The organism is Streptomyces longispororuber (genome assembly GCF_014656095.1).
GTDB classification, from domain to species: Bacteria; Actinomycetota; Actinomycetes; order Streptomycetales; family Streptomycetaceae; genus Streptomyces; species Streptomyces longispororuber.
On record NZ_BNBT01000044.1, the window covers coordinates 1 to 56,195 of the forward strand.

Below are 56,195 nucleotides of genomic sequence, written 5' to 3' on the forward strand. Positions count from 1 at the left end.
CGCCGGGCGGCCGCAGCGGCGGCCGGGACCAGGTGCCGGGGCCGCGCTGGCGGCGGGCGGCGCAGCCGGAGGCGACGGGCGGGCGCCGCAAGCAGAAGGCCAAGAAGAAGTCCACGGGGAAGCGGATACTGGCCTGGACGGGCGGCTCGGTCGCCTTCGTGATCGTGGCGGTCGGCGTCGGCGGCTACCTGTACTACCAGCACCTCAACGACAACATCACGTCCGTCTCCGACGACGGCGCGGGCACCGGCGGCTTCAGCAAGGACCGCGCGATCAACATCCTGCTCATCGGCACGGACAAGCGCAGCGGCGACGGCAACAAGGGCTACGGCGACGAGGGCAGCGTCGGCCACGCGGACACCACGATCCTGCTGCACGTCTCCAAGGACCGCTCCAACGCGACCGCGCTGAGCATCCCGCGCGACATGATCACGGACATCCCGGACTGCCCCACCAAGCAGGACGACGGTTCCATGAAGGTGATCCCGGGCTCGCAGAAGGTCCGCTTCAACGAGAGCCTCGGGCAGAACGAGCGCACGCCGAGCTGCACCATGCGTACGGTCACGCAGATCACCGGCATAAAGCTCGACCACTTCATGGTGGCCGACTTCAACGCGGTCAAGACGCTGTCCAGCGCGGTCGACGGCGTGGACGTGTGCCTCGCCAAGGACATCGACGACCCCAAGTCGCACCTGAAGCTGCCCGCGGGCGAGCACTCCATCGAGGGCGAGGAGGCGCTGGCGTTCGTCCGTACGCGGCACAGCGTGGGCAACGGCGGCGACCTGAGCCGGATCCAGCTCCAGCAGCAGTTCCTCAGCTCGCTGATGCGCAAGCTGAAGTCGAACGACACCCTGACGAATCCGAAGAAGATGATAAGTCTGGCGGAAGCGGGCACGAAGGCGCTGACCGTCGACTCCAAGATCGCCGACATAATGAAACTCCGTGACCTGGGCATGGAGCTCGGCAAGCTCGACATGAAGAACCTGACCTTCGCGACGACCCCGGTGGACGACAACCCCGCGGAGAAGGTGAAGGCCACCGTCGTCCTGAACCAGGCCAAGGCCGACGAGCTGTTCTCGATGATGCGCGAGGACGTGTCGCTGACCGAGGTCAAGAAGAAGGAGAAGAAGGAGAAGGCCGCGGTGGCCGCGCGGCTCAAGGGCCCGCGCTCCGAGGCCGGCGACGTCCGCGTCGACGTCTACAACGGCAGCGGCAAGACGGGCGCCGCCCAGGCGACGCTGAGCTGGCTGCAGAACAGCGAGGGCGTGACGAAGTCCAGCCAGCTCGGCAACGCGCCGAGGAACCTCGCCAGGACGACCGTGGAGTACGGCGCCGACCAGGCCGACCAGGCCCGCAAGCTCGCCGACCTCATGGGCCTGCCCGCGTCCGCCCTCAAGCCGGGCAAGAGCAAGAAGAACGCCCAGGGGCTGCCCGCGATGGTGCTGACGCTCGGTGCGGATTTCAAGGGTGCGGGGGTACCCGTGAAGGCACCGTCGAAGGCTCCGGAGGGCATCCAGAAGGTCGAGGCCGACAAAACCGTGTGTGCCAAGTGACCTGAGGCGGTTGTTTCGCGTCTCACAGAGCGCCCCGGTGGTTGAAGCGTGATGCATCGCCCCGGCCACGGGGCGCGGCGGCAGCGTGCCGCACGCGGCCGCCGGGCGGCCGCACCGGGCAAGCACGGCGGGGAGGGACAGGGGATGGGGCAGAACAAGGTGCGTGGGGAGGGGGCGCCCTCGGGGGCGGGCGCCCAGGCGCGTCCGCGGGCGCGCGGCGGGGCGCAGGCACGGCCCCGCACCGAGGGCTCGGCGCGGGAGGGGTCCCGCACCGGAGGCGGAACGGGGGAAGGCCCCCGAGTCGGAGGCGGCCCGGGGGAGGGATCCCGCGCCGGGGACGAGGGCCGGGGCGGAGCGCGCGCCGAGGGCGAGGCACGGGGAAGATCGCGCGCCGAGGGCGCACGCGGTGCCGCGCGAGCCGGCGCGGAGGGCACGTCCGGCACCGCCGGCACGTCCGGCACCGCGGGCACGTCCGGCACCGCCGGCACGTCCGGCACCGCCGGCACGCCCGGTGCTCCCGGGGCCTCCGGCGCTGCGGGGGGTGCTGGGGCCCGGGGCGGCTCTGCTGCTCCTGGGACTTCCGTCCCCGCGCCTTCTCGTACTGCTGGTACTGCTGGTACTCGTGGTGCTCCTGGTACTCCCGACACCCCCGGCGTCCCGCCCCAGGGCGCCGCCCCCGCCAAGGCCAACCCCACCGAGGCCGCGCCGAAGACTTCCCGGAAGGGTTCCAGGAAAGGCGCCCGGAAGGCCACCGCCGCGACCGGCCCCGCCCCCACCGCATCCACCACCAGCTCCCCCGCCGGAAGCGGCCCCGCCGGAGGCGAAGCCGGTGACGGCACCTCCGTCGACGACGCGCCGGTCCCCCGGCCCCGTACCGGGGGCGGAGGCCGCCGCGGGGGCGGAGGCCGTGGCCGGGGCGGCGGCGGGGGGCGGGGGCGCCGGGAGGGGCGTACGCCGCCCAGCCGGAAGCGGCGGGTGCTGCGCTGGTCGGCGAGCATCCTGGCGGTCCTGATACTCGGCACGGCGGGCGCCGGGTACCTCTACTACCAGCACCTCAACGCCAACCTGGAGACCGACGACCTGAACCTGGGCGAGCACCGCGCCCCCGCGCCCACGCCCAACTCCGCCGGTCAGACCCCCCTCAACATCCTGCTCATCGGCTCCGACGCGCGGGACTCCAAGGAGAACCAGAAGCTCGGCGGCGCCAAGGAGACCTTCGGCGGGCCCCCGCTCGCGGACGTGCAGATGCTGCTGCACCTGTCGGCCGACCGCAGCAACATGTCGGTGATCAGCATGCCGCGCGACACCCTCCTGACCATCCCCAAGTGCACCGACCCGGACGACGGCAAGGTGTACGAGGAGACCGGGCCGCGCGCGATGACGAACGAGTCGCTCGGCCGCGGCGGCCCCGGCTGCACGGTCGCCACCTGGGAGCGGCTGACCAACATCCACATCGACCACTTCATGATGGTCGACTTCTCCGGCGTGGTGTCGATGGCCGACGCCATCGGCGGCGTCCCCGTGTGCGTGGACAAGAACATCCACTCCCGCGACAGCAAGGGCCACGGCTCGGGCCTGAAGCTGGAGAAGGGCACCACGAAGGTCAAGGGCGAGCAGGCCCTGCAGTGGCTGCGCACCCGCTACGGCTTCGAGGACGGCAGCGACATCGCCCGCGCCAAGGCCCAGCACATGTACATGAACTCGCTGGTCCGCATGCTCCGCGAGAACACCGGGCTGACCAGCCCCGGCCGCCTGATGAACCTCGCCGACAACGCCACGAGGGCCCTCAAGGTCGACCCGGGCATCGGCTCCGTCAAGAAGCTGTACGACCTCGGCAACGAGCTGAAGAAGGTCTCGCCGGAGCGCACGACGATGACCACGATGCCCTTCGAGTACTCCGGCTCCCGCGTGGTGCCCAAGCCGGGCGACGCCGAGCAGTTGTTCCGCCTCGTACGCGACGACATCGCCCTGGACGGCAAGGACGACAGGAAGAAGCCGAAGGAGAAGCTCTCCGACGACCCGGCCGCGCCGGACGCCGAGATCGCGCTGCAGGTCCGCAACGGCACCCGCACCGCCACCGAGCCGCCGGCCAGCGGCCGGGCGAGCGCGGTGGCGAAGCTGCTCGCGCGCAAGGGCTTCGCGAAGGCGGCACCGGACGCGGCGTCGGCCCTCACCGAGGCGCGCACGGTCATCCGCTTCCCGACCGTCGACCTGGAGGGCGACGCCCAGCGGGTGGCCAAGTCCCTGGGGATTCCGCTGAGTTCGGTGAAGAAGTCGACGGACGTCTCCGGCATCACGCTGGTCGTCGGCGCCGACTGGCGCGAGGGCGACAGGCCCGAGAAGCCGAAGAAGCGGGACGACGCGACCCCGGACTCGGCGGACGCGATGAACGGCTCCGACAAGAAGGCGTGCATGAAGGTGGACCCGAACTTCACCTGGTGAGGCGGGAGTCCGGGTCCGGGACCGTGCGGCGGCCGTGCGGGGCCGCGCCGGTCAGGCGTCCTGCGCCGTCGGCATGACCGCGGGGCGGCGCGAGGCGATGACCTTCCTGGCGAGCGAGCGGGGGCTGGTGAGGAAGCCCCAGCCCCACGACATGTGCATGGTCGCGAGCGCCACCGGGATGCGCAGGCGCGCCTTCAGGGGCAGCCCCTTGCCGGCGGGCACGGACCCGGCCACGATCGCCGCCAGGTAGCCGCCGGGGACGACGAAGCCCCAGGGGGTCAGGGCCGCGCCCACGACGACGCCCGCGGCTATCGCGCACACGGCGGTCGGCGGCGCGAGGTAGCGCAGGTTGATGGAGCCCTCGTGGTAGCGGGCGACGACGTGGCGCCAGCGGCCGTAGTCCTTGTACTGCTTGGCGAGCGCCTTCACGCTCGGCCGCGGGCGGTACGAGACCTTCAGCTCGGGCGAGAACCAGATCAGGCCCCCGGCCTCGCGGATGCGGAAGTTCAGCTCCCAGTCCTGGGCGCGGATGAACTCCTCGTTGTAGCCGCCCTGTTGCTCCAGGGCCTCGCGGCGGAAGACGCCGAGGTAGACGGTCTCGGCGGCCTGGGCCTCCCCGCCCGTGTGGAACGCGGCGTTGCCGACACCGATCTTGGAGGTCATCGCGGCGGCGACGGCGCGCTCCCAGTCGTTCTCGCCCTCGGCGTGCATGATGCCGCCCACGTTCATCGCGCCGGTCTCCTCCAGGAGGCGCACCGCGGTCGTGATGTAGCCGGGCGAGAGGGCGGCGTGGCCGTCCACGCGTACCACGATCGGGTGGCGGGACGCCTTGATCGCGGCGTTCAGCGCCGCCGGCGTACGCCCCGTGGGGTTCGGGACCGTGTGCACCCTGGGGTCCTCGCGGACCAGTTCCGCGGCGATCTCGTCCGTGCGGTCGGTGGAGGGGCCGAGCGCGACGACGACCTCCATCTCGCCCGCGTACTCCTGCTTCAGGATCGCGTGCACGGCTTCGCGCAGGTGCCGCTCCTCGTTGAGGACCGGCATGATCACGGAGACGGCGGGCGGCTGACCGTCAGAATTCACGTGCGGGGTTCCTTCTCGTCTCTCGGTCCGGATCACGGAGGCGGCCGTTCCGGGGAGGCCCCGGACCACGCAGCACCGTGCGTCACGTTACCGCGAACGGGGGATACGGTCGCGCGCCGTCCGGGTCGCTGCCCGGGGTCGCAGATCGTATGGGCCTACGGTTCTGGGGTCCCCTCGGCTCAGCCGCGACCGCGGAGGTGTCCTCGCACGTGACCGCACCGCCCCGCTCCCCCGCCCCGCCCCCGCGCGGGCCGTACCCGCCGCGGCCCGCGGACCCGCCGCGCGAGGGGGCTTCGCCGGTGGCCCGGCGGACACGGCGGCAGCGGCGGCCGCGCTGGGCGCTGCGGTGCGCGGCCGCGCTGTCCCTCGCGGTCCTCGCCGCGGCCGGCGTCGGGCACACCGTGGTCACCGGCCTGGACACCGGGATCAGACGCGTCGACGCCTTCAAGGACATGAAGAACCGGCCCGAGGGCGGCCACGGCATGAACGTGCTGCTCGTCGGCACCGACGGGCGGGACAAGATCAGCCGCGCGGAGCGGAAGAAGTACCGCCTGGGCGGCGAGCCCTGCCACTGCACGGACACGATCATGATCGTGCACATCTCGGCGGACCGGAACCGGGCCAGCGTGGTGAGCCTGCCCCGGGACTCGTACGCGGAGCTGCCCGAGCACGTCGACCGGAACTCGAGGAAGAAGCACCGGCCCCACCCCGTCAAGATCAACGCGGCGTACGCGGAAGGCGGCCCGAACCTGACGGTCCGCACGGTCGAGCGCATGACGAAGGTGAAGATCGACCACTACCTGGAGGTCGACTTCACCAGCTTCATGAAGACGGTCGACGTGCTCGGCGGCGTGGAGATCTGCACCACCCGCCCGCTGAAGGACGCGTACACGGGCCTCGACCTGCCCGTGGGCTCGCACCAGCTCAACGGCGGCCAGGCACTGCAGTACGTCCGCTCCCGGCACATCGACGGCGCCGCCGACCTGGGGCGGATGCAGCGGCAGCAGCGGTTCCTCGCGGCGCTGATCGCCAAGGCGACGAGCAGCGGCGTGTTGTTGAATCCGGTCAAGTTCCGCGACGTCACGCAGACCCTGCTCGGGTCGGTGCGGGCGGACAAGGGCTTCGGCACGGAGGACATGCTGGCGCTCGGGCGGGCGATGCGGGACTTCTCGCCGTCGTCGTCGGAGTTCACCACCGTGCCGCTGGACCGCGAGGGGCGGCTGGTCGCCGGGGTCGGGGAGACCCTGAGGTGGCATCCGAAGAAGGCGCCCAAGCTGTTCCAGGCGCTGCGCGACGACAAGCCGCTGGCGCCGCATCGGGAGCGGCGCAAGGCGGTGCTGGTGCCGGTCTCCCCCGGCCTGATCCAGGTGCAGGTGGACAACGGCACGCGCACGCCCGGCCTCGCGCGGCGCGTGGACGGGGCGCTCGGCAAGATCGGCTTCCGCACCACCGGAGCGCCGGGCACGCTGCCGCTGGCCCCGGGGGCGAAGCCGCTCGCCCGGACGGTCGTGGCGTACGACCCGCGCTGGGACCGCTCCGCGAAGTCCCTGGCGACGGCGCTGCCCGGGTGCGAGATGCGGCAGGTGCCCGGGCAGGGGGCGGTGCTGAAGGTGCTGGCGGGGTCGGATTTCCGCCAGGTACGCAGGGTGCGGGCGGAGGACGCCTTCCAGGGCGAGTTCGGCGTGGTCACGGGCGACGAGGTGGTCTGCCGCTAGCCCAGGGGCCGGGGGCCCCAGCGACGCTGAGCCCGGGGGCCGTACGGCCTCGCAGGACGGGTGGTCGCAGCCGCGCACAGCCCGCAGAGCCGGGTGCGCCCAGCCCACAGAGCCGGCCGTGCACAGCCCACAGAGCCGTACGGCACCCAGCCGCACAGCCCGCAGATATCCGTACGGCACCCAGCCGCGCGGACCGCAGAGCCGTGCGGCACGCAGGACCGTGTGAGCCGCGCGGCGGCGCGCGCCCCGGCGGGGCCCACGCCAACGCGGGACCGGCCCCCTCAGTCCTCGAAGCCCTCCGCCGCCCGGGCCTCGCGGAGCTCCTTGATGGCGCGGCGGCGGGCCAGCCGGTGCGTGCGGCGGATCTGCGCCTCCTGGTACCGCCGCCGGTCCCGGTCGGTCTCGGGCAGCACCGGCGGCACGAGCCGGGGCTTGCCGTCGGCGTCCACGGCGGCGAAGACGAGGTACGCGGAGCCCACCTGCTGGGCGGGCGTCGACTCGTTCCAGCGCTCGGCGAGGACGCGTACGCCGACCTCCATGGACGTCCGTCCGGTCCAGTTGACCTGCGCCTTCACATGCACCAGGTCACCCACCCTGACGGGCTCGAGGAAGACCATCTCGTCCATGGAGGCGGTCACGGCGGGGCCGCCGGAGTGGCGGCCGGCGACGGCCCCCGCCGCGTCGTCGACGAGCTTCATGATCACGCCGCCGTGCACGGTGCCGAGGAGGTTGGTGTCGGCGTGCGTCATGATGTGGCTGAGCGTGGTGCGGGACGCCGAGGTCGGCTTGCCGGGAATCTCCGATTCCGAGCCGGGGGCCTGATCTGTCATGCCCTCCACCCTATGTCGAGCGTCGGGAAACGCCGCTCCCGGGCGCTTTGCCACAGCTCTGCAACAGCAGTGACCCGAAACAACGCCCTCCCTGTGAGGCGGGGCGCGCGGCACTGCACACTAAGCCACATGAGCGATTGGCGAGACGCGCGGACCGAGGGCAACGGGGACCGCCACGGGTACGGCAGCGGCAGCGCACAGCCCGAGGGCGCCCGCGTGATGCGCCACGTCCAGCGGCCCGACGCGGTCCCGCGCCAGCCCTCGTACGACGACAACGTGTACGACGACCTCTACCGCGACCAGCGGCCCCAGCCCGGGCAGCCCGGTCAGCACGCCCAGGGCCCCGGCGGCCCCGAGGGGTACGACAGCGGCTACAACACCGGGCAGGTGTACGGCTCGCCGGCCGGTCCGCGCCGTGGCGGGCAGGGGCCGGGCGGTCCGCAGGGCCCGCAGGCGCCGCCGCGCCCCAAGCCCCCGGTCAACTGGAAGAAGCGCATCACCTGGGGCCTGGTCACGTTCCTCGCCCTGCTGATCGTCGTCTCCGTCTCCACGTACTTCTGGGCGGACTCCAAGCTCAAGCGCGAGGTCGACCTGTCGAAGGTCATCGAGCGGCCCGCGGGCGGCAAGGGCACGAACTACCTGATCGTGGGGTCGGACAGCCGTGAGGGCATGTCCGACGAGGAGAAGAAGAAGCTCCACACCGGCTCCGCCGAGGGCAAGCGCACCGACTCGATGATGATCCTGCACGTCGCGGACGACGGCGGGAACACGATGATCTCGCTGCCGCGCGACTCGAACGTCACCATCCCCTCCTTCAAGGGCGCGGAGTCCGGCAAGCTCTACCCGGGCACCGGACGTCAGGTGAAGCTGAACGCCGCGTACGCCGAGGACGGCCCCGAGCTGCTCGTGCGGACCGTCGAGGCCAACACGGGCCTGCGCATCGACCACTACGCGGAGATCGGCTTCGGCGGCTTCGCGAAGATCGTCGACGCGGTCGGCGGCGTGGAGATGGACATCCCCAAGGCCTTCAGGGACAAGAAGTCCGGCGCCGACTTCGAGGCGGGCAAGCAGACGCTGAACGGCGAGGAGGCCCTGGCCTTCGTCCGTACGCGGTACGCCTTCGCGGGCAGCGACCTGGACCGCACGAAGAACCAGCAGAAGTTCCTCGCGGCCCTCGCCAACCAGGCGGCGACCCCCGGCACGGTCATGAACCCGTTCAAGCTCTACCCGACGATGGGCGCCGGCCTGGACACGCTGATCGTCGACAAGGACATGGGCCTGATGGACGTGGCCTCCATGTTCTGGGCGATGAAGGGCGTCTCGGGCGGCGACGGCACCTCGATGAACATGCCGATCTCCGGCTCCGTCGGCGGCAACCTCGTCTGGGACAAGGCGAAGGTCAAGCAGCTCGTCGAGCAGCTCAACAACGACGAGAAGGTCACCGTCACCGGCGGCAACTGACGCCGTCACCCGCATCCTTCGCGCATCCTTCGCGCATCCTTCGCGCACCCTCCGCGCACCCTTCGGGCCCCGCCGGCACCACGGCGGGGCCCTTCGCGTGCGCCTGACGTACGCCCGGTGGCGGCGGGCGTACCCCGAACGCTCCGCCCGCCGCGAAGCCGCGCGCCCGCCGTGCGACGGTGGTGCGACCAGCCAGAACTGCCACATCGGACCGCGGAGCTGTCATGGCGGAGCTGCAGGACGAATTCGACACCCCCGCCGAGGCCGGAGAGCTCGGCGGCCGCCCGACCACCGCCACGGACGCCCGGCGCGTCCCCGGGGCGCCGCGGCCGGAACCCGCCGCCGGCCGCGAGGACGCCTTCGGCCGGGCCCGGGCCCTGCTCGACGCGCATCCCGTCGCCGACGGCCACAGCGGTCTGCTGCGGGCGCTGCGGGCGATGCCGTACTGCGACCTGGAGTCCGGCGACGGCGGCGTGGAGACGGACGTGCCGCGGCTGCGGGCGGGCGGGGTGGGCGCGCTGTTCTGGTCGCTGCACGTGCCCGACGACCGCGACGGGGACCGGGCGGTGGCCGCCGCGCTCGAACAGCTCGACCTCGTCCGGCACGTCGCCGCGCGGTACGCCGACGACCTGCGGCTCGTCCGGGACGCGTCGGAGACCGCCGACGCGCGCAACCGCGGCCGGATCGCCGTCGTGGTGGGTCCGGCGAGCGCCCGCGCCCTGGGCGACTCGCTGGGCGCGCTGCGCTCGCTGCACGCGCTCGGCCTGAACGTCCTCACGCTCGCCGGTACGCCGTGGGCGGGCGAGGACGGCCTGAGCACCTTCGGCGAGCAGGTCGTCCGGGAGGTGAACCGGCTCGGCATCCTCGCCGACCTGACCGGGGCCCCGGAGGCGACGGCGCGGCGGGTGCTCGGCCTGTCCAAGGCGCCGGTGGTCTTCACCCGCTCCGGGGCGCGGGCCCTGCGCGAGCACCCGGAGAACCTCGGCGACGGCCTGCTGGCGGCCGTGGGCGCGGCCAAGGGGCTGTGCCTGGTACCGCTCGCCGCCGAGCAGACGGGGACGCGCGTGCGGGACGTCGTGGACCACCTCGAGCACGTGCGGAACGTCGCCGGGCCGGAGTGCGTCGGGCTCGCCGGGACCTACGACACCTCGGCCGCGCACCCCGAGGAGCTCGGCGACGTCTCGCGCTTCCCGAGGCTCGTCGCCGAACTGCTCGACCGGGGCTGGGCGGACGCCGAGATCGCGGCGCTCACCTGGGGCAACGTCCAGCGCGCGCTGCGCGGCGCGGACTTCACCGCCCGGGCGTCGCGCTGACGCCGGGCCGGGCGGGGCTCAGTCGATCCGGCACAGGCAGAACGGGTGCCCCGCCGGGTCGGCGTACACGCGGAAGTCGCGCTTGCCGCCGTCGTCGTCCAGGTCGAGCGGGCGGGCGCCGAGGGCCAGGACGCGCTCCTGGGCGGCCTCCAGCTCGTCCATGGTGCTGCCCGCGTCGAGGTCCAGGTGGAGCTGCTGGGCGTTGTGGTCGGAGCGGGGCCACTCGGGCGGTGTGAAGTCCTCGGCGAGCTGGAACGACACCTTGACGCGGCCGGGCGCGACGAGGTCGACCCACCGGCCGCCGTCGCCCTCGACGACCTCGCCGCCGATGACCGCGGCGTAGAACTCGGCGAGGCGGCGGGGCTCGGGACAGTCCAGGACGACGTTGCGGAGCTTGGCGACGGGGGAGGCCATGTCTTCTCCTCGACGGGTTCGGCGGGTTCGACGGTTTCGGCACGTTATGCGGGTTCCGCGGACGCGGAGGGTTACCGCTTGAAGCTTCTACCCGGTAACGCGCTGGGTTACCCCATACTGCGCCAGTGGCGGTAACGTCGCAACCATGAACGACAGAGCGCCCGCACCCGGTGGGCTCGCCCTGGTGCAGGCCCTGGTGAACACCCTCGACATCGGTGCGGGTACCGACGAGCTCGACACCGAAACGGGGCGTGCGCAATTCGGGCTCGCGCCGGGGGACGTGGCGGCCGCGCGGGAGCTGCGCGAGGCTCTGCGGGCGGCGTGCCTCGCCCACGCCGGACACGCGCCCCACCGCGAGGTGCGGCCCCTCGGCGACCTCCTGGCCGAAGCTCCCCTGCTGGTCCGCGTCGACCCGGCCGACGGCTCGGCGCGGCTCGTCCCCGCCGAGCCCGGGACGCTGCTCTCCCGGGTGGCGGCGGCCGTCGCGGAGGGGGTGGCGGCGGGCACCTGGGAGCGGCTCAAGGGGTGCGAGTCCGCGACCTGCCACTGGGCGTACTACGACCGCAGCCCGGGCGGGCGGGGCCGCTGGTGCGACATGGGGGTGTGCGGGGCCCGCGCCAAGATGCGCGCGTACCGGGCCCGCAGGTCGCGGCGTTCGTCGTCGCCGTAGGACCGGCCGTACGCCTGGCCGTGCGTACCGCCGTACGACGACAGCCCCCGGCGCGATGCCGGGGGCTGCCTCGTCTCCGCCGGTCGGCGGGGCGTTCTCGGGAGGGGCGCGGGCGCGCTACGGGAGGTTGCGGGCCATGACGATGCGCTGGACCTGGTTCGCGCCCTCGTAGATCTGCGTGCTTTACCGGTCGTACGGCGCTGACCTGCACGGACACCCATCTTGGTGGAGCCCACCCCAGCATTTTCCCATGATCGTCAGGAGTCTGTCCTGGTCGGCGCGGTACTGGCGGCAGCCTCCCCGATCGGTCGGAGGAGCGGCAGGCTCCGGAGAGGTTACGCGGTTTCCCGTTCCGTCAACCGTGATCGCTTGACCCGCGCGCCCTGGCCTCGGGAGCATCAACCCAGATGCGGGGTACTGGCAGCACGGGAGAGGGGAACCCGGACCATGAAGGTCACCAAGCTGGTCAGCACGTGCGACCTCAAAGACTGCCCGACGATCTACGCGACGGATCGCGGCACACTCTTGGTTCAGGGAGAGACTCCGGCCGATCACGGGCTCCAGCTTCCCGCTCATGAAACCCTGGTCGAGATCCCGATGGAACTGATTCAGAAGGCCATCCGTGACAACCTCATCTAGGACCCTCGGCGACCTCTTCGACACGTTCCAGCGTGAGGCGTTCCGGCTCGAAACCCTCGACGACTACAGCAATTCGGGGAACGTCGATGCCTATCACGCGTTCCTGGCCGGGGAGCCGCAGCCCGACGACTACAATGCAGGCTGGGTCGAAGAACTCCGCTCCCACACCGGAAAAGGGAAACGAGTCTACCGGGCACACATTCTGCGCCGCCCGCTCACGGACTATCTTAGGTTCGAACTCGGGTGGGGGTACCAGAAGAACATGTCTGGGGGTGAGGAGTTCTACATCCTCGACGTCACTGGTAAACCCAACCCCCTGGATGCCGTCCCCGATTTCTGGCTCTTCGACTCCGAGTACGTGGCCGTGATGAACTACGACGCGACTGGCAGGTACCTGGGCTCGGAAGTGCTAGGGCCTGAACGGGCGGCGGAGTTTGCACAGCACCGTGACGCAGCACTCGCGCGGGCTGAACCGTTCACGGAATGGTGGGCCAAGTACGGGGCGTGAACAAAGGGCAGCTTGGGGCCGCACTGCGGGCCCTGCGAGTGGCATCCGGGAAGGAAGCCAAAGCGGTGGCCCGCAGCGCCCTCATGTCTCCGTCCAAGCTGTTTCCAAGATCGAGACTGCGAAGCTGGCAGCCAGCACGACGGACGTAGAGCGCATCCTGACAGCAATCGGCGTCTCGGATCAGGTCAAGGCGGAGTACACAGAAGTTGCCCGAGCGTCGGCGACGGAAGCAACGGCGTGGCGGCTCCTGAAGCGCATCGGGGTCCACAAAGGCCAGGAAGCCGCCAAAGCCCTGGAAGCGCAGATGTCGATGCTGCGGCTGTTCCAACCGGCGCTAGTTCCGGGACTGCTTCAGACTCCGGAATACATTCGCGCCGTCCTGCAACGTCACGATCTCAGCCATGACGCCCTCACGCGGACGATCAACGGCAGGCTTGAACGCCAAGCGGTCCTCTACGACAGCGCGAAGACGCTGCGGTTCATCATCACGGAACCTGTCCTTCGGTGGCGAATCGTCCCGCCTCAGATGATGGCTGCTCAGCTCGACCGCATCGTTTCCATCTCGCGGCTCTCCCACATAGATATTCGCGTAGTCCCCCTACAGTCCCAGCAGCACGACATCGCCAATCATGCGTTCGTTATCCGTGACGACCGAATGGTCACGATAGAAACAGTCCATGCGGAGATGGTTGTCACGGACCCCAGAGATGTCGAACTTTACGTCGCCAAATTCTGCGGGTTCGAGCAGGTTGCACTGTCGGGAAACGACATGCGGGGACTGGTCGAGGGTATCCGCGACGACTATTTGCGGGAACAGGAAACGGGCTAGAGGTCCCTCGCTGTGAGGTCGAGGATGTCTCCATGCCGACCGAACCGAAGAAGGACAGTCAGAAGATTACGCAGGGGTGGCGGATGGACCCAATCCCAAGCCGTGCGGCGTATCGGGATGGCGAGGGGAACATCCGCGTTCCTGTGTGGCTGACGAAGAACGGTCGGCATGTGGCAGACACGGAAATGGTCCTGCTCCCGTCCGAGGCCGCATTGCTGGCCGACAACCTGACCCATGCGATGCGTGACGACTCCAGGTCGATGCTGCACGAGTTGCTTCGGGACTCCGCGACGGCTCTTGGCGCTGGCGTTGTGTACGTGTCGAAGCCGGATCAGTACCAGCTCTGAGCCTGCCCCCTGTCACTGACCTCACAGGAAGGCACACTCATGCCCGGAACCGACCTGTACAGCCTGCCCATCAGCGAGGCCACGTTCCTCAAGGCGTGCGGAGGCAACACGCATCCGGACGGTGAGTCCTGCGCCACGCTGGCGAAGATCGGCCCCGACGCGTGGGCGCTGGGCGACAGCAAGCGGCCCGGCGCGGAGCCGCTGCGCTTCACCACCGCCGAACTGAACGCGGCCGGTATCGACCCGGCCCGCTTCACCGTCTCGGCCTGACGGCCGCCTCTCTTCGGCGGCCGGTTCTTGTTCTTCCCCCGAGGACTGGGACCGGCCGCCGTTCTCTTGCTCCTGCGTTGAACGGAAGGCAGTTGCACTACCACGGCTACCTATGGACTGGCGACAAGAAGCGGTTCGACAAGGAAGGCCACAGACGGCCCCCTGGCGCCCCGCCACCCCCGCCGGGCGGGGACGGTGACGCAGAAGGTCACAGGCTCAGCCAGCGATACAAGGAAGCCACCGCAGAGGTCCGCACAGGTGACCTCCCTCCGATGGAAACGGCCCTCTGGCTCAGGAAACCCGAACGCCTCGTTCGTGGTACCTGGCATGAGGCTAAGGATGCGGCCGGCTGGCTGGGGGAACAGCTCACCGAGTACGCACCCCGGTTCATGTCTGAGCCGGACCGCGACAGTACGCGACTCGCGTTACTGGTCAACTCTGCTGCCGAACGACTTGGTTGGGGTGGAGACGTGTCCCACGGCTTCTATCTCGAACGGCCCTCGTTCCTGTCTGTAGCCCTGGTGTGCTGCTCCCCGAATCGCGCCATGCCGGACCTTCCATGCCCGACGACCGGGCACCTGACGAGGGGAGGCACGCAACGATGACCCTCTCAACCCTGCGGTACACAAAGCACCGGATCATGCAGCATCCAGACACAGAGCTGACGTTCGAGGCCAGGTGCCTGACGTGTACATGGGAGGCCGAGCCTTCGTTAGATGGCGCGACCGTGGACGTGGAGTGCATGAGTCACACCGGCCGGACCCAGCAGGAACTAGACGCTGGGACCTACCTGGATGACCGGCTGGGAAAGCAGCCGGTGACGGCGGTCTGGGAGCAGTGGACGAATCAAATGCGGCACTACTACGGGTCGCGCCTGCTGTACGCGGGCGTCCCGGAGAACGACGTAGCCGACTGGATGGGCCACAGCGGCACGGACGTACTCAGGGAGCACTACCACTACATCTTTGAGGAAGCCGAGCAGCGTAGCCGGGCGGCCATCGCAACGATGCTCGCCCCGGGCGCGGACGACCCCACGGAGCGGTCCGAAGTCGCCTGACACAACCCGTACGAGCGGCCCCCGGCATCACGCCGGGGGCCGCTCTGGTTGTGCAGGTCAGGGGACGTATCCGGCCCCGGATCAGCCCAGGATTTCCCCAGCATGACGCCCAGGAACACCCCGGAACGGACCCGAACGGACCCGAAGCCGACCACAGCTCCAGGACCACATGAGAGGGCCACTGACCTGCGAAAACACTGCTACGGCAGGTTCCTCGCCATGACGATCCGCTGCACCTGGTTCGTGCCTTCATAAATCTGCGTGATCTTGGCGTCGCGCATCATGCGCTCGACCGGGTAGTCGCGGGTGTAGCCGTAGCCGCCGAGGAGCTGGACGGCGTCCGTGGTGACCTCCATGGCCACGTCGGAGGCGAAGCACTTGGCGGCGGCGCCCTGGTAGGTCAGGTCGGCGTCGCCGCGCTCGGAGGCGGCGGCGGCCTGGTAGGTCAGGGCGCGGGCGGCGGAGATCTTCATGGCCATGTCCGCGAGCATGAACTGAACGCCCTGGAAGTCGGCGATCGGCTTGCCGAACTGCTTGCGCTCCTGGACGTAGCCCTTGGCGTAGTCGAGGGCGCCCTGGGCGATGCCGAGTGCCTGGGCCGCGATGGTGATGCGGGTGTGGTCCAGGGTCTTCATCGCCGTGGCGAAGCCCGTGCCCTCCGCGCCGATCATGCGGTCGGCGGGGATGCGGACGTTGTCCAGGTAGACCTCGCGGGTCGGCGAGCCCTTGATGCCGAGCTTCTTCTCCGGGGCGCCGAACGAGACGCCCTCGTCGCCCTTCTCCACGACGAAGGCCGAGATGCCCTTGGAGCGCTTCTCCGGGTCGGTCACGGCCATGACCGTGTAGTACTCGGAGACGCCGGCGTTGGTGATCCAGCGCTTCACGCCGTTGAGGACGTAGTGGTCGCCGTCCCGGACGGCCTTGGTCTTCATGCCCGCCGCGTCCGAACCGGCGTCCGGCTCGGAGAGACAGTACGAGAACATCGCGTCGCCCTTGGCCAGCGGCGTCATGTACTTCTTCTTCAGCTCCTCGGAGCCGGAGAGGATCACGGGCAGCGAGCCCAGCTTGTTCACGGCCGGGATGAGGGAGGAGGACGCGCAGACGCGGGCCACCTCCTCGATCACGATGACCGTGGCGAGCGCGTCGGCGCCCGCGCCGCCGTACGTCTCCGGCACGTGCACGGCGTGCAGGTCGGAGGCGACCAGGGCGTCCAGGGCCTCCTGCGGGAAGCGGGAGTCCTCGTCGACGGCCGCGGCGAACGGCGCGATCTTCGCCTCGGCCAGCGAGCGGATCGTGTCGCGGAGCATCTCGTGCTCCTCGGACGGGCGGTACAGGTCGAAGTCAGCCGTTCCGGCCAAGGTCTCTCACGCTCCAAAGGACGCCGCGGACGCTAATTACCGTTAAGTAACACGCTGGTCGACTCGAATTTTAGGGCGCCGCTCCCGTCACCGGTACGTGAGTTTGACGACAGGGTGATCGTGCCCGGTGAGAGGCCCCGGCACGCCCGCACTATGCTCGGGCAGCGCAGCGCAGCGCTCGAACCACACTGGAGCACCCTCATGGCCCTGAAGATCACCGTGATCGGCACCGGCTACCTCGGGGCCACCCACGCCGCGGCCATGGCCGAGCTCGGCTTCGAGGTCCTCGGCCTCGACGTCGTACCGGAGAAGGTCGACATGCTGCGGCGCGGCGAGGTCCCGATGTACGAGCCGGGCCTGGAGGAGCTGCTCCGGGCGCACGTCGCGGGGATCGAGGGCGCCACCGGGCGGCTGAACTTCACCATGGACTGGGCGGAGGCCGCCGACTTCGGCGACGTGCACTTCATCTGCGTCAACACCCCGCAGAAGCACGGCGAGTACGCCTGCGACATGAGCCATGTGGACGCCGCCGTCGACTCCCTCGCCCGCCATCTGCGGCGCCCCGCCCTGGTCGTCGGCAAGTCGACCGTGCCGGTCGGCAGCGCGGACCGGATCGCGGCCCGGATCGCCGAGCTCGCCCCCGCGGGCGCGGACGTCGAGCTCGCCTGGAACCCGGAGTTCCTGCGCGAGGGGTTCGCCGTCGACGACACCCTGCACCCGGACCGGATCGTCGTCGGCGTCCGCGGTGAGCAGGCCGAGAAGGTGCTGCGCGAGGTGTACGCGACGCCGATCGCCGAGGGCTCGCCCTTCGTCGTCACCGACTTCCCCACCGCCGAGCTGGTCAAGACCTCCGCGAACTCCTTCCTGGCCACGAAGATCTCCTTCATCAACGCCATGGCCGAGGTCTGCGAGGCCGCGGGGGGCGACGTGGTGAAGCTCGCCGAGGCCCTCGGGTACGACGACCGCATCGGCGCCAAGTTCCTGCGCGCCGGGATCGGCTTCGGCGGCGGCTGCCTGCCCAAGGACATCCGCGCGTTCATGGCGCGCGCCGGGGAGCTGGGCGCCGACCAGGCCCTGACCTTCCTGCGCGAGGTCGACTCGATCAACATGCGGCGCCGCGGGCACATGGTGGAGCTGGCCCGCGAGGCCGTCGGCGGCGGATCGTTCCTGGGCAAGCGGGTGGCCGTGCTCGGCGCCACCTTCAAGCCGGACTCCGACGACGTGCGCGACTCGCCCGCCCTGAACGTGGCCGGGCAGATCCACCTCCAGGGCGGCCAGGTCACCGTCTACGACCCCAAGGGCATGGCCAACGCCCGCCGCGTCTTCCCGACCCTCGGGTACGCCGACACGGCCGAGGACGCCGTCCGCGGGGCCGACGTGGTCCTGCACCTCACCGAGTGGCGCGAGTTCCGCGAGCTGGACCCCGAGGCGCTCGGGGCCGTGACCGGAGAGCGGGTCCTGCTGGACGGCCGCAACGCGCTGGACCCGGAGCGGTGGCGCGCGGCGGGGTGGACCTTCCGCGCCATGGGGCGGCCGGGGGCCTGAGGGCCCGTCCAGGGCTGACGGGCCCGAGGGCGCGCTTTCGTCGGGCCTCGCCCCAGCCTCTCCCGGGCCGAGGGCAGCCCCTCGTACACGGAACGATCACTCGTTCTGCACAATCACCACATGGCTACTACACCAACTCCGCGCCCCGTCACGCCCGATGACATCCCGTACCTCGCCGCGACGCTGGCGCGGTCCTTCGCGACCGACCCGATGATGCGGTGGCTGTTCCCCGACGCGGACACCCGCGAGGAGCGGCTGGAGCGGTACTTCGCCATCCTCTGCACGCGGCACTACGGCCCGCACGGCCTGTGCGAGCTGACCGGCTCCGCCGCCTCCTTCTGGCTGCCGCCGCGCACCGGCGACGAGGGCGAGCCCGACGAGGAGCTGTTCACGGAGCTGGGGGGCGTCCTGGGCGAGCACGCGACCCGGCTCAAGGCCAGCTACGAGGCGATCACCCAGTACACGCCCGCCGAGCCGCACTGGTACCTCGCCGTGGTCGGGGCCGACCCCGCCGCCCGGGGCCAGGGGCACGGCGCCGCCCTGCTGCGGTCCGGCCTCGCCCGGGCCGACGCGGCGGGCCTGCCCGCGTACCTGGAGTCCTCCAAGGCCGAGAACATACCGTTCTACGAGCACTTCGGCTTCACCGTGCGGAAGGAGCTGAGCCTCCCCCTCGACGGCCCCTCGGTGTGGCTGATGTGGCGGGACGCCGCGTAGCGCCACCCGGCGCCGGCGTGAGAAGGACCGAAGCGCGAGGGGCGCGACCCCATGGGTCGCGCCCCTTACCGCGTCCGCCGTCGCCGGGTCAGCGGCCCGCGCCGTCCAACTGCTCCAGCGTCGCGACCGACGGGCCGCGGCGGGAGCGGACGTCGCGGGCCACGTCCTCCGCCGCGCCGAGGACGCGTACCGCGTTGCGCCAGGTCAGCTTGGCGAGGTCGGCCGTGGACCAGCCGCGGTCGAGGAGCTCCGCGAGCAGGTTCGGGTAGCCGGAGACGTCGTCGAGGCCCGCGGGGGTGAACGCGGTGCCGTCGTAGTCGCCGCCGATGCCGATGTGGTCGACGCCCGCGACCTCCCGCATGTGGTCGAGGTGGTCGGCCACCGTCGCGGCGGTGGCGACGGGGCGCGGGTGCGCCTCCTCGAAGGCCGCGTGCACCTTCATGGCCTCCGGGGTGGTGTCCAGGTGGTGGAAGCCGTGCGCGCGCATGTTGGCGTCGGCCGCGAGCGTCCAGTCGACGGCCTCCTGGAGGACGAACTTCGGCACGAAGGTCGCCATCGCCACGCCGCCGTTGGCGGGCAGGCGCTCCAGGACGTCGTCCGGGACGTTGCGCGGGTGGTCGCAGACCGCGCGCGCCGAGGAGTGGGAGAAGATCACCGGCGCCTCGGAGGTGTCCAGGGCCGCCCGCATCGTGGTCGCCGCCACGTGCGAGAGGTCCACCAGCATGCCGAGGCGGTTCATCTCGCGGACCACCTCGTGGCCGAACGGCGACAGGCCGCCGACGCCCGGCTCGTCGGTCGCCGAGTCCGCCCACGCGATGTTGTCGTTGTGCGTCAGCGTCATGTAGCGGACGCCGAGCGCGTACAACGCCCGTAGCGTGGCGAGGGAGTTGTTGATCGAGTGGCCGCCCTCGGCCCCCATGAGGGACGCGATCCGCCCCTCGGCGCGGGCCGCCTCCATGTCGGCCGCGGTGTGCGCGGCCCGCAGCTCACCGGGGTGGCGGTCGAGCAACTGCCGGACGCAGTCGATCTGTTCGAGGGTCGCGCTGACCGCGGCGTCGCCCGCCATATCGGTGCGCACGTACACCGACCAGTACTGGGCGCCGACGCCGCCCGCGCGCAGCCGGGCCAGGTCGGTGTGCAGCCGACCCGTCTGGTCCGCGGCGATGTCGAGGCGGTCGAGGTCGTACCCGGCCTTCTCGCGCAGCGCCCAGGGCAGGTCGTTGTGGCCGTCCACCACGGGGGCCTCGGCGAGCAGGGCACGGGCGCGGGCCAGGGAGTCGGGCAGCTTCGTCATGGGGTCACTGTCCCGAACCGAAGCCGAAACCGGAACCCGCGCCCTCCACCTTGGCGCGCAGGCGCTTGCCCTTCTCCGTCGCCTGGTCGTTCAGCTCCTGCTGGAACTCCCGCATGCGGCCGAGCAGTTCGGCGTCGTGCGCGGCGAGCATGCGCGCGGCGAGCAGCCCGGCGTTGCGGGCGCCGCCCACGGAAACCGTCGCGACCGGCACGCCCGCGGGCATCTGCACGATCGACAGCAGCGAATCCATGCCGTCGAGGTACTTCAGCGGCACGGGCACGCCGATGACCGGCAGCGGCGTCACGGAGGCGAGCATGCCGGGCAGGTGGGCGGCGCCGCCCGCGCCCGCGATGATCGCCTTGAGGCCGCGGTCGGCGGCCTGCTCGCCGTACGCGACCATCTCGTGCGGCATGCGGTGCGCGGACACCACGTCCACCTCGTACGGGATCTCGAACTCGTCGAGGGCCTGGGCGGCGGCCTCCATGACGGGCCAGTCGGAGTCCGAGCCCATGACGACGCCGACGACGGGTCCGTGCTGGGGACCGCTCTCGGGACTGCTCATTCGGTGATCGTTCCTCTGAGGTAGCCGGCAGCGTGGCGGGCGCGGTCCAGGACCTCGTCCAGGTCGTCGCCGTAGGTGTTGACGTGGCCGACCTTGCGGCCGGGCTTCACGTCCTTGCCGTACATGTGGATCTTCAGCTTCGGGTCGCGCGCCATGCAGTGCAGGTACGCGGTGTACATGTCGGGGTAGTCACCGCCGAGGACGTTCGCCATGACCGTCCACTGCGCGCGCGGGCGCGGGTCGCCGAGCGGCAGGTCGAGGACCGCGCGGACGTGGTTGGCGAACTGGGAGGTCACCGCGCCGTCCTGGGTCCAGTGGCCGGAATTGTGCGGTCGCATCGCCAGCTCGTTGACCAGGACGCGGCCGTCGCTGGTCTCGAACAGCTCGACGGCCAGGTGGCCGACCACGCCGAGCTCCCGCGCCACCCGCAGGGCCAGCTCCTGGGCCTGGCCCGCCAGCTCGGCGGAGAGGCCGGGGGCGGGCGCGATGACGGTGTCGCACACCCCGTCGACCTGCTGCGACTCCACGACGGGGTACGCCACGGCCTGGCCGTGCGGGGAGCGGACGACGTTCGCCGCCAGCTCCCGTACGAAGTCGACCTTCTCCTCGGCGAGGACCGGCACGCCCGCGCGGAAGGGCTCGGCGGCCTGCTCGGCGGAGCGCACGACCCATACGCCCTTGCCGTCGTAGCCGCCGCGCACGGTCTTCAGGACGACCGGGAAGCCGTCACTGTCCGTGTCGCCCTCGGGGACGCCCTCGGCCGCGAACGCCACCACGTCCGCCGGATCGCTCACGATCCGATGGCGTGGGCACGGCACTTCGAGCGCGTCCAGCTTCGCGCGCATCACCCCCTTGTCCTGGGCGTGCACCAATGCGTCGGGCCCCGGGCGGACGGGGATGCCGTCCGCCTCCAGGGCCCGTAGATGCTCGGTGGGTACATGTTCGTGATCAAAGGTGATCACGTCGCAGCCCCGCGCGAAGTCACGCAGCGTGTCGAGGTCGCGATAGTCGCCGATGACGACGTCGCTGACGACCTGCGCCGCGGAATCCTGCGGAGTGTCACTGAGGAGCTTGAACCTGATGCCGAGCGGGATGCCCGCCTCGTGGGTCATACGAGCGAGCTGGCCCCCGCCGACCATGCCGACTACCGGGAACGTCACACCCACAGGGTATCGGCCATCCGTGGACGGCCCGATTCCGCTCTCCCCCGGCGCGGGCGCGCCCCGGACGGACCGGCGTCCCCGCGCGCCGGCGCCGGGCGCTGGTTAGCATGGCTGGGTTGACGCGACCGGGAAAACCGCAAACGAAGCGGACGCGGCATCCCGTCGACACCGTGGAGAACCGGCTCCGACCGGCCGCCACCGACCGCGGCCGACCCGGCCGACACGACCGACCGACACCGACACGGGGGCTGGGGCGACCATGACGGACCGTGGCGCACTACGGGTGCGAGTGGACCGGCTCACACGGGAAGTGGCGAAGTTCGGGGCCGTGGGCGCCGTGGGGACGCTGATCAACTTCGCCGTCTTCAACCTCGTACGCCACGTCACCGACCTCCAGGTGGTGCGCGCCAGCGTCGTCGCGACGGTCGTCGCGATCTGCTGCAACTACGTGGGATTCCGCTACTTCACCTACCGCGACCGGGACAAGAGCGGCCGCACCAAGGAGCTGACGCTCTTCCTGCTGTTCAGCGTGGTCGGCCTGGTGATCGAGAACGGCGTCCTGTACGTGGCGACGTACGGGTTCGACTGGGACAGCAAGCTCCAGACGAACGTCTTCAAGTTCCTCGGCATGGCCATCGCCACGCTGTTCCGCTTCTGGTCCTACCGCTCCTGGGTGTTCCGGGCGCTGCCCGCGCGGGAGGCGGTCGCGCATGCGGAATCGTTCCTGGAGGAGGACGCCCGCGACGGCACGGAGCCGCGGGGGACGGCCTCGGGGGCGCGGCGCCGGGGCTGAGGACGGCCTGCGGCTCCGTGGGGGTACGGGGCGGCGGGGGCTGTGGAGGCCGCGGGGGCTGCGGAGGCCGCGGGGGCTGTGGGGGCTGCGGGGGCGCTCAGCGGACCGTTTGTCCGTCGCGGTGCGGGCCCGCTCCGCGCCCGGCCTGGTCGTGCTTGGTTCCCTTGCCGTGCCCGGCATCCTTGCCGGTCTCGCCGTCCTTGCCGCTGTCCGTCCCGGTCGCGTCGTCCTGGGACGGCTGCTGGCGCGAGAGGAACAGCCCGAACACCGGGGGCTGGGCCTGGAGCATCTCCAGGCGGCCCCCGTCCGCTTCGGCCAGATCGCGGGCCACGGCGAGTCCGATCCCTGTCGAATTGCGGCCGCTGATGGTGCGCTCGAAGATCCGCGCGCCGAGGTCGGCGGGCACGCCGGGGCCGTTGTCGGTGACCTCGATGACCGCCTGGTTGCCGGTGACGCGGGTCCGCAGGGCGACGGTGCCGCCGCCGTGCATCAGCGAGTTCTCGATCAGCGCCGCGAGGACCTGGGCGACCGCGCCCGGGGTGCCCACGGCCTTGAGGTGGCGCTTGCCGGAGCTGACGATGGCGCGGCCCGCGCTGCGGTAGGCCGGGCGCCACTCCTCCACCTGCTGCTTGATCACCTCGTCCAGGTCGAAGGAGACCGCGGAGCCGGTGCGGGGGTCGCGGGAGTTGGTGAGCAGCCGCTCCACCACGTCCGTGAGCCGCTCCACCTGCGTCAGCGCGATCGTCGCCTCCTCCTTCACCGTGTCCAGGTCGTCGGTGACGGTGATCTCCTCCAGGCGCATGGACAGGGCGGTGAGCGGGGTGCGCAACTGGTGCGAGGCGTCGGCGGCCAGGCGCCGCTCGGCGGTGAGCATGCGGGCGATCCGCTCCGCGCTGGAGTCCAGCACGTCCGCGACGCGGTCCAGCTCCGGGACGCCGTAGCGCCGGTGGCGGGGGCGCGGGTCGCCGGAGCCGAGGCGCTCGGCGGTCTCCGCGAGGTCCGTGAGCGGGGAGGCGAGGCGGTTGGCCTGGCGTACGGCGAGCAGGACCGCGGCCACGATGGCGAGCAGGGCGACCCCGCCGATGATCAGCAGGGTGCGGCCGACCTCCTGGGTGACGGCGGTGCGGGGCTCCTCGACGGTGACCTTCTCCCCCTCCTCGCCGTCCTCCTCGGCCCGGATGACGTCGCCCTTCGGGCGGGTGCCGACCTCGATGGGGGCGCGGCCGGGGATCTCGATGCGGGCGTAGCGCTCGATGTCGACCTGCTCCCGCAGGACCTCGCCGGTGACGCGCTCGTCGCTGATCAGGCGGCTGTCGACGATGCTCGCGAGGCGGACGGCCTCGGAGTTGACGCGCTCCTGGGCGCTGTTGCTGATCGTGCGGGTCTCGACGATCACCAGGGAGACGCCGAAGACGGCGATCACTACGAGGACGACGGCGAGGGTCGAGTTGATGAGGCGTCGGCGCACGGGGCCCTCCGGCCGGGCGGGGGAACGGACCCGACCAGTGTCCCCCGGCCTCGCCCCGGGCCCGACCAACGCCCTCCTTCCCGGCTGAGCGGCACCTCGGGCTGTGCCCACCCTCCCCCAAGCTCTCGGCTCCGCTCGAGCAGGGGGGACCCCCATCGCCCAGCGGGACGATTGCCCACAGCGGGGGCGGGCGGCGTCCACGACGGGACAGCGCTTCGCAGTGGGGCCGGACGGGCGCAGCCGGGGAGCCACGGGTGGGCGGGCGGGAAACACCCCGCGACGGCGGGACAGCGCTCCGCGTCGGGGCCGGGCAGGCAAAGCCGGGGAGCCATGGGTGGGCGGGCGGGAAAAAACCCACGACGGCGGGACAGCGCTCCGCGTCGGGGCCGGACGGGCAAGGCCGGGGAGCCACGGGTGGGCGGGCGGGAAACCACCCGCCCCGGCAGGGGCTAGGACTTCTCGAAGCGGAAGCCGACGCCACGAACCGTGGCGATGTACCGCGGATTGGCCGCGTCATCCCCCAACTTCTTGCGCAGCCACGAAATGTGCATGTCCAGCGTCTTGGTGGAGGACCACCACGTCGTGTCCCAGACCTCACGCATGAGCTGGTCCCGGGTGACGACCCGCCCCGCGTCCCGCACGAGCACCCGCAGCAGGTCGAACTCCTTGGCCGTGAGCTGGAGTTCCTCCTCCCCCATCCAGGCCCGGTGCGACTCGACGTCGATGCGTACGCCGTGCGTGGCGGGCGGCTGCGCCGGCTCCGAGGCGCCGCGCCGCAGCAGCGCCCGTACCCGCGCGAGCAGTTCGGCGAGGCGGAACGGCTTGGTGACGTAGTCGTCGGCCCCCGCGTCGAGCCCGACGACGGTGTCGACCTCGTCGGCGCGCGCGGTGAGGATGAGGATCGGCACCGTGTGCCCCTCGGCGCGCAGCCGCCGGGCGACCTCCAGGCCGTCCATGCCGGGCAGCCCCAGGTCGAGCACGACCAGGTCCACGCTGCCCTGCAGCCCGGCGTCGAGGGCGGTCGGACCGTCCTCGCGCACTTCGACCTCGTAGCCTTCCCGGCGCAGTGCGCGGGCCAGCGGCTCCGAGATGGACGCGTCGTCCTCGGCGAGCAGTACACGGGTCATGGGGTGATGGTAGTCCGCGACGGACAAGCCCCGAAGGCTGATCGCACGGTGATCGCCGAGCCCGGCCCCGGCCCGTCGCGGGGGCATCCTCGGTGCGCCCCCGGGGGCGGCGCGGGAAAACCACGCGGCAGCGACACGTCAGGACGCACGACAGCCCGCCCGGAACGCGATACGACGACAGCACCGGAGCAACGCGGAACGCGACGCAGCCAGGACGAGGGACGGACCCGAACGCGACGCAGCGAGAGCAGGGCACGGCCCCGACGCAACGCAGCGAGAGCAGGGCACGGCCCCGACACGACGCGGCGAGGACACGGCAAAGCGACAGCGGAACGCACCACGACAACCGCCCCCGGCAACGCGCACCGCGACCCCTCGGCTACGCCCCGCCAACGCGGCGCCCCGCCCCACCCCGCACCCCGGAAGATCAAGTTCCGGGATGAGATCCTTGGGGACATCTCACGGACACCTTGGAATGTGCGAGGTTGGTTCCAAGGTCACCTGTGATCCATGTCTCAAGTCCTTCCAAATCACGCTCTGTGGTGTCGTATGGTGGCGAGACGCCTGTAGCACTACTCAAGGACCTTTGGCCCGCTATTGCGCGCCAAGGGTCTCTTCTGTGTGCGGGCTGGTGTTCGCCAGCCTGGAAGGAATGACCTGTGGTCGGGCCCCGTACGCGATGAGGCGTCGGGGTGTGGATCTCGGTGTCTCCGTCTCTCGTGTCCGCGCGCAGCGGGACGAAACCCCCGTCAGGCGAGGGGGCGGACGGGACGGCGCCGGTGCCGACCGCCCCCACCGGGCGCGCCCATGGCGTCACGCCACACGCGTCCCGACACCACGAGGATCGACCCATGGCGACCAGCCTGACGAAGGACTCGGCCGGCTCCGGCACCGAGAAGACCTTCTTCGGCCACCCCCGCGGCCTGGCCACACTCTTCATGACCGAGATGTGGGAGCGCTTCAGCTTCTATGGCATGAAGGCCCTGCTCCCCCTGTACCTGGTCGCGCCCGGCGGCATGAACATGAATGCCGCCACCGCCACGGCGATCTTCTCGATCTACATGGCGATGGTGTACCTGCTCGCCATGCCGGGCGGCTGGTTCGCCGACCGCCTGTGGGGCCCGCGCAAGACCATCACGATCGCCGCCCTGGTGATCATGGCCGGTCACGTCACCCTCGCCCTGCCCGGCCAGGCGATGTTCTTCCTCGGCCTGGTCCTGGTCGCGATCGGCTCCGGCCTGCTGAAGGCCAACATCTCCACGATGGTCGGCCACCTCTACGACGGCCCGGACGACCCGCGCCGCGACGGCGGCTTCACGCTCTTCTACATCGGCATCAACCTGGGCGCCTTCATCGCGCCGCTGGCCATCGGCACGGTCGGCGAGAAGGTCAACTGGCACCTGGGCTTCGCCCTCGCCGCCGTCGGCATGGGCCTCGGCCTGGTGCAGTTCCTGCTCGGCGGGCGCCACCTGAGCGAGCGCAGCGCCGTCGTCCCGAAGCCGGTGGAGAAGCCGGAGCTCATGGGCCTGCTCCGCAAGGCCATGCTGTGGGTCATCGCCGCGGTCGTCTTCTACGGCGTCACGGTCGCCACCGGCGTCTACACCCTGAACTGGGCGACGGTCCCGATCGCGCTCCTCGGCCTGGTCATCCCGATCACGGTGCTCGCGCGCATCAAGCGCGACAAGGAGCTGTCGCGGGTCGAGCAGTCCAGGATGACCGCGTACATCTGGTTCTTCGTGGCCGCGGCCGTCTTCTGGATGATCTTCGACCAGGGCGCGTCCACCGTGGCCCTGTTCGGCAAGAACTCCACGGACACCTCGATCCTCGGCTTCGACTTCCCGGTCTCCTGGTACCAGTCGGTCAACCCGGTCCTGATCATGGCGCTGGCCCCGGTCTTCGCGTGGCTGTGGCTGGCGCTGAACCGCAGCGGCAAGGAGCCGAGCACGGTGGTGAAGTTCGCCTCCGGCCTGGTCCTGATCGGTGCCTCGTTCTTCGTCTTCCTGATGCCGCTGACCATGGCCGCGGACGGCGAGAAGGTCGGCGCGTACTGGATGGTGGCGATCTACTTCATGCACACCGTCGGCGAGCTGTGCGTCTCCCCGGTCGGCCTTTCGGTCACCACGAAGATGGCCCCGCAGAAGTACGCCTCGCAGATGCTGGGCGTCTGGTTCCTCGCCGTCACCGCCGGTGACTGCACCACCAGCCTGCTCTCCACCGCGGGCGTCGACCTGAACAAGACCGGCGTCGTGGGCATGGAGGCGACGCTCGCCGTCATCGCGGGCCTCGCGGTCTACATGTACCGCAACAAGGTCAAGACGCTCATGGGCGACGTGAACTGACACCGCCGCCGCGCGTACGCCGTACGAGCCGTACGAACTGAGGGCCGCCGCACCACCCGGTGCGGTGGCCCTTGGCGTTTCCCGCCGCCCGGCGGGGCCGGGCCGTGGACCATCGGGGCATGACCGTACGTCGTACGCTCCTGACCCTCGCCCTGTGCGGCGCCCTGCTGTCGTCCGGCACCGCCGCGGAGGCGTCCCGCCCGGCCGCCGGGCCGCAGCCGCCGCGCACGCACGCCTACGGCCCGCACCCGCGCCAGACGATCACGGTGTACGGCACCGGCGGCCCGGCCCTGGTGGTCCTGCACGGCGGGTCGTGGGCGCGGGACACCGACTGGAGCGGCTGGTCGCGGTGGTTCGCCGCGCGCGGCTTCACGGTGTACGAGACCGACTACCGGCTCTCCTCGGACGCGGTCTGGCCCGCGCAGCGCACCGACGTCCTGGCCGCGCTGCGCTGGGTCGCCCGGCACGCGGGGCCGCGGGCCGGGAAGCCGCTGCTGCTGGGCTCGTCGGCGGGCGGGCACCTGGCGGTGAGCGTCGGCGCGTACGGCGAGGGCCGGGCGTACGCGCGGGGCGTCGCCGCGCTGTCCCCCGTGGCCTCGCCGTACCGGGCCTGGCGCGACGGCATCCGGCCGGACGCCCCGCCCGAGCGGCGGGGTCTTGCCCGGGCGGCGGAGCGGCTCGCCGGGTGCGTGCCCGATCGCGCGGGGGCGCGGTGCCGGGAGCTCTGGAGTGACATGACGGCCGCCTCGCACGCCTCCGGTGCGCGGGACGCTCCGCTGTACCTGGTGCACTCCGCGGGCGACTTCGTGCCGCCCGCGCACTCGGCCGAGCTGGCCGCGGCCCAGCGCCGGGCCGGGCTGTCGGACGTGACCGTGCGTACGGTGCCGGGTGCCGCGCACGGTGGGCCGCTGCTGCGGGAGCGGGGGCTCGCCGAAGGCGTTCTGGCGTGGTTGCGGGCTCGCGCCCGCGCCCGCGGGTGAGGTACCGCTGCCGCGGTGGCTCCCCGTCCTGTGCTGCCCTCCGCCGGCCTGCGGTGGTGTGTCGGCCGTCCGCCGTCCCTGGCTGGGCGCGCAGTTCCCCGCGCCCCTTACGGGCGCCCTCCCCGGGCCGAGGGCCCCGCCGGGGGCGGTGGCGTTTCGCCGCCCCCCCCTGCGGTGGTGTGCCGGCCGTCCGCCGTCCCTGGCTGGGCGCGCAGTTCCCCGCGCCCCTTACGGGCGCCCTCCCCGGGCCGAGCGTCCCGCCGGGGGCGGTGACGTTTCGCCGCCCCCCTGCGGTGGTGTGTCGGCTGTCCGCCCGTCCCTGGCTGGGCGCGCAGTTCCCCGCGCCCCTTGCGGGGCGCCTCAGCCGGGTGCAGTGGTTCGGTGTGTTCGGGGGGTGCGGGCGGTGAGCAGGCTGGTTGCGCGGAATGCTGTCGCTGTGGTCACCAGGGTCAGGAGGGTCCAGAACAGGGTGACGCCCCAGGGGCGGCCGACCTTCCATGGGTGTTCGGCCAGGAGTTCGGTGTCGTGGCGGAGCGAGACCAGGTGGTCGCCGTGGGCGCCCGGCGTCAGCTCCACCGGGAGGCTGATCGTGGCCTCGCCGCCGGGGGCGACCGTGCCGCGCCACCGCTGTTCCTCCCAGCGCGGGGCCCGCACGCCACGGGAGGCGCCGATCCGGAAGACCGGGTCGACGACCGGCCTTGAGCCCCTGTTGCCCACGGTGAGCACGAGCCGGCGCGAGGGCGCGGCGCCGAACCACGTCAGGATGCCGTCCGCCCCGTCGAGACGGGGCTCCCCGAGGACCGCGAGCCGGCCGCCGCGCGGCTCCGGCAGCGCCCGGGGCCGCCACCCCGTGCCCGAGACGGTGCCCGGCCCGCCGGTGCCCGCCTGGGTCCTGGAGAGGGTGACGGCGGGCCCCTGCGGGTCCGCGGCGGCCGGGCCCGGGGCGGTCACGGCGTACCCGATGAGCACCAGGACCACGGCGAGGGCGTACGCGCCCGGCCGCCTCCGCCATAGCCTCACCGCCCGCCTCCCGTCCCCGTGACGGCGCCCGGCGGCGACCCGCCCGACCGGGCCGCGCTCAGCCCCGCGCCCGGTTCCGCCGCGTCAGCCACAGCACTCCGGCCACGCCCGTGAGCAGCACGGTGCCGCCGAGAGTGCCGAGCGCGAGGGTGGAGTCCGCGGGCCCGGTCCGCGGCAGCTCCTCGCCGCCGGAGGGGGTGTCCCGCGCGCCGTCCGACGCGTCGGAGCCGGAGCCCGCGCCGGGCGCGGAGCCCGCGTCGGAGCCGGAGCCCGCGTCGGAGCCGCCCGCTTTCCGCACGTCCAGGGTGAGCGACGGCTTCGGGTCGTTCGCGGGGGTGCACGTGGTCGTCGTACCGAGGGCCTTGATGGTGAGGACCCCGGCGGTGAAGGTGACCTTGCCGGACTTCTTGGGCGTGTACGTGCCCGTCAAGGTGCTGATCTTGATGGGGGCGTTGGCCGGGACGGGCTCGGCGTTGGGCGGCCCGGACACCGCGACGGTGCCCTGCTCCGCGCCGCCGAGCTCGATGACCGCGCTCGGCTTCATCGCGCCCTTTCCGAGCTCGACGGGGCTGGAGGAGACGCCCTTCTGGAAGGACATCGTGAGCTTGTGGCCCGTGCCGCTCCTGGTGCTCTTGATGTCGATCGGCGAGACGGCGCCCTTGTTCCCGATGGGCGTCCTGCACTGGTAGTCCACGTCCTGGACCTCGGCCCGCGCGGCGGGCGCGGCCAGCAGCAGGGCCGATCCGGCCAGAGCGGCGGTGACCACGAGCGCGGCGGGCTGTTTCTGGTACGACACCTCGTCTTCCCCTCATGCCGTGGTGCGGGCGGATCCGTGCCGCGGGGTCGCGCAACTGACGGCACATCAGATCGGGCGCTCAAGGTACGCCGGGGACCTTGTCGAGGGAAGACATGGGGACGCGCCGGATCCGTGCGGATCCGGCGCGTCCTGAAAGAGCCCGAAAGAGCCCGGGAGAGCCTTAAGGAGCCCGAAAGAGCCCGGGAGAGCCTTAAGGAGCCGAGGGAGCCCGAAGGAGCCCGAAAGGCGTGAGGTCGCCGGTGTCGTCCGGGGGCGTGCCCTAGCTCGGCGCCTCCAGCTCCGCCCACACCGTCTTGCCCGTCTCCCCGGGGTTCCGGACGACGCCCCAGTCGAGGCAGAGCCGCTGCACGATGAACATGCCGTGCCCGCCGGGCCGCCCGGCGCGGTGCGGCGTGCGCGGCGTGGGCTGGCCGGCCCCGCGGTCGGAGACCTCGACGCGGAGCACCTTCCTGTCGCTGTCGCAGGACAGGCCGAGCTCGTCGGGCCCCTCCGCGTGCAGGCAGGCGTTGGTGACCAGCTCGGAGACGACGAGCAGGACGTCCTCCGCGGCGGCCCGGCGGTCCGCGGTCGCCGCGGGCAGCCAGCCCCAGGCGTGCAGCGCCTCGCGGGTGAAGTCCCGCGCGAGCGGCACCACGGCACTGGCACCCTCCAGGCTGAGTCTGCGGACCTGACGGCCCGCGGGCCCGGGGGCCGGGTGCGCGGGAGCGTCCGCGACAGCGGCCTCCGGGTCCGGGCCACGGTCGCCCGGCGAGTAAGGCCGGGTGGCGCTCATCAGCACTTCACCTCACCGACAAGAGGACTCTCGACAAGTGACGGGCCTCGGCCCCCGGCGGCGGGTCGCTGGCCCACCCGGCCGCTCCCGGCCGCTTGTCGTTTCTGACGTTTGTTGTGTCATACGGACCACCGGCCGCCGGACACCGGCCGCCGACGGATACTGGGTGACTTCTGCCCGGCCGATCCGTGCGGACACCCATGGATTCTGCAGATACCGTGTGGCGCCCGTAACGCATTGGTCACAGAGTGACGGCTGACGCATAACGCTTCACTTCATACGTCCCACTGTTTCCCACGCGTCTCACGCTCCCCACGAAAACAGGTGGCGCTCAGTCGGCGAGCGCCGCTTCGAGCGTCTCGTGGACGGTGAAGACGGCGTCCGCCCCGGTGATCTCGAAGACCCGGGCGACCACCGGCTGCATGCCCGCCAGATGCACCGCTCCGCCCGCCGCCTCGGCCTTGAGCCGGGCGCCCAGGAGGACGTTCAACCCCGTGGAGTCACAGAACTCCAGCCGTGAGCAGTCCACCACGAGGCGTGAGAAGCCCTCGTCGACGCAGCTCTCCAGCGGCTCCCGCAGCAGATCGGCGGTGTGGTGATCGAGCTCACCCACCGGCGTCACGACGGCACCGCTGCCCTCTTTCCGGACTTCCACCAGAAGCCGGCCCCTGTGTGCACTGCCGACCGTCCCGCGGTCCATGCCGTCACTCTCTTCCGACCGTCGTGAGTTGTTCCCTGACGCGCGCCGTGGCGCACGATGACGCCCTTGAACATTACGCCTTCCGTACGCCTCGGGGTACCCGAACATCCCCCCGAATTCGGACATTTCGTCACCAAAGCCACTTGCGATGCCTCCGCGGAAGCGGGTAGGGGTAGAAGAGACACCACTCGACCCGGACGGCCATGGAGGCGCCGCACACCGCAGTGCACGTAGTGGCATCGGCAGCCATATGCCGAGAACGATGGAGGACACCATGTCACCCCGGCTCGACGAATCGCGAACTGACCAAGCGACGTCGACACCCCCGCCGAACCCCGCCCGACCCACGATCCCCGGCCCTGCCGCCGAAGCCCTGCCGCCGGTCCGCACGGATCAGCCGCTCGCCGGCGAGCGGCCCGAGTGCCTCTCCGGGCTCCCCGAGATCCCGCCGTACGACGAGGTGGGCGCGCTCGACGCGCGAGCCCTGTCCAAGACGCTCTTCGAGCGGCTCGAGTCCCTCGAAGAAGGCACGCACGCCCACGCGTACGTGCGCAACACCCTGGTCGAACTGAACCTGGCGCTCGTCAAGTTCGCCGCCTCCCGGTTCCGCTCCCGCAGCGAGCCGATGGAGGACATCGTCCAGGTCGGCACCATCGGCCTCATCAAGGCCATCGACCGCTTCGAGCTCAGCCGCGGTGTGGAGTTCCCCACCTTCGCGATGCCGACGATCGTCGGCGAGATCAAGCGCTTCTTCCGCGACACGTCCTGGTCGGTCCGCGTCCCGCGGCGCCTGCAGGAGCTGCGGCTCGACCTCGCCAAGGCGGGTGACGAGCTCGCCCAGCAGCTCGACCGCGCGCCGACGGTGGCCGAGCTCGCCGAGCGCCTCGGCCTCACGCACGACGAGGTCGTCGAGGGCATGGCGGCGTCCAACGCCTACACCGCGAGTTCGCTGGACGCGCAGCCCGAGGACGACGACTCCGAGGGCGCGCTCGCCGACCGCATCGGCTACGAGGACCACGGCCTCGAAGGCATCGAGTACGTCGAGTCCCTGAAGCCGCTCATCGCGGAACTGCCGCCGCGGGACCGCAAGATCCTCTCGCTGCGGTTCGTGGCGAACATGACGCAGTCGGAGATCGGCGAGGAGCTCGGCATCTCGCAGATGCACGTGTCACGCCTGCTCTCCCGCACGCTGGTGCGCCTGCGCAAGGGCCTGACGGTCGAGGAGTAGCCGCGCCCGGCGCGGTGTCCCCCGGACCCGCCCTTCCCGCACGCCCTGGGGCCCCGCCCCCTGGAACCCCGTGCCGCCGCTCGACGGCGCGCCGGGGCCCGGGGGGCGGGGCCCCGGCTCGCGTCAGGGACCGGGTGCCCGCCGATTCCCGGCTTATTCCACCGGCCGGGCCCTCATCACCAGTTTGTTCACCGCCCACAGCGCGATGCCGATCGCGAGCAGCACCCCGGCGCGGATGTAGACGTCGGCGGGCCGGTCGGCCAGCGGGCTGGCCAGGACGAGTGCGGTGATCGCGCCGAGCACGGGCAGCGCGGTCGGGGTCCGGAAGTGCCGGTGCTCCACGCGGTCGCGGCGCAGCACGAGGACCGCGACGTTGACGACGGCGAACACGCACAGGAGCAGGAACGCCGTGGTGTCGCCGAGCCCCTCGATCTCCCCGGTGGAGACCAGGCCGATGGCGAGCAGGGACACGAAGACGATGCCCGTGACGGGCGTGCGGCGGCGGGCCAGGACGCGCCCCATGGCGCGCGGCAGGATGCGCTCGTTGGCCATCCCGTAGCAGAGGCGGGAGGCCATCATGATGTTGATGAGCGCCGAGTTGGTGACCGCGAACAGGGCGATGAGCGCGAAGAGCTTGTGCGGGAAGTCCACGCCGCCCGCCTTGACGACCTCCAGGAGCGGGCCGCTGGAGCCCTCCAGGGTCTTGTGGTCCACCAGCAGGGACGAGACCAGGGCGACCAGGACGTAGAGGGTGCCGGTCACCGCCACGCCGATGAAGATCGCGCGGGGGAAGGTGCGGGTGGGGTCCTTGGTCTCCTCGGCCATGTTCACCGAGTCCTCGAAGCCGACGAAGGCGAAGAAGCCGAGCGCGGTGGCGCCGAGGATGCCCGTCATCAGCGCGTAGCCCGAGCCGTCCGCCTCGAACTCGGTGAGCCGGCCGGGCTCCCCGTCGCCGGTCAGGACCGCCCAGGCGCCGATGGCGAGGATGATCATGAGCCCGGTCAGCTCGACGATCGTCAGCACCACGTTCGTCTTCACCGACTCCGACACCCCGCGCAGGTTCAGCGCGGCGAGGGCGAGGATGAACGCGATCGCGATCAGCGTCGGCGGCAGCGCGTCGCCGGTCAGCTCGCTCAGGTAGTCGCCGCTGAAGGCGCGGGCGGCGGCGCTCGCCGACGACAGGCCCGAGCACATGACCATGAAGGCGACGATGAAGGTGAGGAAGGGGACCTTGAACGCCTTCTGCGTGTAGAGGGCGGCGCCCGCCGCCTTCGGGTACTTGCCGACCAGCTCCACGTACGAGGCGGCCGTCAGGATCGCCACCACGAAGCCGATGAGGAAGGGCAGCCACAGCGCGCCGCCCACCTTCCCGGCGACCTTGCCGGTGGTGGCGTAGATGCCGGTGCCGAGGATGTCGCCGATCACGAAGAGGATCAGCAGTTTCGGGCCGAGGACCCGGCGCAGGCCGGGCTCTTCGGCGGGCGGGTGCGCGGTGGCGCTGCTCGTTCCTGAGGTCGTCACAGGAGCCTCCCCCGAACATGGCGTGGACCGTGGGAAGGAGGTCTTGCCCCTGACGGTCCTTCGGAATGCGGGAGTTGAGGAAACTCAGAGCTCATCGGGGGTCTCTCCGGCGTCGGGAGCGGTGGCGGGGGCGCGGGGCGAGGGCGGTGGCGGGGGCGCGGGGCGGGGGCTGCGGCCGTCGGCGGCCCGTGCGCTACAGGCCGCGCAGGGCGTCCGGGACCGCCCCGCCCGCCTCCGCGACGATCTCCGCCGTGGTCTGCGCCGCGCGCACCCGCGAGAAGCGGACCGTGCCGTCGGCGGCCACCGCGTACCCGTGCACGGCCGGCCGGGGCAGGCTGTTGTACGAGTAGTGGTGCGCGAAGTAGTACGCGCCGGTGTCCAGCGCCGCCACCAGGTCGCCCGGGGCGAGCGGCGGCAGCGGCCGGTCGGTGGCGAGCAGGTCGCCCGCGAAGCAGGCGGGTCCTGCGATGTCCTGGCCGGTGGCGGGCCCCTGCTTGGGTCGGCCCGCGGCGTCGTAGGCGACGATCCTCAGCGGCCAGGACCCGGGCGCGTACACCGTGCGGGTCGCCGACTGGACGCCCGCGTGGGTCACCGCGACGCCCCGCCCGCCGGCCTGCTTCACGTACTCGACGCGGGCGAGCAGCACCCCGTGCTTGGCGAGCAGCGAGCGGCCGAACTCGGTGACGAGGCCGTAGCGCCCGTCGAGCAGGCCGGGCACGCGCTCCTTGAGCAGGCGGGCGTACTGAGCGTGCGTGGGCCGCTCCTCGTCGGAGCCGAAGTTCACGGGCAGGCCGCCGCCGATGTCCACGGTGTCGACCTGGCGGCGCCCGGCGCGGGCGTTGATCTCCTCGGCGAGTTCGTACGCGGCCTCGACGCCCTGGACCAGCAGGTCCAGGGGCATGCCCTGGGAGCCGGAGTGGGCGTGCAGCCGGGTCAGCCACGGCCGGTCCAGGAAGGCCTGGACGAGCCGGTCGCGGGCGCCCTCGTCCCGCAGCGGCACGCCGAACTTGGAGGTGGCGGTGGCCGTGGAGAGCGCGCCGATGGAGCCGCCGCCGACCTGCGGGTTCACGCGGACGCCCAGCGGTGAGGCGGTGGGCGCGGAGCGGACCAGGGCGTCGAGGCGGGCCAGCTCCTGGAGGTTGTCGGCGTTGACGGCGATGCCGAGGGCGAGGGCTTCGCGCAGTTCGGCGGGGGTCTTGGCGGGCGAGTCGAGGACGGTGCGCCGGGGCGGCACCCCGGCGGCGCGGGCCAGGGCCAGCTCGCCGGGGCTGGCCACCTCGGCGCCGATCCCGGCGTCGTGCAGCAGCCGCAGCACGGGCACCAGGGGCGTGGCCTTCACGGCGAAGGCGTGCAGGACGGGGGTGCCGGGCGGGGTGACGGCCGCGAAGGCGGCGGTGAGCGCGGCCGCGGAGGCGCGGATGCCGGTGACGTCGAGGAGGCCGGCCACGGGGGTGCCGGGGCCGAGGACGCCCTGGTCGACGGCGGCGCGGACGGCGAGGTCGCGCCGTGCGCGGGCGGAGCCGCCGGGGTGCGGGGCGCCGGCGCCGTGGGCCGGGGCGGGGGCGTCCTGGTCCGGTCCTGCCGTACCGGCCGTGTCGTGATCGAGGCTCATGTGCTCCAGGCAATCACCCGGGCGCCGCGCCCGCTGGCCCTACGACGCTATTGACTAGTCCTATTCACGTCACCAGGATGTGAATAACAAGGTCACAGCAGGAGGAGGCACCGCCATGTCAGGACCGAGGCCCGTACGAGCGCCGCGCGGCACCGAACTGAGCGCCCTGGGCTGGCAGCAGGAGGCCGCGCTGCGCATGCTCCAGAACAACCTCGACCCCGAGGTCGCGGAGCACCCGGACAAGCTCGTCGTCTACGGCGGCACCGGCAGGGCGGCCCGCGACTGGCGGTCCTTCGACGCGATGGTGCGCACCCTGAGGAGCCTCAAGCAGGACGAGACGATGCTCGTCCAGTCCGGCCGCCCCGTCGGCGTGATGCAGACCCACGAGTGGGCGCCGCGCGTGCTCATCGCCAACTCCAACCTGGTCGGCGACTGGGCGAACTGGGAGGAGTTCCGCCGCCTGGAGGCCCTCGGCCTGACCATGTACGGCCAGATGACGGCCGGGTCGTGGATCTACATCGGCACCCAGGGCATCCTCCAGGGCACGTACGAGACGTTCGCGGCGGTCGCGGCGAAGAAGTTCGGCGGCACCCTCGCCGGGACCATCACCCTGACCGCCGGGCTCGGCGGCATGGGCGGCGCCCAGCCGCTCGCCGTCACCATGAACGACGGCGTCGCGATCTGCATCGACTGCGACCCGCGCGCCATCGAGCGCCGCATCGAGCACCGCTACCTCGACGTGCGGGCCGACTCCCTGGAGCACGCGCTCCAGCTCGCCACCGAGGCCCGCGACGCCCGCCGCCCGCTGTCGATCGGCCTGCTCGGCAACGCCGCGGAGCTGCTGCCGCGGATGCTCGCCGAGGGCGCCCCGATCGACATCGTCACGGACCAGACGTCCGCCCACGACCCGCTGGCGTACCTGCCGCTCGGCGTGGACTTCGACGACATGGCGGCGTACGCGGCCAAGGACCCGGCGGGCTTCACGCAGCGCGCCCGCGAGTCCATGGCCCGGCACGTCGAGGCCATGGTCGGCTTCATGGACGCGGGCGCCGAGGTCTTCGACTACGGCAACTCCATCCGCGGCGAGGCCCAACTCGCCGGATACGAGCGGGCGTTCGCCTTCCCCGGCTTCGTGCCCGCGTACATCCGGCCGCTGTTCTGCGAGGGCAAGGGCCCGTTCCGCTGGGCGGCCCTGTCGGGCGAGGCCTCCGACATCGCCAAGACGGACAGGGCGATCCTGGACCTGTTCCCGGAGAACGAGTCGCTGCACCGCTGGATCACGATGGCGGGCGAGCGCGTCCACTTCCAGGGCCTGCCCGCCCGCATCTGCTGGCTCGGCTACGGCGAGCGCGACAAGGCGGGCGAGCGCTTCAACGACATGGTGGCCTCCGGCGAGCTCCAGGCCCCCCTCGCGATCGGCCGCGACCACCTCGACTGCGGCTCCGTCGCCTCCCCGTACCGGGAGACCGAGGGCATGCGCGACGGCTCCGACGCCATCGCCGACTGGCCGCTGCTCAACGCCATGGTGAACGTGGCCTCGGGCGCGAGCTGGGTGTCGATCCACCACGGCGGCGGCGTCGGCATGGGCCGCTCGATCCACGCGGGCCAGGTCACGGTCGCCGACGGCACGGCGCTCGGCGCCGAGAAGATCCGCCGCGTCCTGACGAACGACCCGGGCATGGGCGTGATCCGGCACGTGGACGCGGGCTACGAGGGCGCGGAGGAGGTCGCGTCCGAGCGCGGCGTGCGGGTCCCGATGCGGGAGGGCGAGTGACAGCGGACCGGCCCTCGGCCCCGTCCTCGCCCGCCGTGCGGGCCGGCGCCCCGGTGCACCCCCCGTCCTTCCAGGAGATGTGGCGCGAGCTGCACCCCATCGGCCGCGACGCCGACTCCGGCGGCTACCGCCGCTCGGCCTGGACCGGCGCGGACGCCGACTGCCGCACCTGGTTCCAGGAGCAGGCCGCGCGCCGCGGCCTGGCGTACGAGACGGACCGCAACGGCAACCAGTGGGCCTGGCTCGGCGACCCCGCCGCGGGCGACGCCGTCGTCACCGGCTCGCACCTGGACTCCGTGCCGGACGGCGGCGCCTTCGACGGCCCCCTCGGCGTGGTGTCCGCCTTCGCCGCGCTGGACGAACTCCGCGCCCGGGGCGCGGAGTTCACCCGGCCGCTCGCCGTCACGAACTTCGGCGACGAGGAGGGCGCCCGCTTCGGCCTGGCCTGCGTCGGCTCCCGGCTCACGGCCGGGCAGCTCACCAAGGAGCAGGCGTACGAGCTGCGCGACGGCGACGGCGTACGCCTCCCGGAGGCGATGGAGGCCGCCGGGTACGACCCGGAGGCCATCGGCGCGGACCCCGGGCGCCTCGCCCGGATCGGCGCGTTCGTGGAGCTGCACGTCGAGCAGGGCCGCGCCCTGGACCTGTCCGGCGACCCGGTGGGCATCGCCAGCGCCATCTGGCCGCACGGCCGCTGGCGCTTCGACTTCCGCGGCGAGGCCAACCACGCGGGCACCACCCGGCTCGCCGACCGCCGCGACCCGATGCTGAGCTACGCCGAGACGGTCCTCGCGGCCCGCCGGGAGGCGGAGCTGGCGGGCGCGGTGGCGACCTTCGGCAAGATCTCCGTCGAGCCGAACGGCGTCAACGCCATCCCGTCCCTGGTGCGCGGCTGGCTGGACGCGCGCGCCGCCGACCAGGACACCCTCGACACGGTCGTGACGGCCGTGGAGAAGGCGGCCCGCGAGTACGCCGACCGGCACGGCGTCGACCTCGCCGTCGTCCGCGAGTCCTTCACCCCTGTCGTGGAGTTCGCGCACGCGCTGCGCGACGAGCTCGGGGCGATCCTGCGGGAGCGCACCGGCCGCGCGGTGCCCGTGCTCGGCACCGGCGCGGGACACGACGCGGGCATCCTGTCCGCGTCCGTCCCGACTGCCATGCTGTTCGTCCGCAACCCCACGGGCGTCTCGCACTCCCCCGCCGAGCACGCGGCGGAGGACGACTGCGCGGCCGGGGTGCGGGCACTCGCCGACGTACTGGAGGGCCTGGCGTGCCGGTGACGCACACGTACTGGGCGGAGCACGCCTGGCTGGAGCCCGTCGTGGAGCCGGGCGTGGCGCTCGACGTGGGCGCGGACGGCAGGATCGCGGCCGTCCGCACGGGCGTGGCGTCCCCGCCGCCGGGCGCGACGGTGCTGCGCGGCCTGACGCTGCCCGGCCTCGCCAACGCCCACTCGCACGCCTTCCACCGCGCGCTGCGCTCGACCGTGCAGGTGGGCAGCGGCACGTTCTGGACGTGGCGGGAGGTCATGTACTCCGTGGCCGACCGGCTCACGCCGGAGACGTACCACGCGCTGGCGCGGGCGGTGTACGCCGAGATGGCCCTGGCGGGCGTCACCGCCGTCGGCGAGTTCCACTACCTGCACCACGCGCCGGGCGGCACCCGCTACGCCGACCCGAACGCCATGGGCGAGGCCCTGCTCGCGGCCGCCGCCGACGCGGGCATCCGCATCACGCTGCTCGACACGGCGTACGTGGCCTCCGGCCTGCGCGGCGCCGCCGAGGGCGCCCCGCCCGACCACCACCAGCTCCGCTTCTCCGACGGCACGACCGAGGCCTGGGCCGAGCGGGCGTCGCTCCTCAAAGACCGCGAGCACGCCCGGATCGGCGCGGCCGTCCACTCCGTACGGGCCGTGCCCGCGCGGCAGCTCGGCACGGTCGCGGAGTGGGCCGCGGCCCGCCGGGCCCCGCTCCACGTGCACCTGTCCGAGCAGACCGCCGAGAACGAGGCGTGCCTGGCCGTGCACGGGTGCACGCCCACGCGGCTGCTCGCCGACCACGGGGTGCTCGGGGAGCGCACCACCGGCGTCCACAACACCCACCTCACCGACGAGGACATCGCCCTGATCGGCGGGTCCGGCACCGGCACCTGCATGTGCCCCACCACCGAGCGGGACCTCGCCGACGGCATCGGCCCCGCGCCCGCCCTCCAGCGGGCGGGCAGCCCCCTGTCCCTGGGCAGCGACAGCCACGCCGTCATCGACCTCTTCGAGGAGGCGCGGGCCATGGAGCTGAACGAGCGCCTCCGCTCGCACGCGCGCGGCCACTTCACCGCCGCGGCGCTGCTGCGGGCGGCGTCGGCCGACGGGCACGCGGCCCTCGGCTGGGCCGACGCCGGGGCCCTCACGCCCGGGGCGCTCGCCGACTTCGCGACGGTCGCGCTGGACTCCGTGCGGACCGCGGGGGCCGCGCCGCGGCTGGGGGCGGAGGTGGCGGTGTTCGCGGCGAGCGCGGTGGATGTGCGGCACACCGTGGTCGGCGGCCGCCACGTGGTCCGCGACGGCACCCACACCCTGCTCCCCGACGTCCCGTCGGCCTTGGCCCGGGCGGTGACGGCGCTGCACTAGGCCTCGCGGGGGCGCCCCGCTCATCGGCGCTCCGCGCCTCGTCCGCAAACGCCGGACGGGTTGAAACTCTCCGGCGCGGCCCGGCGTACAGTTCCAGCCCCTCCGGCGTTTGAGGAGCGGGGTCTGGGGCGGAGCCCCAGTTTCGGGAAAGGGGCGGGACCGGGGCGCCCCCGCGAGGCCCACCCAACCGCACTCGACCCCGAACAGGACCCCCATGCCCACCACCCTCATCCACAACATCACCACCCTCGTCACCAACGACCAGTCCCTCGGCAAGGGCGCCCTCGGCCTCCTCCAGGACGCCGCCGTCGTCCTGGACGGCACACGCGTCGCCTGGGTCGGCCCCACCGCCGACGCCCCCGCCGCGGACGAGGCGTACGACGCCGAGGGCCGCGCGGCGATCCCCGGCTTCGTGGACTCGCACTCGCACCTCCTCTTCGCCGGCGACCGCACCCAGGAGTTCAACGCCCGCATGGAGGGCCGCCCGTACGAGGCGGGCGGCATCCGCACCACGGTGGCCGCGACCCGCGCCGCCACGGACGAGGCCCTGGAGGCGAACCTCACCCGCTACCTCGCCGAGGCCCTGCGCCAGGGCACGACCACGTTCGAGACGAAGTCGGGCTACGGCCTGACCACCGAGGACGAGGCCCGCGCCCTGCGCGTCGCGGGGCGCCACACCGACGAGGTGACCTTCCTGGGCGCGCACATCGTGTCCCCCGACTACGCCGACGACCCGGCGGCGTACGTCGACCTGGTCACCGGCGAGATGCTGGAGGCCTGCGCCCCGCACGCCCGCTGGATCGACGTGTTCTGCGAGAAGGGCGCCTTCGACGGGGACCAGGCCCGGACGATCCTGACCGCGGGGAAGGCGAAGGGCCTGCACCCGCGCGTACACGCCAACCAGCTCGGCCACGGCCCCGGCGTACAGCTCGCCGTGGAGCTGGACGCCGCCAGCGCCGACCACTGCACCCACCTCACCGACGCCGACGTGGACGCCCTCGCGCACAGCGAGACCGTGGCCACGCTGTTGCCGGGCGCGGAGTTCTCCACGCGCGCCCAGTGGCCCGACGCGCGCCGCCTCCTGGACGCGGGCGCGACCGTCGCGCTGTCCACGGACTGCAACCCCGGCTCGTCGTTCACGTCGTCGATGCCGTTCTGCGTCGCGCTCGCCGTACGGGACATGGGCATGACCCCGGACGAGGCGGTGTGGGCGGCGACGGCGGGCGGCGCGGCCGCGCTGCGCCGCACGGACGTCGGGCACCTGCGCCCGGGCGCCCGCGCGGACCTGGCCCTGCTCGACGCGCCGAGCCATGTGCACCTGGCGTACCGGCCGGGCGTACCGCTGGTGTCGGCGGTGTGGCGCGAGGGCACCCGCGCCGTCTGAACGAGGCCCCGGGCCGGGCGGGGGCTACTCCGCGAAGAGCCCCCGCTCGGCCGCGCCCACGTCGAACTCCTCCAGGCGGGCCTGCGCGTCCGGCAGCGCGTCGCACATGGCCTCCAGGAGCGCGCGGCCGAGCAGCATGGGCGCGCAGGCCGTGTCGAAGGCGAGGCCGGTGCCGACGGCGGCGGGCAGCAGCACGTCCGAGTGCGCGGCCACGGGCGCGAAGGCGGAGTCGGCGACGGTGACCACGGTCAGGCCCGCGCCCCGGGCGTGCGCCAGCGCGTCGACGACCTCCCGGGGGTGGCGGGGCAGCGCGAAGCAGAGCAGGGCGGTGGCCCCGGCGCGCACCGCCGCGTCGAGGCGGTCGGTGAGCATGGAGCCGCCCTCGTGCAACAGCCGCACGTCCGGGTGGACCTTCGCGGCGAAGTACGCGAAGCCGTAGGCCTGGGAGGCGGCGGCGCGCAGGCCGAGGACCGGCAGGGGGCGCGAGGCGGCGAGCAGGCGGCCCGCGCGCTCGACGGGCGCGGGGTCGGCGAGCAGCTCCGCGAGGTGGCGCAGGTTCTCGATCTCGGCCTCGACGGCCTGCTGGTACTCGTTCGCCGCGGTGTCCTCCGCCGCCTCCGCGGGGGCCACGTCGCGCAGGTGGCGCCGGAGCGCGGGGTAGCCGTCGAAGCCGAGCGCGACCGCGAACCGGGTCACGGACGGCTGGCTGACGCCCGCGAGCTCGGCGAGCTCGACGCTGGACAGGAAGGGCGCGTCGGCGGCGCGCCGCACCATGCAGTGGGCGATGCGCCGCTGCGTGGGCGTGAGCCGGTGCCCTTCGAAGAGCGCCTGAAGCCGTGCCGCCGGACTGTCACCCATGCCCTGACCTCCCCTGAGTCGCCGTACGAGTGTGCATCGCCTTCCCCAAGGTTCGCGCCCGGGCATTGACAATCTATTCAGATTACGAGAACTCTGCATGAGGTTATACAGCCCCGCAAGCAGCCGCGCGGCCCGCCACGGCCGCGCGCGACCGGGCGCCCGCCCGTGAGGAGCGATCGGCCATGGCAGAGTCCCTCGTGGAGCGCCGCTCCATCGACGTCGTACCGGACGCGGAGCGACATGGCACCGCGTTCAGCCAGTTCACCCTGTGGCTCGGCGCGAACCTCCAGATCACGGCGGTCGTCACGGGCGCGCTCGCGGTCGTCTTCGGCGGCGACGTGGTGTGGTCGGTCGTCGGCCTGCTGCTCGGCAACGTCCTCGGCGGCGCCGTCATGGCCCTGCACTCGGCGCAGGGCCCGAAGCTGGGGCTGCCGCAGATGATCCAGTCCCGGGCGCAGTTCGGCGTGCGCGGCGCCGTCGTACCGCTCCTGCTGGTAATTCTCATGTACGTCGGCTTCTTCGCCAGCGGCAGTGTGCTCGCCGGGCAGGCCACGGCCGAGCTGACGCACACGGGCGACACGACGGGCATCGTCCTGTTCGCCGCCGTCACGGCCGTGACGGCGGCCGTCGGCTACCGCGTGATCCACATCCTGGGCCGGGTGGCCAGCGTGGTCTGCGCGCTCGCCTTCGTCTACCTCGGCGTCCGCCTCCTGGACCGCGTGGAGCTGTCCGCGCTGCTGTCCGACGCGCACTTCGACCTGCCCGTCTTCCTGCTCGCCGTCTCCCTGTCGGCGTCGTGGCAGCTCGCCTTCGGCCCGTACGTCGCGGACTACTCGCGCTATCTGCCGCGCACCACCTCGGGCCGCGCCACCTTCTGGTGGACCCTGTCCGGCTCGGCCCTCGGCTCGCAGTGGTCGATGACGTTCGGTGTCCTCGTGGCGGCGAGCGCGGGCGACGCGTTCATGGACCGCCAGGTGGCGTACGTGGTGGAGCTGGGCGGCACCGGCCTGGTGGCGTCGCTCCTGTACTTCGTCATCGCGCTCGGCAAGCTGACCATCAACGTGCTCAACACCTACGGCGGCTTCATGTCGATGGTGACCAGTGTCGGCGGCTTCCGCACCCAGAAGGCGCTCTCGCCGCGCGGCCGGGCCGCGTACATCGCGCTGATCATGGTCGCGGGCACGGCGGTGGCGCTGCTGGGCAAGGACAGCTTCCTCACGTCGTTCAAGGACTTCCTGCTGTTCCTGCTGACGTTCTTCACCCCGTGGTCGGCGATCAACCTGGTCGACTACTACCTCATCTCCAAGGAGCGGTACGACATCCCGGCCCTGTTCGACCCGCACGGCCGGTACGGGGCGTGGCGCTGGGACGCGCTCACGGTGTACGGGATCGGGCTCGCGGCCCAACTCCCCTTCCTGGTCACCCACTTCTACACCGGGCCGCTGGTGGACCGGCTGGGCGGCGCGGACATCTCCTGGATCGTGGGGCTCGCCGTCCCGGCCCTCCTGTACTGGCTGCTCGCCCGGCGCGCCTCCACGGGCACCCCGCCGGAGCCCCTGCCCGGCCGGGGGGCCGCGTCACGGGCCGGTATGAAGAATCCCATGATCTGACACGCACTCACCCAAGCCTGGGTCAAGGGAAGTTGACGGCCTGGACGGTGCACATACCGTGAACCACCCTTTTCCGCCGTACCCGAGGACGTACCATGCCCGCCAGCTTCCGCCGCCCCGTCCACCGCCGCACCGCCCTGACCGCCACCGCCGCCACGGCGCTGGCCTCCGCCACGGGTGCCGCCTCGGCCGCGCCCGGCCCGGCCGGGGCCACGCGCCGCCCCAGGACCGCGCAGGAGGCCCTGGAAGCCCTGATGGAGGGCAACCGCCGCTGGGCCGAGATCCACTCCCGGCACCCGCACGAGGACCGCGCGCGCCGCCGCGCGCTCGCCCACGAGCAGCACCCCTTCGCGACGGTCCTGAGCTGCGTCGACTCGCGCGTACCGCCGGAGCTGCTGTTCGACCAGGGCCTCGGCGACCTGCTCTGCGTACGCACCGCCGGCGAGGTGCTCGACGAGGCGGTCCTCGGCTCCCTCCAGTTCGGCGTCGAGGAGCTGGAGACCCCGCTGATACTCGTCCTCGGCCACGAGCGCTGCGGGGCGGTGGGGGCGGCCATAAAGCAGCTCCGCACGGGCAAGCCCGTCACCGGTCACCTCGCCCGGCTCGTCGAGTCCATCGGCCCCGCCGCCTGGGCCTGCCGCGACCTGCCGGGCGACTGGATCGACCACACCGTCGCCGCGCACGCCCGCCGCATGCGCGACACCCTGCGCGCGGACAGCGTCTTCCGCCCCGCCACCGTCCTCGCCGCCCGCTTCGACCTCGACACCGGCCGCGTACGGATTCTGCGCTGAGGATCTCCGGGGGTTCCGCCCCGTACGGAAAGGGGGGTTAGCCCCACTGACCGGGCGGGGCGGGCCGCGTACCGTGACCGGTATGGAAGCCACCCGTGACGCCGAACTCAAGAAGGAACTCGACGCCGCCCTGCACGCGCGCAAGGACCTCGGCGAAGAGTACGAGTCCGCGCTCGTCGACTCCTTCCTCGAGAAGGTGGAGAAGCGGCTCGACAGCACGATCGACCGGCAGATGCGCCGTCACCTGGCCGAGCAGCAGATGATCATGGCCCGCAACGCGAGGAACCCCGCGAGCGGGGTCGACTCCTGGGGCGAGCGCTTCGGCTTCGGCATCGTCTCGCTCATCCTCGCGATCCCGCTGTCGGCGATCGGCGTGGTGAACGCGGGGCTCTCCGGGCTGTTCGTCACGTGGTTCGGCATCGTCGGCGTCAACGCGGTGCACGCGGCGCGGGGCACGGGGCTCCTCGCCGTCCTCCGCCGCCGCGACCGCGACCGGCCGGACTGGACGGACTGACCCGAGCGGGGCCGGGGCCCGGCCGCGGAGCCGCGCTGTGCGGCTGGGGCTACGCTGCGGCCTCCCACCCGCCCACCCGTACAGCCCCGGCAAGCAGGCCCGGCCCCGACCTGGCGGCTCCCTGGCCCGTTCAAGGTGCCCCGCCGCTGTCGCGGCGCTCGCCCACCCGCCCACCCGTACAGCCCCAGCGAGCGGGCTCGGCCCCGACCTGGCGGCTCCCAGCTCCGTCGCAACGTGCCCGTCGCTCACGCGACGGCTTCCCGCCCGCCCACCCGTACAGCCCCGGTGAGCGGCCCGGCCCCGACCTGGCGGCTTACCGGTCCGTCGCACGTCCCGCCGCTCACGCGGCGGTCTCCCACCCACCCGTGCGGCCCCAGCCGGCAGCCGCGGCCCCGGCCTGGCGGCCCCGGGCCGTCGAGACGCCGCACCGCTCACAGGGCGTGCACCCCCTTGAGCCACACCGGTCACCACCCGCCCACGATCGAGCAGCGCACAAACCACCGCGAAGCTCCGCCCCACCCCCGTAGCGAAGTCGCAGCGCCCGACCCCGGCCAACCGGTTCGCACACCCACCCCCAAGCCCGGCGCCGCCCTCGTAGCGAAGTCTCCTGTGGCTCACGCGACGGTCTCCCACCGCCCCGTTGAGCCACAGCAGCCAGCACCCGAGCCGGAGCCAAGCGGCCCGCAGGCTGACCGCGAAGACCCGTGCTTCTCACGCGACGATCCCCCACCGCCCCGTTGAGCCACAGCAGCCAGCACCCGAGCCGAAGCCGAGCGGCCCGCAGGCCCACTGCGAAAGCCCGTGCCCCCATGCGGCCCGAGCCAGCAGCCCCGGAGCCTGTCGGGACTCCGCGCCGCTCACGCGGCGATCTCTTGTCCGGCCGCCCGTGCGGCCTCAGCGCACAGTTCACCCGAACCCGCGGCTCGCGGTCCGCCGCGCCGTGTCGTGCCGCTCACGACCCACCCGCCCACCGGCTGAAGCCGTAGCGGCACACCCACCCCACCTGGCGGCTCCCGCGTCCGCGTAGCCCGGCGGGCAGGCTCCGCCCCAGTGGCGGGTCGGCCGTCCGACAGGCTCGGGGGGCACGGTTTCAGCCCGTCCGGCGATTGAGGACGAGCGCGCCGGCGCGATGAGAGGGCGGGTGGGTGGGTGGGGGAAGAGCCCGACGGCGGCCCGGGCCGACCCAGGAGTGAGCCCGTGCGGAGCGCGGGGACCGCCGCACCCCCGGCCGCGTGGCCGGGGGACGGGACGACGGCGGTCCCCGCGAGGGACGGGCGCCGGGTCAGGGCCGGCGCTCGCGTCCGGGCGTCACGAGAGGTCCGGGAGCCGCTCCGGAGGCCCTGACGCCGACACCTCCTACGATGCCGGAGCCGTGTTAAGCGGGTGCTGCGCGAACGTGTCGCCCTCGTACCGGTTCCGCGAAGTCACGGCACCGGGCCGCGGCAGCGACAGCGGCCACGGCGGCACCCGCACTCAGCCATCGCGGCAGCGGCAGCGCACGGCGGCACCCGCACTCGGCCGCAACGGCAGGGCACGGCGGCGGCAGACGCGCTCAGCCACAACGGCAGCGCACGCGGCACCCGCACTCAGCCATCGCGGCAGCGGCAGCGCACGGCGGCGCCGCACTCAGCCGCAACGGCAGGCCACAGCGACGGCAGCCGCACTCGGCCACAACGGCAGGCCACAGCGGCGGCAGCCGCACTCGGCCGCAACGGCAGGGCAGGGCGGCGGCAGACGCGCTCAGCCGCAGCGGCAGGCCACAGCGGCAGCGAGGACACCCGCCGAAGCCCGGCTCAGCTTCCCTGCTGGCCCGCCAGGAACGCCAGGAGGTCCTGGCGGCTGACCACGCCCGTGGGCTTGCCCTCGACCAGGACGATCGCCGCGTCCGCGTCGCCGAGTACCGACATCAGGTCCCCGACGGGCTCGCCGGAGCCGACCTGCGGCAGCGGGTCGGACATGTGCTTCTCCAGCGGGTCGTGCAACGACGCCCGCTGCGTGAACAGCGCGTCCAGCAGCTCGCGCTCCACCACCGAGCCGATGACCTCCGCGGCCATGACGTCGGGGTGCCCCGCGCCCGGCTTCACGATGGGCATCTGCGAGACCCCGTACTCGCGCAGCACCTCGATCGCCTCGCCGACGGTCTCCTCCGGGTGCATGTGGACGAGCGAGGGCAGCTCGCCGCCCTCCTTGCGGCGCAGCACGTCGCCGACGCGCGGCTGGTCGCCGGCCTGCTCCAGGAAGCCGTAGTCGTTCATCCACTCGTCGCTGAAGATCTTGCTCATGTAGCCGCGGCCGCTGTCGGGCAGCAGCACCACCACGACGTCGTCCGGGCCGAGGCCCTCGGCGACGCGCAGGGCGGCGACGACCGCCATGCCGCAGGAGCCGCCGACGAGCAGCCCCTCCTCCTTGGCCAGGCGGCGCGTCATCTGGAAGGAGTCCTTGTCGGAGACCGCGACGATGTCGTCCGTCACGTTCCGGTCGTAGGCCGTCGGCCAGAAGTCCTCACCGACGCCCTCGACGAGGTACGGCCGCCCGGACCCGCCGGAGTACACCGAGCCCTCCGGGTCGGCGCCGATGATCTTCACCTTGCCGCCCGAGACCTCCTTCAGGTACCCGCCCGTGCCGGAGATCGTGCCGCCCGTGCCGATGCCCGCGACGAAGTGGGTGATCTTCCCCTCCGTCTGCTCCCACAGCTCCGGGCCGGTGGAGTGGTAGTGGGACAGGGGGTTGTTGGGGTTGGAGTACTGGTCCGGCTTCCAGGCGTCCGGGATCTCCCGTACGAGCCGGTCGGAGACGTTGTAGTACGAGTCCGGGTGCTCGGGGTCGACGGCGGTCGGGCAGACCACCACCTCGGCACCGTACGCGCGCAGCACGTTGATCTTGTCGGTGCTCACCTTGTCCGGGCACACGAAGACGCACTTGTAGCCCTTCTGCTGGGCCACGATGGCGAGCCCGACACCGGTGTTGCCGCTGGTCGGCTCGACGATCGTGCCGCCGGGGCGCAGCTCGCCGCTCGCCTCGGCCGCCTCGATCATGCGCAGTGCGATGCGGTCCTTCACGGAGCCGCCCGGGTTGAAGTACTCGACCTTGGCGAGAACGGTGGCCCGCAGGCCCTCCGTCACGTTGTTGAGCCTGACCAGCGGGGTGTTGCCGACGAGGCTGATCATCGAGTCGTGGAATCGCACCGTTGTCTCCGTGTATCCGGCCGGGTATCCGGGTCGCGGCGTCGCGTGGGTTCGACCGCCGCACGAGGGGTCTTGGTCATGCTTGCTTCGGTAGACGTCAGCCTACGGGGCCATCTGCCCGCTTCACCTCTCCGCGCGATTGGCCGACCGGCTCCACGGGGCAAGGACTGGTTGTACGGGACGTACGGCACGGCTCCACAACGAACGACCTGGCAGGGGTGACCACGGGGATGTCGAGGGCGAGGGTGGCGCGGCGCATCGCCGCGGGCGCGGCGTACGGCGGCGGAGGCATCGGGCTGCTCGGCGCGGCCACGGTCGGGCTCGTCCTCGCGGAGGTGCAGCTCGCCAAGCGTTCCGTGGGCAACGGCGGGTACGGGGATCCGCCGCGGGCCGACGGGCGGTACGGGGCGCCGTTCGCGGCCCGTGCCGGGTTCGGGGAGCCGCTGCGGTTCGCGGTGCTCGGGGACTCCACGGCCGCCGGGCTCGGGGTGCACCGGGCGCGGCAGACGCCCGCCGCGCTGCTGGCCTCCGGGCTCGCCGCGGTGGCCGAGCGGCCGGTGGACCTGCGGGTGGTGGCGAAGGCCGGGGCGCAGTCCGACGACCTTGACCGGCAGGTCACGCTGGTCCTGTCGGACGAGACAGGCTGGGTGCCCGACGTGTGCGTGGTGATGATCGGGGCCAACGACGTGACGCACCGGATGCCGCCCACGCGGTCGGTGCGGCTGCTGGCCACGGCGGTCCGCAGACTGCGCACCGCGGGCGCCGAGGTGGTCGTTGGCACGTGTCCGGACCTGGGCACGATCGAGCCGGTGTACCAGCCGCTGCGGTGGCTGGCCCGCCGGGTCTCGCGGCAACTGGCCGCGGCGCAGACGATCGGCGTGGTGGAGCAGGGCGGGCGCACGGTGTCGCTGGGCGACCTGCTGGGGCCGGAGTTCGCGGCGAACCCGCGCGAGCTGTTCGGGCCCGACAACTACCACCCCTCGGCGGAGGGGTACGCCACGGCGGCCATGGCGGTCCTGCCCACGCTGTGCGCGGCGCTCGGTCTGTGGCCGGAGGAGGAGCGGCCCGACGTGTCGCGGCGCGAGGGGTTCCTGCCGGTGGCGCGGGCGGCGGCCCAGGCCGCGGCCGAGGGCGGCACCGAGGTCACGGGCGCGGCGCCCGCCGGCCACCGGGGCCCCCTCGCCCTCCTCAAGCGCCGGCGCCGCCGCCGCATCCAGACCCCGGCCCCCACCCCGATCGCCTGAGCCACCCCCTGCCCGCACGCTCCCTCGCCCAGCACCGCCGGTGCCGCCCCCGACCGAACGACCACGGGCCCCACGCCCCCGACGCCCCCACCCCACACCCACCCGCCCCGACGAAGCCGGGTGGTCACGGGCGGGCCCCTGCCACGACAGGGGCCCGCCACCGGCCACCCCGCCCCGGCGCACCGCGCCCAACCCGCACCGACGAAGCCACGTGGCCATGGGCGGGCGGGTGGGAAACCCCGCCGCGGCAGCGGCGGCGCCCCCCCCCACCCACCGCAAGCCGCACCACAAACCGCACCCCGGAGGGCCCCCGCCCCCGCGCGCGCCGTGGAGCGATGCGTGTCACAGCCCCCAAGCCGTGACCCCGCCGCTACGGGCCGGTAACTTCCCAGGTGGCCCTGCCCGTTACCCCTGGAGCCCCAGATGCCCGAAGCCGTGATCGTCTCCGCCGCCCGCTCCCCCATCGGCCGTGCCGGCAAGGGGTCCCTCAAGGAGCTGCGCCCCGACGACCTGACCGCCACGATCGTCCAGGCCGCGCTGGACAAGGTCCCGGCCCTCGACCCCCGCGACATCGACGACCTGATGCTCGGCTGCGGCCTGCCCGGCGGTGAGCAGGGGCACAACCTCGGCCGGATCGTGGCCGTGCAGATGGGCATGGACCACCTGCCGGGCTGCACCATCACCCGGTACTGCTCCTCGTCCCTGCAGACGTCCCGCATGGCCCTGCACGCCATCAAGGCGGGCGAGGGCGACGTGTTCGTCTCGGCGGGCGTGGAGATGGTCTCGCGGTTCCAGAAGGGCTCCAGCGACGGGCTGCCGGACACCCACAACCCGCTGTTCGCCGAGGCCGAGGCCCGCACCGCGGCCCGCGCCCAGGAGACCGGCACCGACTGGCACGACCCGCGCGAGGACGGCCTCGTCCCGGACGCGTACATCGCGATGGGCCAGACCGCCGAGAACCTGGCCCGGCTCAAGGGCGTCACCCGCGCGGAGATGGACGAGTTCGGCGTACGGTCCCAGAACCTCGCCGAGGAGGCCCTCAAGAACGGCTTCTGGGAGCGGGAGATCACCCCGGTCACGCTCCCCGACGGCACGGTCGTCAGCAAGGACGACGGGCCCCGCGCGGGCGTCACCATGGAGGGCGTCGCGGGCCTCAAGCCCGTCTTCCGCCCCGACGGCCTGGTCACCGCGGGCAACTGCTGCCCGCTCAACGACGGCGCCGCCGCGCTCGTCATCATGTCCGACACCAAGGCGCGCGAGCTGGGCCTGACCCCGCTGGCCCGGATCGTGTCGACCGGCGTCTCCGCGCTCTCCCCGGAGATCATGGGGTACGGCCCCGTGGAGGCCAGCAAGCAGGCCCTGAAGCGCGCCGGGCTCACCATCGGCGACATCGACCTGGTCGAGATCAACGAGGCCTTCGCCGCCCAGGTCATCCCCTCCTACCGGGACCTCGGCATCCCGCTGGAGAAGCTGAACGTCAACGGCGGCGCGATCGCCGTCGGCCACCCCTTCGGCATGACCGGCGCCCGCATCACCGGCACGCTGATCAACAGTCTCCAGTTCCACGACAAGCAGTTCGGCCTGGAGACGATGTGCGTCGGCGGCGGCCAGGGCATGGCGATGGTCATCGAACGTCTCAGCTAACCCTGCACGTGCCTCCATCCTTTCGTGACCCAATCTCCCCCAGGATGTGACCTATCTCCTGGGGGAGATGCATATGCCCAGGTCAGGCGGGTCCGTATCGATGCGCCGGGCCGAAAGTCCTGTCCCTTTCATGACGTATTGCACTGACACCGCGATCGTGCAGGCTTCAAGCTGATGTAGGAAGTCGGGGGTCGACTTGAAACCGGGAGTACGTCAGTGAGCGCCATGCACATCGCCTTGCTGCTCTCCGCGGCCGCTGCCACGGCCGTGGGCGCCGCGTCCCTGCGCACCGTGCGGGGGCTGCGCCAGCAGATCACCGAGCTGCGCGCCGAGCTCGCCGAGAGCCGCGGCGCCGCGGCCGCCGGCCACGCCACCGTGCCGGCCGCCCGTACCTCGGTGGACACCGACGAGATACGCGCGGCGGTCGCCGACGCCCTCGCCGAGGAGCGGGAGCGGGAGCTGGCCGAGGCGCGCGCGTTCTGGGCCGCGCAGGAGGCCCGCGACATCGCGGACGCCCCCTCGCTCCTGGGCGGTCTGCCCGAGAGCGTCGCGGACGAGCTGTTCCTGCCGCGCCAGGCCGATCTGGCCGGTCTGGAACCGGACAGCCTGGAGCCGGTCGTCGAGCCCTTCGCCGACCCCGAGGAGTTCGCGGGCGACTCCCCCGAGCTGGCCGCGGCCCGCCGCCGCCACCCCTCGCACCCCGACTTCGTACCGGTGCAGTCCCCCGCGTACACCGACCACGAGCGCACGGTGGCCTGCCTGGAGGAGCTCGCCGACGCCCGCACGGCCCTCGCCGACGTCCGCCCGGGCCCGCTCGGCACCCTCGACGTCTACGTCTTCGCCGACGGCACCACGCTGTGCATGACGCCGGGCCACCGCGAGACCGCGGAGCTGCTCGCCGCCGCCCTGCGCGACGGCCAGGCGCCGGTACTGCTCGGCGGCTCGGGCGTCTCCGGCGCGTACGCCCTGACGTTCGCCTGCGGTACGGAGAACGTCTACATCCTCGCGGACCGCGTCATCGCCTCGGTCTGAGCCCCGCCCGAGCCCCGTCTGCGGCCCCGTCCGAGCCCGCCCGGGCCGCACCCCGGGCCCCGGCCGCGTCCCGCGCGGCGCACCCGAGCCCGCCCGGCCCCCGGCGGGCTCGACTCACACCCCGGCGCGCGTCAGCGACTCCTCCACCAGGCGTACCGCCTCCGCCAGCTCCCGCTCGTCGCGCAGGACGACCGCCAAGTCCCGCCCCGCCACGGTGATCTGGTCGGCGGCCGCGAACATCCCGGCGTCCGGCATCAGCCGGGGCTCGGCCCCCGGCGCCTCGGTGAGCTGGGCCCGCACCGCCAACTCGCGGGCCAGGGCCAGCGCTTCGGCGGCGGCCCCGCGCTGGAGCCGGGACTGGGGCGCGGCCCGCAGCCGGTCGGCGAATCGGTCCACGGCGGCGATCAAGGGTGTCGTATCGAGCACGACCCGACCCTATGCGCCGAGCCGGGACTGTTGCCAATACCCGAACCCTCAGGCACGGTGGCGTGAAGGACGGACCACATCGAACGCGTCCGGAGGCGCCGATGTCCCAAGTCTTCTCCGAAGAGACCCACCGGAATCTGCTGGCTCGCATCCCCCACTGCACCGGTCGTGAAGTCTCCGACTGGTTGCGCACCGTCGACGAGGGCCCCTCCCTCTTCCGCTTCGAGGAGAAGGTGAGCTGGCTCCGCGGTGAGCACGACCTGGCGTACGGCCACGCCAAGGCGATCATCCACGAGTACGACCTCAGGCGCGCCGCGCGCAAACTGGGCTGACCCCCCGACCCCGCATCCCCCGACCTCCACGACGACAGGCGAAGGGCCCGCGGAAGTCGCTTCCGCGGGCCCTTCGGTCATGCCGGTGGTGGTGCCGTACGTCAGTCGTTCCCCTGCAGGATCGCGATCAGACGCAGGAACTCCAGGTAGATCCAGACCAGCGTCATCGTGAGGCCGAAGGCGGCGAGCCAGGCCTCCTCGCGCGGGGCGCCGTACGCGATGCCGTCCTCGACCTGCTTGAAGTCCAGGGCCAGGAAGCACGCGCCGAGCAGCACGCCGATGATGCCGAACATGATGCCGAGGCCGCCGCTGCGGAAGCCCAGGCCGTCACCGCCGCCGAAGACGGCGAACAGCAGGTTGACCGCCATCAGCAGCACGAAGCCGAGGGTCGCGGCCATCACGAAGCCGTAGAACCGGCGGTTGACGCGGATCCAGCCCGCCTTGTACGCCACCAGGACGGCGAGGAACACGGCCATCGTGCCCAGCACGGCCTGCATGGCCGCGCCGTTCGCGATGCGGTTGTCGACGACGCTGGAGACGACGCCGAGGAAGACGCCCTCCAGGGCCGCGTACCCCAGGATCAGCGCCGGGGACGCCGTGCGCTTGAAGGCCTGGACGAAGCCCAGGACCATCGCGACGAGGGCGGCGCCGATCGCGATGCCGTACGACTTGCCGATGTTCGCGTCGTCGACGGGGAGCAGCGCCCAGGCGAGCGCCGCCGTGACGACGAGGACGCCGAGCGTGGTGGCCGTGCGCATGACGACGTCGTCCATCGTCATGCGGCCGGTGGTCACCGGGGCCTGGGGCGGGGCGCCCTGGAGGTCCTGCTGGGCGTACGGGTTGGTGGGGGCCTGCTGGCCCGCGTAGGGGTTGCCCTGGGCGTAGGGATTGCCCTGGGCGTACGGGTTCGCCTGCGTACCGACAGCGGGGCCCCCGGCCTGCGGCTGCGCGTTGAAGCCCGCATAGCCGTTGTCGCGGCTGAACCCCCGTCGCGAGAAGACCGGGTTGCTGCTCCTCATCTCACTCCTCCATGGCCACCGAGCGTGGCTTTGGTTCAAGAGTAATGCGTAGGCAAAAGGATGTGCCTAGTGCCTGGGGAGGATCTTTCCCGCCGGACGGCGGGGGACCCCTTGCTCTTGGGTGGCTCTTTCGGTGGGCTCTCGTGTGCCTTGTGCCCGGAGAACGCCTGAGGACGCCGCCGCTGTTCCCGGTCCGCCCGCGATCCTCCCTCCGGGTGACGCGGCGGTCACGGTACGGCGCTGTCGCCGTCGCCCCCGGTGAAAGGTTCTCCCGTGTAGGCCTCGGCGAGGTCGGCGCGGGCCGCGCGGCAGGTGGCGACGCGGTCGAGCTGGGCGAGCTGGAGGCGGTCGTCGAAGGGGGTGGCGTCCGGGGGGCGGTGCAGCAGGGCGGTCATCGCGTTGGAGAACCGTTCCGCCTGCCAGACGCGGCGCAGCCGGTCCGCGGAGTACGCGGCCAGCGGCGCGGGGTCGCCGCGCTCGGCCGCGATCAGGGCGCGGGCCAGGGCGACGGCGTCGCCGACGGCGAGGTTGAGGCCCTTGGCGCCGGTGGGCGGCACGATGTGCGCGGCGTCACCGGCGAGGAGGAGCCGCCCGTGGCGCAGGGGCTCGTGCACGAAGGAGCGCAGGGGCGTGACGGACTTCGCGGTCAGCGGCCCGCGCGCGAGCTGCCAGGCGTCGTCGGTCTCCAGGCGGCGCTCCAGCTCGTCCCAGATCTCCGCGTCGCTCCAGGCGGCGGGGTCGGTGCCCGCGGGGACCTGGAGGTAGAGCCGGGAGACCGTGGGCGAGCGGAGGCTGAGCAGGGCGAAGCCGCGGTCGTGGCGGGCGTAGACCAGCTCGTCGTGGGAGGGCGGCACGGCGGCGAGGACGCCGAGCCAGGCGTAGGGGTAGGAGCGCTCGTAGGTGCGGGCCACCGTGGGCGGCACGGCGGCCCGGGACACGCCGTGGAAGCCGTCGCACCCGGCGACGTACGCGCACTCCAGGACGCGTTCGCGGCCGCGGTGGCGGTAGCGGACGCGGGGGCGGTCGGTGGCGGCGTCCTCCACGGCGAGGGCCTCGGCCCCGAAGAGCAGGGGGCCGCCCTCGCGCCGCTGGAGGGCGATGAGGTCCTTGCACACCTCGGTCTGCGCGTACACCGTCACGGAGCGGCCGCCGGTGAGGGTGGGGAAGTCGACGCGGTGCCTGCGGCGGGCGAAGCGGAGCTCGATGCCGTCGTGGCGCAGGCCCTCGCGGTCCATGCGCTCCCCCGCGCCCGCGGCGCGCAGGGCGTCGGCGGTGCCCTGCTCCAGGATTCCGGCGCGCTGGCGGGTCTCCACGTAGGCGCGGTCGCGGCTCTCCAGGACGACGCTGTCGATGCCCGCGGTGTGCAGCAGGCGGGCCAGCAGCAGCCCTGCCGGGCCGGCCCCGATGATTCCGACCTGGGTGCGCATGCAGGGAGTCTTGGGGGGCGGGTGTGGCGTGTCAACGGGGTGGTGGCCCTCGCGGGGGGCGCCCCAGACCCACCCCTTTCCCGAAACCAGGGGGCTCCGCCCCCTGGACCCCCGAAGATCGCGCTGACGCGCTCGTCCTCAAACGCCGGACGGGCTATCCCCTAGCCCGTCCGGCGTTTGAGGAC

At 72.6% G+C, this 56,195-nt stretch carries 48 protein-coding genes and 2 pseudogenes; 30 read left to right on the forward strand and 20 right to left on the reverse strand.

Translation table 11 applies throughout. The features are described 5' to 3' along the window. Both IE330_RS16185 and IE330_RS16190 read left to right on the forward strand, forming a co-directional pair. On the forward strand, positions 1–1,553 hold a 1,553-nt coding region (locus tag IE330_RS16185), incomplete at its 5' end, for an LCP family protein (RefSeq protein ID WP_373314659.1). Between the two features lie 975 nt (positions 1,554–2,528). Further along, the gene (locus tag IE330_RS16190; protein WP_190136719.1) at positions 2,529–3,995 is read left to right on the forward strand and encodes an LCP family protein; all 1,467 of its coding nucleotides are present in this window, start codon (positions 2,529–2,531) and stop codon (positions 3,993–3,995) included. A gap of 51 nt (positions 3,996–4,046) precedes the next feature. Here the strand turns inward: IE330_RS16190 and IE330_RS16195 are convergent, their stop codons facing one another. After that, positions 4,047–5,147 carry a glycosyltransferase family 2 protein gene (locus IE330_RS16195; protein ID WP_506005380.1) on the reverse strand — a complete coding sequence of 367 codons (1,101 nt, stop codon included), beginning with the start codon at positions 5,145–5,147 and terminating at the stop codon, positions 4,047–4,049. Positions 5,148–5,287: 140 nt separating this feature from the next. Between IE330_RS16195 and IE330_RS16200 the strand changes: the two genes are divergently transcribed. After that, complete coding sequence (locus IE330_RS16200; protein WP_444546232.1) at positions 5,288–6,793, forward strand: LCP family protein; 1,506 nt, start codon at positions 5,288–5,290, stop codon at positions 6,791–6,793. 281 nt (positions 6,794–7,074) lie between these two features. On the opposite strand, the gene IE330_RS16205 is transcribed toward IE330_RS16200, so the two are convergent. Then, entirely contained in the window at positions 7,075–7,623 is a 549-nt protein-coding gene (locus tag IE330_RS16205) for an acyl-CoA thioesterase (protein WP_190136721.1), read from the reverse strand. Positions 7,624–7,752: 129 nt separating this feature from the next. Between IE330_RS16205 and IE330_RS16210 the strand changes: the two genes are divergently transcribed. Then, positions 7,753–9,084 carry an LCP family protein gene (locus IE330_RS16210; protein ID WP_190136722.1) on the forward strand — a complete coding sequence of 444 codons (1,332 nt, stop codon included), beginning with the start codon at positions 7,753–7,755 and terminating at the stop codon, positions 9,082–9,084. 224 nt (positions 9,085–9,308) lie between these two features. Then, positions 9,309–10,397, forward strand: coding sequence for a dipeptidase (locus IE330_RS16215; RefSeq protein ID WP_190136723.1), 1,089 nt, complete (start codon positions 9,309–9,311; stop codon positions 10,395–10,397). Positions 10,398–10,415: 18 nt separating this feature from the next. On the opposite strand, the gene IE330_RS16220 is transcribed toward IE330_RS16215, so the two are convergent. Continuing rightward, positions 10,416–10,811 carry a VOC family protein gene (locus IE330_RS16220; protein ID WP_190136724.1) on the reverse strand — a complete coding sequence of 132 codons (396 nt, stop codon included), beginning with the start codon at positions 10,809–10,811 and terminating at the stop codon, positions 10,416–10,418. A 145-nt stretch (positions 10,812–10,956) separates the two neighbouring features. Here IE330_RS16220 and IE330_RS16225 point away from each other — a divergent pair, with 145 nt between their 5' ends. The 8 genes and pseudogenes from IE330_RS16225 to IE330_RS38960 all read left to right on the forward strand — a co-directional run bounded on the left by IE330_RS16225 (position 10,957) and on the right by IE330_RS38960 (position 15,131). Further along, positions 10,957–11,481: a CGNR zinc finger domain-containing protein gene (locus IE330_RS16225; RefSeq protein ID WP_190136725.1), complete on the forward strand. Its 525-nt coding sequence runs from the start codon at positions 10,957–10,959 to the stop codon at positions 11,479–11,481. Between the two features lie 447 nt (positions 11,482–11,928). Further along, positions 11,929–12,120 carry a hypothetical protein gene (locus tag IE330_RS16230; RefSeq protein WP_190136726.1) on the forward strand — a complete coding sequence of 64 codons (192 nt, stop codon included), beginning with the start codon at positions 11,929–11,931 and terminating at the stop codon, positions 12,118–12,120. After that, positions 12,104–12,628, forward strand: coding sequence for a DUF6879 family protein (locus tag IE330_RS16235; RefSeq protein ID WP_190136727.1), 525 nt, complete (start codon positions 12,104–12,106; stop codon positions 12,626–12,628). Before IE330_RS16230 ends, IE330_RS16235 begins: the two co-directional genes overlap by 17 nt. Beyond that, positions 12,625–13,457, forward strand: a pseudogene (locus IE330_RS16240) (helix-turn-helix domain-containing protein). Before IE330_RS16235 ends, IE330_RS16240 begins: the two are co-directional and overlap by 4 nt. 32 nt (positions 13,458–13,489) lie before the next feature. Then, positions 13,490–13,804 (forward strand): hypothetical protein, encoded by a 315-nt coding sequence (locus tag IE330_RS16245; RefSeq protein WP_190136728.1) that lies wholly within the window; start codon positions 13,490–13,492, stop codon positions 13,802–13,804. Positions 13,805–13,843: 39 nt separating this feature from the next. Beyond that, positions 13,844–14,074 (forward strand): DUF397 domain-containing protein, encoded by a 231-nt coding sequence (locus tag IE330_RS16250; protein ID WP_190136729.1) that lies wholly within the window; start codon positions 13,844–13,846, stop codon positions 14,072–14,074. A 92-nt stretch (positions 14,075–14,166) separates the two neighbouring features. After that, positions 14,167–14,679 (forward strand): hypothetical protein, encoded by a 513-nt coding sequence (locus IE330_RS38955; RefSeq protein ID WP_229925688.1) that lies wholly within the window; start codon positions 14,167–14,169, stop codon positions 14,677–14,679. Then, positions 14,634–15,131: a DUF7848 domain-containing protein gene (locus IE330_RS38960; RefSeq protein ID WP_229925692.1), complete on the forward strand. Its 498-nt coding sequence runs from the start codon at positions 14,634–14,636 to the stop codon at positions 15,129–15,131. The genes IE330_RS38955 and IE330_RS38960 overlap by 46 nt, the downstream gene beginning before the upstream one ends. A gap of 200 nt (positions 15,132–15,331) precedes the next feature. On the opposite strand, the gene IE330_RS16260 is transcribed toward IE330_RS38960, so the two are convergent. Further along, a complete protein-coding gene (locus tag IE330_RS16260) occupies positions 15,332–16,489 on the reverse strand; it encodes an acyl-CoA dehydrogenase (protein WP_190136730.1) in 1,158 nt (385 codons plus the stop codon). 201 nt (positions 16,490–16,690) lie between these two features. Here IE330_RS16260 and IE330_RS16265 point away from each other — a divergent pair, with 201 nt between their 5' ends. Together IE330_RS16265 and IE330_RS16270 are read left to right on the forward strand one after the other, a co-directional pair. Next, positions 16,691–18,034 carry a UDP-glucose dehydrogenase family protein gene (locus tag IE330_RS16265; RefSeq protein WP_190136731.1) on the forward strand — a complete coding sequence of 448 codons (1,344 nt, stop codon included), beginning with the start codon at positions 16,691–16,693 and terminating at the stop codon, positions 18,032–18,034. A gap of 120 nt (positions 18,035–18,154) precedes the next feature. Next, a complete protein-coding gene (locus tag IE330_RS16270; protein WP_190136732.1) occupies positions 18,155–18,748 on the forward strand; it encodes a GNAT family N-acetyltransferase in 594 nt (197 codons plus the stop codon). Between the two features lie 88 nt (positions 18,749–18,836). On the opposite strand, the gene IE330_RS16275 is transcribed toward IE330_RS16270, so the two are convergent. From IE330_RS16275 to IE330_RS16285, 3 genes are read right to left on the reverse strand one after another with little or no spacing between them, the layout of a single operon-like run. Then, complete coding sequence (locus tag IE330_RS16275; protein WP_190136733.1) at positions 18,837–20,042, reverse strand: dipeptidase; 1,206 nt, start codon at positions 20,040–20,042, stop codon at positions 18,837–18,839. A gap of 4 nt (positions 20,043–20,046) precedes the next feature. Next, entirely contained in the window at positions 20,047–20,604 is a 558-nt protein-coding gene (gene purE / locus IE330_RS16280; RefSeq protein WP_190136734.1) for a 5-(carboxyamino)imidazole ribonucleotide mutase, read from the reverse strand. Next, positions 20,601–21,764 (reverse strand): 5-(carboxyamino)imidazole ribonucleotide synthase, encoded by a 1,164-nt coding sequence (locus IE330_RS16285; protein ID WP_190136735.1) that lies wholly within the window; start codon positions 21,762–21,764, stop codon positions 20,601–20,603. Before IE330_RS16285 ends, purE begins: the two co-directional genes overlap by 4 nt. Before the next feature lie 262 nt (positions 21,765–22,026). On the opposite strand from IE330_RS16285, the gene IE330_RS16290 reads away from it, so the two are divergent. After that, positions 22,027–22,560, forward strand: coding sequence for a GtrA family protein (locus IE330_RS16290; RefSeq protein ID WP_190136736.1), 534 nt, complete (start codon positions 22,027–22,029; stop codon positions 22,558–22,560). A 229-nt stretch (positions 22,561–22,789) separates the two neighbouring features. On the opposite strand, the pseudogene IE330_RS16295 reads toward IE330_RS16290, so the two are convergent. Both IE330_RS16295 and IE330_RS16300 read right to left on the reverse strand, forming a co-directional pair. Then, positions 22,790–24,028, reverse strand: a pseudogene (locus tag IE330_RS16295) (sensor histidine kinase); the annotation flags it as partial. Between the two features lie 449 nt (positions 24,029–24,477). Further along, positions 24,478–25,155, reverse strand: coding sequence for a response regulator transcription factor (locus IE330_RS16300; RefSeq protein ID WP_164324255.1), 678 nt, complete (start codon positions 25,153–25,155; stop codon positions 24,478–24,480). A gap of 851 nt (positions 25,156–26,006) precedes the next feature. Here IE330_RS16300 and IE330_RS16305 point away from each other — a divergent pair. After that, positions 26,007–27,494, forward strand: coding sequence for a peptide MFS transporter (locus IE330_RS16305; RefSeq protein ID WP_190136737.1), 1,488 nt, complete (start codon positions 26,007–26,009; stop codon positions 27,492–27,494). Positions 27,495–27,613: 119 nt separating this feature from the next. Further along, positions 27,614–28,474, forward strand: a complete 861-nt coding sequence (locus IE330_RS16310; protein ID WP_190136738.1) for an alpha/beta hydrolase family protein — start codon at positions 27,614–27,616, stop codon at positions 28,472–28,474. Between the two features lie 360 nt (positions 28,475–28,834). On the opposite strand, the gene IE330_RS16315 is transcribed toward IE330_RS16310, so the two are convergent. The 4 genes from IE330_RS16315 to IE330_RS16330 form a co-directional block, all read right to left on the reverse strand. Further along, on the reverse strand, positions 28,835–29,494 hold the full coding sequence (locus IE330_RS16315) for a hypothetical protein (RefSeq protein ID WP_190136739.1): 660 nt from the start codon (positions 29,492–29,494) through the stop codon (positions 28,835–28,837). 58 nt (positions 29,495–29,552) lie between these two features. Next, positions 29,553–30,290, reverse strand: a complete 738-nt coding sequence (locus tag IE330_RS16320; RefSeq protein ID WP_190136740.1) for an LPXTG cell wall anchor domain-containing protein — start codon at positions 30,288–30,290, stop codon at positions 29,553–29,555. 280 nt (positions 30,291–30,570) lie between these two features. Beyond that, the gene (locus IE330_RS16325; RefSeq protein ID WP_190136741.1) at positions 30,571–31,083 is read right to left on the reverse strand and encodes an ATP-binding protein; all 513 of its coding nucleotides are present in this window, start codon (positions 31,081–31,083) and stop codon (positions 30,571–30,573) included. A 331-nt stretch (positions 31,084–31,414) separates the two neighbouring features. After that, positions 31,415–31,783: an STAS domain-containing protein gene (locus tag IE330_RS16330; RefSeq protein WP_190136742.1), complete on the reverse strand. Its 369-nt coding sequence runs from the start codon at positions 31,781–31,783 to the stop codon at positions 31,415–31,417. Positions 31,784–32,045: 262 nt separating this feature from the next. On the opposite strand from IE330_RS16330, the gene IE330_RS16335 reads away from it, so the two are divergent. After that, entirely contained in the window at positions 32,046–33,011 is a 966-nt protein-coding gene (locus tag IE330_RS16335; protein ID WP_373314660.1) for an RNA polymerase sigma factor SigF, read from the forward strand. A gap of 153 nt (positions 33,012–33,164) precedes the next feature. Here the strand turns inward: IE330_RS16335 and IE330_RS16340 are convergent, their stop codons facing one another. Both IE330_RS16340 and IE330_RS16345 read right to left on the reverse strand, forming a co-directional pair. Beyond that, positions 33,165–34,532 (reverse strand): APC family permease, encoded by a 1,368-nt coding sequence (locus IE330_RS16340; RefSeq protein WP_190136743.1) that lies wholly within the window; start codon positions 34,530–34,532, stop codon positions 33,165–33,167. 193 nt (positions 34,533–34,725) lie between these two features. After that, complete coding sequence (locus IE330_RS16345) at positions 34,726–36,144, reverse strand: type III PLP-dependent enzyme domain-containing protein (protein ID WP_190136744.1); 1,419 nt, start codon at positions 36,142–36,144, stop codon at positions 34,726–34,728. A 115-nt stretch (positions 36,145–36,259) separates the two neighbouring features. Between IE330_RS16345 and hutU the strand changes: the two genes are divergently transcribed. From hutU to hutI, 4 genes are all read left to right on the forward strand, one after another. Next, positions 36,260–37,918 (forward strand): urocanate hydratase, encoded by a 1,659-nt coding sequence (gene hutU, locus IE330_RS16350; protein ID WP_190136745.1) that lies wholly within the window; start codon positions 36,260–36,262, stop codon positions 37,916–37,918. A 77-nt stretch (positions 37,919–37,995) separates the two neighbouring features. After that, on the forward strand, positions 37,996–39,198 hold the full coding sequence (locus tag IE330_RS16355) for an allantoate amidohydrolase (protein ID WP_190136761.1): 1,203 nt from the start codon (positions 37,996–37,998) through the stop codon (positions 39,196–39,198). Continuing rightward, positions 39,195–40,544 carry a formimidoylglutamate deiminase gene (locus IE330_RS16360; protein WP_190136762.1) on the forward strand — a complete coding sequence of 450 codons (1,350 nt, stop codon included), beginning with the start codon at positions 39,195–39,197 and terminating at the stop codon, positions 40,542–40,544. The genes IE330_RS16355 and IE330_RS16360 overlap by 4 nt, the downstream gene beginning before the upstream one ends. A gap of 214 nt (positions 40,545–40,758) precedes the next feature. After that, on the forward strand, positions 40,759–41,928 hold the full coding sequence (gene hutI / locus IE330_RS16365) for an imidazolonepropionase (RefSeq protein WP_190136746.1): 1,170 nt from the start codon (positions 40,759–40,761) through the stop codon (positions 41,926–41,928). 24 nt (positions 41,929–41,952) lie between these two features. Here hutI and IE330_RS16370 read toward each other — a convergent pair whose 3' ends face one another. After that, on the reverse strand, positions 41,953–42,786 hold the full coding sequence (locus IE330_RS16370) for a MurR/RpiR family transcriptional regulator (RefSeq protein ID WP_190136747.1): 834 nt from the start codon (positions 42,784–42,786) through the stop codon (positions 41,953–41,955). A 182-nt stretch (positions 42,787–42,968) separates the two neighbouring features. Here IE330_RS16370 and IE330_RS16375 point away from each other — a divergent pair, with 182 nt between their 5' ends. The 3 genes from IE330_RS16375 (at position 42,969) to IE330_RS16385 (ending at position 45,701) form a co-directional block, all read left to right on the forward strand. Continuing rightward, entirely contained in the window at positions 42,969–44,396 is a 1,428-nt protein-coding gene (locus tag IE330_RS16375) for a purine-cytosine permease family protein (RefSeq protein ID WP_229925689.1), read from the forward strand. 95 nt (positions 44,397–44,491) lie between these two features. Next, positions 44,492–45,187, forward strand: a complete 696-nt coding sequence (locus tag IE330_RS16380) for a carbonic anhydrase (protein ID WP_190136748.1) — start codon at positions 44,492–44,494, stop codon at positions 45,185–45,187. A gap of 82 nt (positions 45,188–45,269) precedes the next feature. Beyond that, positions 45,270–45,701, forward strand: coding sequence for a hypothetical protein (locus IE330_RS16385; RefSeq protein ID WP_190136749.1), 432 nt, complete (start codon positions 45,270–45,272; stop codon positions 45,699–45,701). A gap of 1,793 nt (positions 45,702–47,494) precedes the next feature. Here IE330_RS16385 and IE330_RS16390 read toward each other — a convergent pair. Continuing rightward, complete coding sequence (locus tag IE330_RS16390; RefSeq protein ID WP_190136750.1) at positions 47,495–48,886, reverse strand: cystathionine beta-synthase; 1,392 nt, start codon at positions 48,884–48,886, stop codon at positions 47,495–47,497. 230 nt (positions 48,887–49,116) lie between these two features. Here IE330_RS16390 and IE330_RS16395 point away from each other — a divergent pair, with 230 nt between their 5' ends. From IE330_RS16395 to IE330_RS16405, 3 genes are all read left to right on the forward strand, one after another. Continuing rightward, complete coding sequence (locus IE330_RS16395) at positions 49,117–50,130, forward strand: SGNH/GDSL hydrolase family protein (RefSeq protein WP_190136751.1); 1,014 nt, start codon at positions 49,117–49,119, stop codon at positions 50,128–50,130. A gap of 423 nt (positions 50,131–50,553) precedes the next feature. After that, positions 50,554–51,774, forward strand: a complete 1,221-nt coding sequence (locus IE330_RS16400; RefSeq protein WP_190136752.1) for an acetyl-CoA C-acetyltransferase — start codon at positions 50,554–50,556, stop codon at positions 51,772–51,774. 225 nt (positions 51,775–51,999) lie between these two features. Continuing rightward, entirely contained in the window at positions 52,000–52,806 is an 807-nt protein-coding gene (locus tag IE330_RS16405) for a hypothetical protein (RefSeq protein ID WP_190136763.1), read from the forward strand. Between the two features lie 114 nt (positions 52,807–52,920). Here the strand turns inward: IE330_RS16405 and IE330_RS16410 are convergent, their stop codons facing one another. Further along, complete coding sequence (locus tag IE330_RS16410; protein WP_190136753.1) at positions 52,921–53,232, reverse strand: hypothetical protein; 312 nt, start codon at positions 53,230–53,232, stop codon at positions 52,921–52,923. Between the two features lie 101 nt (positions 53,233–53,333). On the opposite strand from IE330_RS16410, the gene IE330_RS16415 reads away from it, so the two are divergent. After that, positions 53,334–53,564 (forward strand): DUF4287 domain-containing protein, encoded by a 231-nt coding sequence (locus IE330_RS16415; protein WP_190136754.1) that lies wholly within the window; start codon positions 53,334–53,336, stop codon positions 53,562–53,564. A gap of 101 nt (positions 53,565–53,665) precedes the next feature. Here the strand turns inward: IE330_RS16415 and IE330_RS16420 are convergent, their stop codons facing one another. Both IE330_RS16420 and IE330_RS16425 read right to left on the reverse strand, forming a co-directional pair. After that, entirely contained in the window at positions 53,666–54,583 is a 918-nt protein-coding gene (locus IE330_RS16420) for a Bax inhibitor-1/YccA family protein (protein WP_190136755.1), read from the reverse strand. Positions 54,584–54,810: 227 nt separating this feature from the next. Continuing rightward, positions 54,811–56,010 (reverse strand): 4-hydroxybenzoate 3-monooxygenase, encoded by a 1,200-nt coding sequence (locus IE330_RS16425; RefSeq protein ID WP_190136756.1) that lies wholly within the window; start codon positions 56,008–56,010, stop codon positions 54,811–54,813. Positions 56,011–56,195: the final 185 nt, after the last annotated feature.

Excerpts from the sequence above, each read along its gene's own strand:
- IE330_RS16230 (WP_190136726.1), top strand. The coding sequence starts at position 11,929 with ATGAAGGTCACCAAGCTGGTCAGCACGTGCGACCTCAAAGACTGCCCG.
- IE330_RS16290 (WP_190136736.1), top strand. The coding sequence starts at position 22,027 with ATGACGGACCGTGGCGCACTACGGGTGCGAGTGGACCGGCTCACACGG.
- IE330_RS16215 (WP_190136723.1), top strand. The coding sequence starts at position 9,309 with ATGGCGGAGCTGCAGGACGAATTCGACACCCCCGCCGAGGCCGGAGAG.
- IE330_RS16300 (WP_164324255.1), bottom strand. The coding sequence starts at position 25,155 with ATGACCCGTGTACTGCTCGCCGAGGACGACGCGTCCATCTCGGAGCCG.
- IE330_RS16210 (WP_190136722.1), top strand. The coding sequence starts at position 7,753 with ATGAGCGATTGGCGAGACGCGCGGACCGAGGGCAACGGGGACCGCCAC.
- IE330_RS16205 (WP_190136721.1), bottom strand. The coding sequence starts at position 7,623 with ATGACAGATCAGGCCCCCGGCTCGGAATCGGAGATTCCCGGCAAGCCG.
- IE330_RS16305 (WP_190136737.1), top strand. The coding sequence starts at position 26,007 with ATGGCGACCAGCCTGACGAAGGACTCGGCCGGCTCCGGCACCGAGAAG.
- IE330_RS16385 (WP_190136749.1), top strand. The coding sequence starts at position 45,270 with ATGGAAGCCACCCGTGACGCCGAACTCAAGAAGGAACTCGACGCCGCC.
- IE330_RS16245 (WP_190136728.1), top strand. The coding sequence starts at position 13,490 with ATGCCGACCGAACCGAAGAAGGACAGTCAGAAGATTACGCAGGGGTGG.
- IE330_RS16345 (WP_190136744.1), bottom strand. The coding sequence starts at position 36,144 with ATGAGCCTCGATCACGACACGGCCGGTACGGCAGGACCGGACCAGGAC.
- IE330_RS16370 (WP_190136747.1), bottom strand. The coding sequence starts at position 42,786 with ATGGGTGACAGTCCGGCGGCACGGCTTCAGGCGCTCTTCGAAGGGCAC.
- IE330_RS16415 (WP_190136754.1), top strand. The coding sequence starts at position 53,334 with ATGTCCCAAGTCTTCTCCGAAGAGACCCACCGGAATCTGCTGGCTCGC.
- IE330_RS16225 (WP_190136725.1), top strand. The coding sequence starts at position 10,957 with ATGAACGACAGAGCGCCCGCACCCGGTGGGCTCGCCCTGGTGCAGGCC.
- hutU (WP_190136745.1), top strand. The coding sequence starts at position 36,260 with ATGTCAGGACCGAGGCCCGTACGAGCGCCGCGCGGCACCGAACTGAGC.
- IE330_RS16425 (WP_190136756.1), bottom strand. The coding sequence starts at position 56,010 with ATGCGCACCCAGGTCGGAATCATCGGGGCCGGCCCGGCAGGGCTGCTG.
- IE330_RS16220 (WP_190136724.1), bottom strand. The coding sequence starts at position 10,811 with ATGGCCTCCCCCGTCGCCAAGCTCCGCAACGTCGTCCTGGACTGTCCC.
- IE330_RS16380 (WP_190136748.1), top strand. The coding sequence starts at position 44,492 with ATGCCCGCCAGCTTCCGCCGCCCCGTCCACCGCCGCACCGCCCTGACC.
- IE330_RS16420 (WP_190136755.1), bottom strand. The coding sequence starts at position 54,583 with ATGAGGAGCAGCAACCCGGTCTTCTCGCGACGGGGGTTCAGCCGCGAC.
- IE330_RS16250 (WP_190136729.1), top strand. The coding sequence starts at position 13,844 with ATGCCCGGAACCGACCTGTACAGCCTGCCCATCAGCGAGGCCACGTTC.
- IE330_RS16335 (WP_373314660.1), top strand. The coding sequence starts at position 32,046 with ATGGAGGACACCATGTCACCCCGGCTCGACGAATCGCGAACTGACCAA.
- IE330_RS16275 (WP_190136733.1), bottom strand. The coding sequence starts at position 20,042 with ATGACGAAGCTGCCCGACTCCCTGGCCCGCGCCCGTGCCCTGCTCGCC.
- hutI (WP_190136746.1), top strand. The coding sequence starts at position 40,759 with ATGCCCACCACCCTCATCCACAACATCACCACCCTCGTCACCAACGAC.
- IE330_RS16330 (WP_190136742.1), bottom strand. The coding sequence starts at position 31,783 with ATGGACCGCGGGACGGTCGGCAGTGCACACAGGGGCCGGCTTCTGGTG.
- IE330_RS16355 (WP_190136761.1), top strand. The coding sequence starts at position 37,996 with ATGTGGCGCGAGCTGCACCCCATCGGCCGCGACGCCGACTCCGGCGGC.
- IE330_RS16325 (WP_190136741.1), bottom strand. The coding sequence starts at position 31,083 with ATGAGCGCCACCCGGCCTTACTCGCCGGGCGACCGTGGCCCGGACCCG.
- IE330_RS16375 (WP_229925689.1), top strand. The coding sequence starts at position 42,969 with ATGGCAGAGTCCCTCGTGGAGCGCCGCTCCATCGACGTCGTACCGGAC.
- IE330_RS16395 (WP_190136751.1), top strand. The coding sequence starts at position 49,117 with ATGTCGAGGGCGAGGGTGGCGCGGCGCATCGCCGCGGGCGCGGCGTAC.
- IE330_RS16270 (WP_190136732.1), top strand. The coding sequence starts at position 18,155 with ATGGCTACTACACCAACTCCGCGCCCCGTCACGCCCGATGACATCCCG.
- IE330_RS16400 (WP_190136752.1), top strand. The coding sequence starts at position 50,554 with ATGCCCGAAGCCGTGATCGTCTCCGCCGCCCGCTCCCCCATCGGCCGT.
- IE330_RS16265 (WP_190136731.1), top strand. The coding sequence starts at position 16,691 with ATGGCCCTGAAGATCACCGTGATCGGCACCGGCTACCTCGGGGCCACC.
- purE (WP_190136734.1), bottom strand. The coding sequence starts at position 20,604 with ATGAGCAGTCCCGAGAGCGGTCCCCAGCACGGACCCGTCGTCGGCGTC.
- IE330_RS38960 (WP_229925692.1), top strand. The coding sequence starts at position 14,634 with ATGCCCGACGACCGGGCACCTGACGAGGGGAGGCACGCAACGATGACC.
- IE330_RS16310 (WP_190136738.1), top strand. The coding sequence starts at position 27,614 with ATGACCGTACGTCGTACGCTCCTGACCCTCGCCCTGTGCGGCGCCCTG.
- IE330_RS16405 (WP_190136763.1), top strand. The coding sequence starts at position 52,000 with ATGCACATCGCCTTGCTGCTCTCCGCGGCCGCTGCCACGGCCGTGGGC.